The 56,665-nt window shown below is 68.6% G+C and carries 55 protein-coding genes and 2 tRNA genes (1 of these 57 cut by a window edge); 20 read left to right on the top strand and 37 right to left on the bottom strand.

Going from position 1 to position 56,665, the window contains the following annotated elements; all coding sequences use genetic code 11:
* Positions 1-416 carry the start of a hypothetical protein gene (locus tag FV560_RS18580; RefSeq protein WP_159623203.1) on the bottom strand. Its footprint begins 556 nt before the window's first position, so the window shows 416 of its 972 coding nt (coding positions 1-416); its start codon is at positions 414-416; the stop codon falls past the left edge of the window.
* A gap of 126 nt (positions 417-542) precedes the next feature.
* Here FV560_RS18580 and FV560_RS18575 point away from each other — a divergent pair, with 126 nt between their 5' ends.
* Positions 543-2,690 (top strand): hypothetical protein, encoded by a 2,148-nt coding sequence (locus tag FV560_RS18575; protein WP_159623201.1) that lies wholly within the window; start codon positions 543-545, stop codon positions 2,688-2,690.
* On the opposite strand, the gene FV560_RS18570 is transcribed toward FV560_RS18575, so the two are convergent.
* Positions 2,639-3,694: a substrate-binding domain-containing protein gene (locus FV560_RS18570; RefSeq protein WP_159623199.1), complete on the bottom strand. Its 1,056-nt coding sequence runs from the start codon at positions 3,692-3,694 to the stop codon at positions 2,639-2,641. The two genes, FV560_RS18575 and FV560_RS18570, sit on opposite strands and share 52 nt — an antisense overlap.
* Positions 3,695-3,783: 89 nt before the next feature.
* Between FV560_RS18570 and FV560_RS18565 the strand changes: the two genes are divergently transcribed.
* Entirely contained in the window at positions 3,784-4,185 is a 402-nt protein-coding gene (locus FV560_RS18565) for a MarR family winged helix-turn-helix transcriptional regulator (RefSeq protein WP_159623197.1), read from the top strand.
* Here the strand turns inward: FV560_RS18565 and FV560_RS18560 are convergent.
* The 21 genes from FV560_RS18560 to FV560_RS18460 form a co-directional block, all read right to left on the bottom strand.
* Positions 4,129-5,133: a HoxN/HupN/NixA family nickel/cobalt transporter gene (locus FV560_RS18560; protein ID WP_159623195.1), complete on the bottom strand. Its 1,005-nt coding sequence runs from the start codon at positions 5,131-5,133 to the stop codon at positions 4,129-4,131. The two genes, FV560_RS18565 and FV560_RS18560, sit on opposite strands and share 57 nt — an antisense overlap.
* 40 nt (positions 5,134-5,173) lie before the next feature.
* Positions 5,174-5,992, bottom strand: a complete 819-nt coding sequence (locus FV560_RS18555) for an urease accessory protein UreD (protein WP_159623193.1) — start codon at positions 5,990-5,992, stop codon at positions 5,174-5,176.
* Entirely contained in the window at positions 5,964-6,704 is a 741-nt protein-coding gene (ureG, locus tag FV560_RS18550; RefSeq protein ID WP_159623191.1) for an urease accessory protein UreG, read from the bottom strand. The genes FV560_RS18555 and ureG overlap by 29 nt, the downstream gene beginning before the upstream one ends.
* Positions 6,697-7,392: an urease accessory protein UreF gene (locus FV560_RS18545; protein WP_159623189.1), complete on the bottom strand. Its 696-nt coding sequence runs from the start codon at positions 7,390-7,392 to the stop codon at positions 6,697-6,699. Before FV560_RS18545 ends, ureG begins: the two co-directional genes overlap by 8 nt.
* Complete coding sequence (locus tag FV560_RS18540; RefSeq protein ID WP_159623187.1) at positions 7,392-9,095, bottom strand: urease subunit alpha; 1,704 nt, start codon at positions 9,093-9,095, stop codon at positions 7,392-7,394. The genes FV560_RS18545 and FV560_RS18540 overlap by 1 nt, the downstream gene beginning before the upstream one ends.
* Complete coding sequence (gene ureB / locus FV560_RS18535) at positions 9,095-9,436, bottom strand: urease subunit beta (RefSeq protein ID WP_159623184.1); 342 nt, start codon at positions 9,434-9,436, stop codon at positions 9,095-9,097. Before ureB ends, FV560_RS18540 begins: the two co-directional genes overlap by 1 nt.
* A gap of 8 nt (positions 9,437-9,444) precedes the next feature.
* Positions 9,445-9,747: an urease subunit gamma gene (locus FV560_RS18530; RefSeq protein ID WP_159623182.1), complete on the bottom strand. Its 303-nt coding sequence runs from the start codon at positions 9,745-9,747 to the stop codon at positions 9,445-9,447.
* 28 nt (positions 9,748-9,775) lie between these two features.
* Positions 9,776-10,471, bottom strand: a complete 696-nt coding sequence (locus FV560_RS18525) for an ATP-binding cassette domain-containing protein (RefSeq protein WP_159623180.1) — start codon at positions 10,469-10,471, stop codon at positions 9,776-9,778.
* Positions 10,471-11,292 carry an urea ABC transporter ATP-binding protein UrtD gene (urtD, locus tag FV560_RS18520; RefSeq protein WP_235020220.1) on the bottom strand — a complete coding sequence of 274 codons (822 nt, stop codon included), beginning with the start codon at positions 11,290-11,292 and terminating at the stop codon, positions 10,471-10,473. The genes FV560_RS18525 and urtD overlap by 1 nt, the downstream gene beginning before the upstream one ends.
* Positions 11,289-12,374, bottom strand: a complete 1,086-nt coding sequence (urtC, locus tag FV560_RS18515; RefSeq protein WP_159623178.1) for an urea ABC transporter permease subunit UrtC — start codon at positions 12,372-12,374, stop codon at positions 11,289-11,291. Before urtC ends, urtD begins: the two co-directional genes overlap by 4 nt.
* A gap of 85 nt (positions 12,375-12,459) precedes the next feature.
* A complete protein-coding gene (gene urtB / locus FV560_RS18510) occupies positions 12,460-13,344 on the bottom strand; it encodes an urea ABC transporter permease subunit UrtB (RefSeq protein WP_159623176.1) in 885 nt (294 codons plus the stop codon).
* Between the two features lie 4 nt (positions 13,345-13,348).
* Positions 13,349-14,608, bottom strand: a complete 1,260-nt coding sequence (gene urtA, locus FV560_RS18505; protein WP_159623174.1) for an urea ABC transporter substrate-binding protein — start codon at positions 14,606-14,608, stop codon at positions 13,349-13,351.
* 145 nt (positions 14,609-14,753) lie between these two features.
* Positions 14,754-15,107, bottom strand: coding sequence for an ArsR/SmtB family transcription factor (locus FV560_RS18500; RefSeq protein ID WP_159623172.1), 354 nt, complete (start codon positions 15,105-15,107; stop codon positions 14,754-14,756).
* Positions 15,104-15,610 carry an SRPBCC domain-containing protein gene (locus FV560_RS18495; RefSeq protein ID WP_159623170.1) on the bottom strand — a complete coding sequence of 169 codons (507 nt, stop codon included), beginning with the start codon at positions 15,608-15,610 and terminating at the stop codon, positions 15,104-15,106. Before FV560_RS18495 ends, FV560_RS18500 begins: the two co-directional genes overlap by 4 nt.
* Positions 15,611-15,716: 106 nt before the next feature.
* On the bottom strand, positions 15,717-16,142 hold the full coding sequence (locus tag FV560_RS18490) for an NUDIX domain-containing protein (RefSeq protein ID WP_159623168.1): 426 nt from the start codon (positions 16,140-16,142) through the stop codon (positions 15,717-15,719).
* A complete protein-coding gene (locus FV560_RS18485) occupies positions 16,139-16,840 on the bottom strand; it encodes an ABC transporter ATP-binding protein (RefSeq protein WP_159623166.1) in 702 nt (233 codons plus the stop codon). The genes FV560_RS18490 and FV560_RS18485 overlap by 4 nt, the downstream gene beginning before the upstream one ends.
* Positions 16,837-17,748 carry an ABC transporter ATP-binding protein gene (locus FV560_RS18480; protein ID WP_159623164.1) on the bottom strand — a complete coding sequence of 304 codons (912 nt, stop codon included), beginning with the start codon at positions 17,746-17,748 and terminating at the stop codon, positions 16,837-16,839. Before FV560_RS18480 ends, FV560_RS18485 begins: the two co-directional genes overlap by 4 nt.
* A complete protein-coding gene (locus FV560_RS18475; protein WP_159623162.1) occupies positions 17,745-20,432 on the bottom strand; it encodes an ABC transporter permease in 2,688 nt (895 codons plus the stop codon). The genes FV560_RS18480 and FV560_RS18475 overlap by 4 nt, the downstream gene beginning before the upstream one ends.
* Positions 20,429-23,524, bottom strand: coding sequence for a hypothetical protein (locus tag FV560_RS18470; protein ID WP_159623160.1), 3,096 nt, complete (start codon positions 23,522-23,524; stop codon positions 20,429-20,431). The genes FV560_RS18475 and FV560_RS18470 overlap by 4 nt, the downstream gene beginning before the upstream one ends.
* A gap of 48 nt (positions 23,525-23,572) precedes the next feature.
* On the bottom strand, positions 23,573-24,445 hold the full coding sequence (locus FV560_RS18465; RefSeq protein WP_159623158.1) for a 3-methyladenine DNA glycosylase: 873 nt from the start codon (positions 24,443-24,445) through the stop codon (positions 23,573-23,575).
* Positions 24,442-25,599 carry a heparan-alpha-glucosaminide N-acetyltransferase domain-containing protein gene (locus FV560_RS18460; protein ID WP_159623156.1) on the bottom strand — a complete coding sequence of 386 codons (1,158 nt, stop codon included), beginning with the start codon at positions 25,597-25,599 and terminating at the stop codon, positions 24,442-24,444. The genes FV560_RS18465 and FV560_RS18460 overlap by 4 nt, the downstream gene beginning before the upstream one ends.
* A 108-nt stretch (positions 25,600-25,707) precedes the next feature.
* On the opposite strand from FV560_RS18460, the gene FV560_RS18455 reads away from it, so the two are divergent.
* On the top strand, positions 25,708-26,514 hold the full coding sequence (locus FV560_RS18455) for a methyltransferase domain-containing protein (RefSeq protein ID WP_159623154.1): 807 nt from the start codon (positions 25,708-25,710) through the stop codon (positions 26,512-26,514).
* Between the two features lie 92 nt (positions 26,515-26,606).
* On the opposite strand, the gene arfA is transcribed toward FV560_RS18455, so the two are convergent.
* The 3 genes from arfA to FV560_RS18440 form a co-directional block, all read right to left on the bottom strand.
* Positions 26,607-28,118: an arabinosylfuranosidase ArfA gene (gene arfA / locus FV560_RS18450; RefSeq protein ID WP_159623152.1), complete on the bottom strand. Its 1,512-nt coding sequence runs from the start codon at positions 28,116-28,118 to the stop codon at positions 26,607-26,609.
* Positions 28,119-28,164: 46 nt separating this feature from the next.
* Complete coding sequence (locus tag FV560_RS18445; RefSeq protein ID WP_235020218.1) at positions 28,165-29,487, bottom strand: glycoside hydrolase family 27 protein; 1,323 nt, start codon at positions 29,485-29,487, stop codon at positions 28,165-28,167.
* A 98-nt stretch (positions 29,488-29,585) separates the two neighbouring features.
* Complete coding sequence (locus tag FV560_RS18440) at positions 29,586-30,698, bottom strand: LacI family DNA-binding transcriptional regulator (RefSeq protein WP_420853391.1); 1,113 nt, start codon at positions 30,696-30,698, stop codon at positions 29,586-29,588.
* Positions 30,699-30,719: 21 nt separating this feature from the next.
* Between FV560_RS18440 and FV560_RS18435 the strand changes: the two genes are divergently transcribed.
* A complete protein-coding gene (locus FV560_RS18435; RefSeq protein WP_159623150.1) occupies positions 30,720-31,484 on the top strand; it encodes a fumarylacetoacetate hydrolase family protein in 765 nt (254 codons plus the stop codon).
* Positions 31,485-31,567: 83 nt separating this feature from the next.
* Here the strand turns inward: FV560_RS18435 and FV560_RS18430 are convergent, their stop codons facing one another.
* Entirely contained in the window at positions 31,568-32,572 is a 1,005-nt protein-coding gene (locus FV560_RS18430) for a LacI family DNA-binding transcriptional regulator (RefSeq protein ID WP_235020217.1), read from the bottom strand.
* A gap of 181 nt (positions 32,573-32,753) precedes the next feature.
* On the opposite strand from FV560_RS18430, the gene FV560_RS18425 reads away from it, so the two are divergent.
* The 8 genes from FV560_RS18425 to FV560_RS18390 all read left to right on the top strand — a co-directional run bounded on the left by FV560_RS18425 (position 32,754) and on the right by FV560_RS18390 (position 40,764).
* On the top strand, positions 32,754-33,974 hold the full coding sequence (locus FV560_RS18425) for a sugar ABC transporter substrate-binding protein (protein ID WP_235020216.1): 1,221 nt from the start codon (positions 32,754-32,756) through the stop codon (positions 33,972-33,974).
* Between the two features lie 10 nt (positions 33,975-33,984).
* Positions 33,985-34,932, top strand: a complete 948-nt coding sequence (locus FV560_RS18420) for a carbohydrate ABC transporter permease (protein WP_159623146.1) — start codon at positions 33,985-33,987, stop codon at positions 34,930-34,932.
* Positions 34,933-34,942: 10 nt separating this feature from the next.
* Positions 34,943-35,803 carry a carbohydrate ABC transporter permease gene (locus FV560_RS18415; RefSeq protein ID WP_159623144.1) on the top strand — a complete coding sequence of 287 codons (861 nt, stop codon included), beginning with the start codon at positions 34,943-34,945 and terminating at the stop codon, positions 35,801-35,803.
* Positions 35,804-35,829: 26 nt separating this feature from the next.
* Positions 35,830-36,609 (top strand): ThuA domain-containing protein, encoded by a 780-nt coding sequence (locus tag FV560_RS18410; RefSeq protein WP_159623142.1) that lies wholly within the window; start codon positions 35,830-35,832, stop codon positions 36,607-36,609.
* On the top strand, positions 36,606-37,625 hold the full coding sequence (locus FV560_RS18405; protein ID WP_200837799.1) for a Gfo/Idh/MocA family protein: 1,020 nt from the start codon (positions 36,606-36,608) through the stop codon (positions 37,623-37,625). The genes FV560_RS18410 and FV560_RS18405 overlap by 4 nt, the downstream gene beginning before the upstream one ends.
* A gap of 75 nt (positions 37,626-37,700) precedes the next feature.
* Complete coding sequence (locus tag FV560_RS18400) at positions 37,701-37,907, top strand: PLDc N-terminal domain-containing protein (protein ID WP_159623140.1); 207 nt, start codon at positions 37,701-37,703, stop codon at positions 37,905-37,907.
* Positions 37,908-37,920: 13 nt separating this feature from the next.
* Entirely contained in the window at positions 37,921-39,420 is a 1,500-nt protein-coding gene (gltX, locus tag FV560_RS18395; RefSeq protein WP_159623138.1) for a glutamate--tRNA ligase, read from the top strand.
* A 333-nt stretch (positions 39,421-39,753) separates the two neighbouring features.
* Positions 39,754-40,764, top strand: coding sequence for a helix-turn-helix transcriptional regulator (locus FV560_RS18390; protein WP_159623136.1), 1,011 nt, complete (start codon positions 39,754-39,756; stop codon positions 40,762-40,764).
* A gap of 3 nt (positions 40,765-40,767) precedes the next feature.
* Here the strand turns inward: FV560_RS18390 and FV560_RS18385 are convergent, their stop codons facing one another.
* On the bottom strand, positions 40,768-41,046 hold the full coding sequence (locus FV560_RS18385; RefSeq protein ID WP_159623134.1) for an acylphosphatase: 279 nt from the start codon (positions 41,044-41,046) through the stop codon (positions 40,768-40,770).
* Between the two features lie 157 nt (positions 41,047-41,203).
* Here FV560_RS18385 and FV560_RS18380 point away from each other — a divergent pair.
* Both FV560_RS18380 and FV560_RS18375 read left to right on the top strand, forming a co-directional pair.
* Positions 41,204-41,275 (top strand) — tRNA-Gln (locus FV560_RS18380).
* A 56-nt stretch (positions 41,276-41,331) separates the two neighbouring features.
* Positions 41,332-41,404, top strand: a tRNA-Glu gene (locus FV560_RS18375).
* Between the two features lie 75 nt (positions 41,405-41,479).
* On the opposite strand, the gene FV560_RS18370 is transcribed toward FV560_RS18375, so the two are convergent.
* Genes FV560_RS18370 through FV560_RS18355 form a run of 4 tightly spaced genes read right to left on the bottom strand, consistent with a single transcriptional unit; the run spans position 41,480 to position 46,300 of the window.
* Positions 41,480-42,922, bottom strand: coding sequence for a sulfatase-like hydrolase/transferase (locus tag FV560_RS18370; protein WP_159623132.1), 1,443 nt, complete (start codon positions 42,920-42,922; stop codon positions 41,480-41,482).
* Between the two features lie 54 nt (positions 42,923-42,976).
* Complete coding sequence (locus tag FV560_RS18365) at positions 42,977-43,879, bottom strand: carbohydrate ABC transporter permease (RefSeq protein WP_159623130.1); 903 nt, start codon at positions 43,877-43,879, stop codon at positions 42,977-42,979.
* Positions 43,876-44,820 (bottom strand): carbohydrate ABC transporter permease, encoded by a 945-nt coding sequence (locus FV560_RS18360; RefSeq protein WP_235020215.1) that lies wholly within the window; start codon positions 44,818-44,820, stop codon positions 43,876-43,878. The genes FV560_RS18365 and FV560_RS18360 overlap by 4 nt, the downstream gene beginning before the upstream one ends.
* A gap of 1 nt (position 44,821) precedes the next feature.
* Positions 44,822-46,300, bottom strand: coding sequence for an ABC transporter substrate-binding protein (locus FV560_RS18355; protein WP_159623128.1), 1,479 nt, complete (start codon positions 46,298-46,300; stop codon positions 44,822-44,824).
* Between the two features lie 226 nt (positions 46,301-46,526).
* Between FV560_RS18355 and FV560_RS18350 the strand changes: the two genes are divergently transcribed.
* Positions 46,527-48,425, top strand: a complete 1,899-nt coding sequence (locus FV560_RS18350; RefSeq protein ID WP_159623126.1) for a substrate-binding domain-containing protein — start codon at positions 46,527-46,529, stop codon at positions 48,423-48,425.
* A gap of 12 nt (positions 48,426-48,437) precedes the next feature.
* On the opposite strand, the gene FV560_RS18345 is transcribed toward FV560_RS18350, so the two are convergent.
* From FV560_RS18345 to FV560_RS18330, 4 genes are all read right to left on the bottom strand, one after another.
* The gene (locus FV560_RS18345) at positions 48,438-48,875 is read right to left on the bottom strand and encodes a HepT-like ribonuclease domain-containing protein (protein WP_159623124.1); all 438 of its coding nucleotides are present in this window, start codon (positions 48,873-48,875) and stop codon (positions 48,438-48,440) included.
* A complete protein-coding gene (locus tag FV560_RS18340; protein ID WP_159623122.1) occupies positions 48,872-49,339 on the bottom strand; it encodes an XRE family transcriptional regulator in 468 nt (155 codons plus the stop codon). Before FV560_RS18340 ends, FV560_RS18345 begins: the two co-directional genes overlap by 4 nt.
* A gap of 32 nt (positions 49,340-49,371) precedes the next feature.
* Positions 49,372-49,869, bottom strand: a complete 498-nt coding sequence (locus FV560_RS18335; protein WP_159623120.1) for an FBP domain-containing protein — start codon at positions 49,867-49,869, stop codon at positions 49,372-49,374.
* Between the two features lie 209 nt (positions 49,870-50,078).
* Entirely contained in the window at positions 50,079-50,624 is a 546-nt protein-coding gene (locus FV560_RS18330; protein ID WP_159623118.1) for a pyridoxamine 5'-phosphate oxidase family protein, read from the bottom strand.
* Positions 50,625-50,724: 100 nt separating this feature from the next.
* On the opposite strand from FV560_RS18330, the gene FV560_RS18325 reads away from it, so the two are divergent.
* Positions 50,725-52,230: a sulfatase family protein gene (locus tag FV560_RS18325; RefSeq protein ID WP_159623116.1), complete on the top strand. Its 1,506-nt coding sequence runs from the start codon at positions 50,725-50,727 to the stop codon at positions 52,228-52,230.
* A gap of 95 nt (positions 52,231-52,325) precedes the next feature.
* Here FV560_RS18325 and FV560_RS18320 read toward each other — a convergent pair whose 3' ends face one another.
* Positions 52,326-53,408 carry an enolase C-terminal domain-like protein gene (locus FV560_RS18320; RefSeq protein ID WP_200837797.1) on the bottom strand — a complete coding sequence of 361 codons (1,083 nt, stop codon included), beginning with the start codon at positions 53,406-53,408 and terminating at the stop codon, positions 52,326-52,328.
* Between the two features lie 203 nt (positions 53,409-53,611).
* On the opposite strand from FV560_RS18320, the gene FV560_RS18315 reads away from it, so the two are divergent.
* The 4 genes from FV560_RS18315 to FV560_RS18305 form a co-directional block, all read left to right on the top strand.
* Positions 53,612-54,397, top strand: coding sequence for an alpha/beta hydrolase (locus FV560_RS18315; RefSeq protein ID WP_159623114.1), 786 nt, complete (start codon positions 53,612-53,614; stop codon positions 54,395-54,397).
* Positions 54,398-54,414: 17 nt separating this feature from the next.
* Positions 54,415-55,755: a sulfatase-like hydrolase/transferase gene (locus FV560_RS18310; protein ID WP_275401922.1), complete on the top strand. Its 1,341-nt coding sequence runs from the start codon at positions 54,415-54,417 to the stop codon at positions 55,753-55,755.
* A 45-nt stretch (positions 55,756-55,800) separates the two neighbouring features.
* On the top strand, positions 55,801-56,007 hold the full coding sequence (locus FV560_RS20185) for a hypothetical protein (protein ID WP_200837795.1): 207 nt from the start codon (positions 55,801-55,803) through the stop codon (positions 56,005-56,007).
* A 46-nt stretch (positions 56,008-56,053) separates the two neighbouring features.
* On the top strand, positions 56,054-56,665 hold a 612-nt coding region (locus FV560_RS18305; RefSeq protein WP_200837794.1), incomplete at its 3' end, for a sulfatase-like hydrolase/transferase.

The following is a 56,665-nucleotide window of genomic DNA, read 5'->3' as shown; positions in this document are numbered from 1 at the left end:
TCACACCGGGTGGGCGTGTCTCGTGTGAAGTGGAGGAGCCACGCCTCTGCCGCCGCATCCGGGCCGCGGGTGACGTCAGCGGCGATCGTGCGCTCATCGGCACCGCCGGCCTCCCACGCCTGCATGAGCTGCGGGAGCGTGCCGAGGGCCGCATTCAGTCCCGCAGTGGTCTGCTGGAGCGCCCTGATCATCGTCTGCAGGTCCTGGCCGACCTCCTGGCTGACCGGCACTTCGGGCCGACGGTAGGTCACCGACCCGTCGGTGAGATCGAGGAAACCCCGTCGCCGGAGCGCATCCAGACCCGCCGAGACGTCCTCCAGCTTCTGCCCGGTCACCTCAGCCAGGTGCGCGGCGTCAGGGGCTCGGATCGACAACGCCGCTGCCAACAGGCGGGTCAGTTCCTCAGAGAGCGCCATCTGGCCCCCCATCGTTGAACGCTGGTCGCCGGCCCATGTGTGGCCACTGTAGGCCATCGGCCGATCGCGTCCATGAAGTGGCCGGTACCGTCGTGCGGAGTGGTCCGGACCTCGGGGGAGGCGCTGATGGAACGATGGGCGCAGGTGTGCCGTGTGGCCCTGCTCGCCATCGCCTGCCTGGTGCTGGGAACCACGTTGGCTGTCTCGTCCGCCGTCCCCGCGCAGGCCCAGACACCGGACGAGCCGTCGCTGACAGCGGATGTTCCTGACTATGCGGTCCAAGGGCCGTGGGGCGACTACTTCGTGCTGCCCTCGGACCCGGGCTCACGCCCCACGTACTCATTCACCGGTGATGCCAGCGCGGTGCAGGAGTTCTTCGTCCGCGTCTCGGGCATCGCGCTCGATGGGAGCACGGTGACGATCTGCGAGTCCTGGACGTACGAGCCGGACCAGGACCGCTGGACGTGCCGGTACGACGCCCGGGATCAGGGACCGATGCCGACGTTGTACGGGCTGATGGCCGAGATGGTCGTCCCGGGCGCGAGTGACAGCGAGGCGATGGCGTCGCTCGGCATCCTGCGCACGCTGGGCTCACCCGAGGTCGACTCCCGCAACGTCGACTCCGACGGTGAGCGGGTCGCACTCGGCGGCACACGATTCGAGGGGATGGGGGTCGAGGTCTACGACGACCAGTTGGTGTCCGCAACGGTTCCGGACGGTGCCGAGCCGGTCTGCACCGACCTCGCCTGGTCGCAGCCACAGTGGTCGTGCGACGTCGACACCAGCAGTCTCGATGCCGGTGCCCACGTCTACAGCGTCCGGCACGTCCCGATCGACGGCGACCCGGCAGGGACCGAGTACCCGATCGCCTCGGGATTCAGGTGGATCTTCGTCGAGCAACCGGAACCGGAGCCTGAGCCTGAGCCCACTCCTGATCCAGAGCCGACGGCGGACCCTTCGCCCGATCCCAGTCCCTCACCCGATCCCAGTCCCGGCCCACAGCCCTCGCCCTCCCCACAGCCCAGTGCCTCACCGGCGCCCTCGCCTCCACCATCGCCTGCGGGCCCCGTGGCGCCGCCTGTGGCCGTGCCGGAGTCACCGCCAGTGCCCGCGCCCACCCTGACGCCCACGCCCACGCCGACTGCCGACGCCGTCCCGGACCCACAGCCGTCGCAAGATCCCGGTGACGACGAGTCAGCTCCGCCGCCGCCCGATAGTGGCGGTGCGGCGGGGATGGCTGCGGGGCAGACGACCGCCACCGGACCTCCTGGTGCCGGCCCGCCTCCGCCGTCCACCTACGGTCACACGTTGACCACCGCGTCGGAGGTTGTGACTGAGCCAGTCGTCCTCGGTGGGGCGGCCCTGACCGCCGCCGGGTTCCTCCTGCTGGTGGCCCTGCCCTCGGAGCTCCTGCACGCGACTCTCCGCAGCAACTACACCCAGGCGTTCGCGTTCCTGGCGGGCCTGCGTCGCCGAGGAGCTCGGTGGCTCGACCGGGTCAGGCTCCCCGCGTGGGCCGCGGCGGGTGCCGTGCTCGCTGCGGGCGCGCTGGTGGCTGTCCTCGCGAAGGGAGACTCTGGTGGTGCGGGAGTCATGGCCCGGCTCTGGCTGGCCATGTTCCTCGCCTTTGCCACGACGAACGGCCTCGGCGTCGCGCTCGGCTGGTGGCTCGGCACGCGGTACGAGGCGCACCCGCGGCTCACTCTGATGCCCGGCTTCATTCTGCTGACTGCCGCAAGCGCACTGGTCTCACGCCTGTTCGGCCTCCAGCCGGCGATCATCTTCGGCGTACTGATCATGACGACATTCGCCGGTTCGCTGACCAGGCAGCAGCGCGGCAAGCTGTCCGCTGCCGTCTGTGGCGCCTTCATCGCCGTCGGTGTGCTGGCCTGGCTCGGGTACGGCATGATCGCCTCAGCATCCACAGGGTTCGGGACCGAGTTGCTGCGCGAGTACCTGACCACCCTGCTCACCGGGGCGGTCGGCTATTGCGTGGTGGCGCTCCTGCCCATGACCTTCCTTGACGGGCAGCGGATCGTGCGATGGTCCCGTCGGGTGTGGGTGGGCCTGTACGCGGCGGTCATCGTCGTGTTCCTCCTCGCGGTGGCGCCGCTGCCGGGCTCGTGGCAGGAGGCGACCGGTGCAGCGCTGGTGTGGGGCGCGGCATTCGGTGCCTTCGGGTTGGCCTCGGTGGCGGTTTGGGCGTGGTTCCGGTATCGAGGTCAGAGCTCGTCCACCAGGTCGAAGTCGACGCCATTGGCGCGTGCAAGGTAGAGGCGTTGGCTCGCGTGATTACCGGTGAACTGCACCGGCCCACGTGGGCCCTCGTACACCAGCCCGTCCACCGAACGGTCGGTGGCGTGTACGGACGCGCTCCCGGCTCGCTGCACGAGCGACCGGAGGGCGAAGACCCCCTCATAGCACGCCTCCGCGGCGGCACCGACGGCGGGAGCATGGGTGCCGTGATGGGCGGTGTAGCGCCCGATGAGATCGAGGGCCTCTCCGGTGGCCAGGCTGCGGAACCAGCCACCGGCTGAAAACAGGTCGGCGGTGCCGGCCAGGCCACTGCCGAGCAACATATTCTCCTCCATCAACGTGCTCAGCCGGATCGCCCGCTCGTGCAGCCCCCGCCGGGCGAAGGCGCGATTGAAGCGGACCCCGTTCTGGCCGACCATCAGCATCAGCACACCGTCGGCGCGGGTGGACTCGATCGCGTCGAGTACCCGCGTGATCTCGGCGGCGCCTGCCCCGTCGGCGGGGAGGAACCGGGCGCCGGCGAACTCCGCGTCCAGGTCGGCGATCTGCTGGGACAGCACCTGGAACGTCCCCCGGGGCCAGGCGTAGTCGTCTCCGACGACGAACCACCGGCGGGTGGAGCGCTCGGACCGGAGCTGCCGGATCGCCGGGAAGAGTTGAGCAGAGGGCACCTCGCCCGTCACGTACAGTCCCGAGCGGTTCTCGGAACCCTCGTAGGCGGCGGGATAGACGTAGGGTACCCGCCGCTGGACCACCGGAACGACGGCGTTGCGCACCGCCGAGGTGTGCCAGCCCGTGAGGGCGTCGAGCCGCCCGGCGTCGAGGGCCTGACCGAGATGCTGGCGCAGGACGGCAGGTGGCAGACCCGCGTCGAAGAGTTCGACTCGGGTCCGTCTGCCCAGGATCCCCCCGGTCGCGTTGATCTCGGCGATGGCGAGCTCGGTCACCGACTGGCAGGAGGGCCCGTAGATCCCTCCCGGTCCCTGGAAGTGCAACAGGGCACCGATCACGAAGTCCGACATCACTCCCCATCCGTGGTGGGGACCGGCTCAGCCGGCCTGCGGTGGCGACGATCGTACTTGTAGACTGTCGGCAGCGAGAGTAAGGGGTCATGATGCGGACGGCGGGCCAGTCGGCAACCACCGATGTCGAGTCGGCGATGGCTGCTGCCGTGCTGCGCGAATCGGTACTCGGCGCTCGCCGAGCCGCGCGCGGAGCGGCGGAGGCCCTGCGCGGCGAGGGATTCACCCTGGACGAGTGGCTCGTGCTGGACAGCCTCGAAGACGGCGACGGCCTGACGATGAGCGAGCTGCGGGAGATCACCGTCATCGACAAGGCCACCCTCGGTCGCCGGGTCGATGCACTGGTGACCCAGGCGCTGATCTACCGCGAGGTCGACGGGCTCGACCGGCGCGTCATCCGTGTCTACATCTCCTCCCGCGGCCGAGACCTGCTCTCACGCCTGACGGTGCTGCTGGCGCAGCACGAGCATCCCGACGCCCCAGGCGACTAGCAGCACGACTGTCAGTACGATCCCGTACGGATCGAGGTTGGCTGACGCCCCGGGAATGCCGGCGAAGGCCGGCGCGCGCTCAGCGACCACCTGGACGAGTGTGATGATGGCGATTCCGAGGGCCGTCAGCGCTGAGACCGCAGTGACGAGCACGTCATAGCGGACCTGCCACCTGTCGCCGCCGGTCGCTGCGGGCGTCCACCGGTACACCCGCCGTGCCACCGCTCCCTGAGCGGAGTCCAGCGCGGACATGCCGGCCGCGAACAGGAGTGCCAGTGGAACTGCGGCCAACCATGACTCGTGGTTCAGCGAGGCGGTCGCCGAGATCGCAAGCAGGCCGATCGAGGTCGCCGTGTCGAACCCGAGCCCGAACAGCACCCCGACGCCGTACATCCGGCCCGGCCGGTCCGTGGCCCACTCGAACCGCCGCAGCAACCACGTCACCGGTCCACCGGCGCGATGGTGGACCAGGGGAGACGCCGGGTCAGAACCGCGTAGCGCGCGCCGGAGCAACACCAGGTTGATGGCAGCGATCACCAACAGGAAGCTGCTGGCCACCAGCGGCCCCCAGACCCCGGTCACCTCGCGTAGCACCGAGGAGTCATCGTCGAGCATCGGTGCCAGTGTGCGCACCCCGAGTGCGAGCAGCAGCGCAGCGACGATGACCACGGTCGAGTGACCGAGTGAGAACCACAGCCCGACCCCGCGGGAGTCTGCACCGGTGCGCACCAATCGTCTGGTGGTGTTGTCGATCGTGGCGATGTGGTCGGGGTCGAACGCGTGCCTCAGGCCGAGACCGTAGGCGGCCAGCCCGAGGCCGGTGAGCACCGCGACGGAACCGCCGTGGAAGGCCGGCGCGAGGGCCAGCCCACCGATGCCGAGCACATGCAGTGCCACCACGATCGGGACCGCGCGCGCGGGTCGGGTGGCTCGGGTCGTGACAGACATGGTGCTCCTTCGGGTCTGGATGGGTTGGGGGAACTCGTAGTCAACGCTCAAGCGCCCGCTCCAGCGGGCTGAGGTGGGCTGCCGGGCCGAGCCACCGCAGTAGGAGGCCACCGCGCGCAGGCCGCAGTGCCGTGAGGTCAGGATGAGCACCGGCAGCGAGGTCCCAGAGCGCTGCACGTGCCGCCCGTGCCCAGTACGTACCACCGGACCCGCCTGCGCAGAGATCCCCGAGCGCCACCTCGCCGGGATCGGGGAGCTCACCGAGAACCAGGGCGGTGTCGAGGACGCGCGCCGCCCCCAGGACGCCAGGTACCTGCTCATGACCGGACGCCCGGATCTCTTCCACCACGACCGGACCGCGCGCGTCATGGACCTCGGTGCGCAGCAGCGCGTGCCCTCCCCGCTCGCCCGCCCGGCCCCACGCGATCGTCTCGCGCAGTGCCAGTTGTGCCCCAGCCTCGGCTCGTACTGTCGTCGACCGTGTCACATCGGCGCCCTCGGCGACCACGAACGGCAGCCCGAGCCAGGACAACTGGGAACCGTGTCCGAGGGTGACGATGATGTCCCAGAGGCTGGGGACGCCGTCGGCGTCGTACGCGACCGTTCCGCCGACGTCGGTGATCGTCAGGGCGCAGCCGTCCGCCACGCTCACCCGCACCACCACGTGGTCGCCCCCGAGGAGGACGGCCCCGGTGGCGACCAGCGCCACCTCGGCTACCACTCGGTCGCGCCGCACCGTGCGTACGGCGAGCAGCCCGTCGGTGGTGCGGACCTGGACCGGAGCACCGGGAGCGGTGGGCGCCTCGACCGAGACGGACGTCGTCAGCGGCTCAGTGCGCGTGGCTGTGCTCATGCTCATGGTCGTGCTCCTCGCCCTCGGCGTGGAAGTGCGGGGCCATCGGCCCCGGGTCCTGAGCGACGTGGACGCCGTCCCGGTAGTGCCCGAGCACCCCGAGCACCCAGGAGCGCAGGGCCGTCACGGATGCCTCGTCGGTGCGCGAGAGGGCGATCACGGCGCGCCCGTCCCGGGCGGCCGTGGCGTCGCGCACCATCTGTTCCACGTCGACGCCGACGTACGGGGCCAGATCGGTCTTGTTGACCACGAGCAGATCGGCACGCCCGATCCCCGGCCCACCCTTGCGGGCCACATCACCGCCGCCGGCCACGTCCAGCACGAAGATCTGCGCGTCCACGAGCGCGGGGGAGAAGGTCGCGGTGAGGTTGTCCCCGCCGGATTCGATCACCACGAGGTCCAGCGGGGCGAAGTCCTCGGCGAGATCCTCGGCAGCGAGCAGATTGGCGGTGACGTCGTCCCGGATGGCTGTGTGGGGGCAGGCGCCGGTCTCCACCGCGCGGATCCGTTCGGGTTCGAGCACACCGGCCGACCGGAGGAAACGGGCGTCCTCGTCGGTGTAGATGTCGTTGGTGATCACCCCGATCTCCAACTCCTCGGCCAGAGCTCGGCAGATCGTCGCGATGAGCGAGGACTTGCCGACGCCGACGGGGCCGGCGACGCCCAGCCGCAGCGGGCGGGTGGTCGTGGTGTCAGGATTCTGAGGGAGATCAGGCACGGAACAACCTCTGGGTCAGGAGGGCGTGGGCCTCGGCCCAGCCCTCATTTTGCGGGGCACCGGAGGCCGGGATGTCCTCCGGGGTCAGGCATGCAGCGACGCGGAGCACGTGCGGCTCCGCGGCAGCGCATGCCTCGAGAACCCACTGCGCGGGCGCGAGCGGATCCAACGGTTCGAGTTTGAGCAGGGCGGCCGCGGCAGTCTGTGCATCCTCGTAGACGGTGAGCCGGACCACGTCCTCGCTCCGCAGACCGGCCGCCGCTGCGATCGCCCCCAGCACCACGGCCCGGGGAAGAGGGCCCGTCCACGCTTCCAGCGCTTGTACCGGCGGGCGGTGCGACCACAGGGAACGGGCCACCCGCCGGTAGCCGCGTCCCAGCAGGTGTGCGGCCTCCCGCAGCGCAGCTGAGGGCGTGCGGGCCGCCCAGGCGTCCACGACGGCGGACAGGTGTGTCTGCGCACTCGTCCCCACGGGCGGGTGGCTGAGCAGGTGTGCCGTCACCACCGCCGTCCCGGCCTCGACGAGGCTGACCGTGCGGGCACGCCCCCGGAGCCAGACCGGTACGTCCGCCGGCGCCATCCCCGCCAGCAGCGCCGGCTCCAGACCTGCCGAGTGCGCATGACCGCCCCCGGGCAGGCGGGCATCGGCGAGCAGCATCGCCACCGAGAACGGGTGTGGTGCTGACATCAGAACATCGAGTACAGCTGCGACAGGGGCAGTGCGGCGGCCGGTGCCGGTTCCACCAGGTCGCCGTCGATCCGGATCTCGAAGGTATCGGGCCTGATGTCAATCCGGGGGAGGGCGTCGTTGTTGCGCATATCCGACTTGCCGACCTCGCGGGTGGCGGAGATGGGTGCGAGGCGGCGGCGCAGGCCCAGCCGATCGGCGAGCCCGTCCGCGATCGCTGCGGGGGAGACGAACGCCACCGAGGTATCGGCTGCGGTGGCATCCCCGAAGGCAGGGCGCTGCAGCACCGGCTGCGGAGTGGGGATGGAGGCGTTCGGATCGCCGAGGGCGGCCCACGCGATCGCACCGCCCTTGATCACCAGCTCGGGTCGGACACCGAAGAAGCGCGGGTCCCACAGCACCAGGTCGGCGAGCTTGCCCGGCTCGATCGACCCGATCTGCGCGTCCACGCCGTGCGCAACGGCCGGGTTGATCGTGTATTTGGCGACGTAGCGCCGCGCACGCTCGTTGTCGGCGGGCTCGGTGCTGCTTAGCGGACCGCGGCGGTGCTTCATCACATGCGCCACCTGCCAGGTGCGGGTGATGACCTCCCCGATCCGCCCCATCGCCTGCGCATCGGAGGAGGTGATGGAGATGGCGCCCATGTCGTGCAGGATGTCCTCGGCGGCGATGGTGCTCGCCCGGATGCGGGACTCCGCGAATGCCAGATCCTCGGGGACCGACGGGTTGAGGTGGTGGCAGACCATCAGCATGTCCAGATGCTCGGCCACCGTGTTCACCGTGTGCGGCAGCGTCGGGTTCGTCGACCCGGGGATCACGTGCTCGAGCGAGGCGATGGTGAGGATGTCGGGCGCATGCCCGCCCCCGGCGCCCTCCACGTGATAGGCGTGGATGCTGCGTCCACCGATGGCATCGATCGTCGACTGGACGAACCCTGCCTCGTTCAGGGAGTCCGAGTGGAGCGCCACCTGCAGCCCCCACTCCTGCGCCGCCCGGAGCGAGGCATCGATCGCGGCGGGGGTCGAGCCCCAGTCCTCGTGCACCTTCAACCCGCCCGCGCCGGCGAGCGCCTGCTCGGCGAGGGACTCGCTGCTGACGGTGTTGCCCTTACCGAGCAGCAACACGTTCAACGGCAGCGGATCGAGGGCACGCAGCATCTGCCGCAGGTGCCAGGCGCCGGGCGTGACCGTGGTGGCCTTCGACCCCTCGGACGGGCCTGTGCCGCCACCGGCCACGGTGGTCAGGCCGGTGGCAAGTGCCTCGTGCAGGGCAGAGGGGGACAGCAGGTGCACATGCGGATCGAACCCGCCTGCGGTGAGGATGCGTCCCTCGCCGGAGATGACGTCGGTGGAGGGTCCGATGACGAGGTCGGGATGGACGCCGTCGGCGATGTCAGGGTTCCCGGCCCGGCCGATCGCGACGATCCGTCCCTCCCGTAGGCCCACATCGGCGCGGATGACGCCCCACCAGTCGAGCACGACGGCGCCCGTCACCACCGTGTCGAGGGCACCCTCGGCGCGGGTCCGGGTCGACTGGGCCATCGACTCCCGGATGCTCTTCCCGCCGCCGAAGACGGCTTCGTCACCGCCGATGCAGTGGTCCTCGGTGATCTCGATCCATAGGTCTGTGTCACCCAGGCGCACCTGGTCGCCGGCGCTGGGACCGTACAGGGCGGCGTAGCGCTCGCGATCGATGCGCACCATCAGCCCACCTGCCCGTCATCGGTCTTGCCCCGTTGGACTCCCGGGACGCGCCGGTTGCCGCGCAGCGCTACCAGGGAAACTTCGCGGCTCACTCCTGGCTCGAAGCGCTGCGACGTCCCCGCCGGGACGTCCAACCGGAAACCGTGTGCAGCTGCCCGGTCGAACCGGAGGGCGGCGTTGGCGTCCGGGAGGTGGATGTGCGAGCCGACCTGCACCGGGCGGTCGCCGCTGTTGGTGACCACCAGCAGCAGTCGTTCGGCGGGGGTCCGGTCGGCATTGAGCTCGATCGTTCCGGGGGCCACGCGGACGGCGCCGGGGCCGGAGGAGCCGTGGCTGGACAAGGGGCCTCCTAGGGAATCGGATGATGCAGGGTGACGAGCTTGCGCCCGTCCGGGAAGGTGGCCTCGACCTGGACATCGGTGAGCATCTCTGCCACCCCGTCCATCACGTGCTCCCGGGTCAGCACCTGCCGGCCCTCCGACATGAGGGTGGCCACGTCTGCGCCCTCCCGAGCCCGTTCGAGCACCCAGGTCGACAGCAGCGCGACGGTCTCCGGATGATTGAGCCGGACGCCCCGACTTAGCCGGTCGCGGGCGATCATCCCGGCCACGGCGAGCAGCAGCTTCTCGGTGTCTGCCGGTGTCAGGTGCACCGTGCCGCCTTCCGGGTCGCTCGTGTGCTCACAGCGCCATCGCTCCCCGAGCGCCGTCGATCGCCTCGGCGCCGCCGGGAGCGCGGTGGGTGAGCCGGCCGGAGGCCATCACCAGATACTCCTCGGCGTGCTCGACGGCGTAGCCGATGTGTTGCTCGACGAGCAACACCGAGAGATCGGTGTCGGCCCTGAGTGCGCTGATGGCCGCGTAAATCTCGCGGACCACGTTCGGCTGGATTCCCTCCGTGGGTTCATCCAGCAGGAGCAGCTGTGGACCGGTCACCAAGGCGCGGGCAATGGCGAGTTGCTGGCGCTGACCGCCCGAGAGCAGGCCCGCCTGCCGGGACAACAGCGGACCGAGCACCGGGAAGAGATCCAGCGCCTCGTCCGTGCGACGCCGACCGGCCGCCCCGTAGGCGTCGGCCACCACCTGCAGGTTCTCGCGCGCCGTCAGCTGCCCGAAGGACTGCTGCCCCTGCGGGACGTAGGCGATGCCGCGCCGGATCCGGCGGTGTGTGGGCCAGTTGGTCACATCCGTGCCGGCGAGCTGAACTGTCCCCCGCCGCACCGGGAGCAGTCCGAGCACAGCGCGTAGCAGCGTGGTCTTGCCGGCGCCGTTGTGACCCAGCACCGAGGTGAGGCCGCCGTCGGTGACGGTGAGGCTGACGTCGTGGACGACGTCGGTGCGCCCATATCCGGTGTTCACACCGGTCAACTCCAGCATCACTGTTTCCCTTCCGCTGCCGGGTCGCCCAGGTAGACCTCGACGACGGCCGGATCCTGCTGCACCTCGGCGACCGTGCCTTCGGCGAGCACCTGGCCCTGATGCATGACCGTCACCGAGTCCGCGAACGAGCGTAGGAACTCCATATCGTGCTCGACCACCACGACCACCCGCTGTGAGCCGATGCGACGCAGCAACTCGCCCGTCTCCTCCCGCTCGGCGTGAGTCATGCCGGCGACAGGTTCGTCCAGCAGCAGTAGGTGGGCATCCTGAACCAGCAGCATCCCGATCTCGAGCCACTGCTTCTGGCCATGCGCCAGCACACCCGCCGCGGTGTGGCGGTGCGAGGCCAGACCGGTCATCTCCAGCGCCTGCTCGACGGCTTCCGGAGTGTCCCGGCGGCGACGCAGCAACGCCATCGGCCCGCGGCGCGCACCGGCGGCGATGTCCAGGTTCTGCAGCACGGTGAGCTCTTCGAACACGCTGGCGGTCTGGAAAGTGCGTCCCACGCCTTCTCGCGCAATCCGGTGTGTGCCGCGGCCCAGCAACTCGGTTCCGCCGAATCGAGCGGATCCGGTAGCGCTGACCAGGCCCGTGACGGCATCGATGAGCGTGGTCTTCCCGGCCCCGTTCGGGCCGATGAGGAAGTGCAGGTCGCCCTGGGTGACCGTCAGGTCGACATCACGGACGGCCACGAATCCTCCGAAGGCGACGCGCAGGCCACGGATCTCGAGGTAGTCGTGGCGGAACCTGTCGGTGTCGGTGCCGAGCAGTGCCTCGGCGCTCGCGAGGTCGATCTCCTCGCCGGTGGCGTCGCTCACAGGGTTCTCCCTTCCGGTCGTGGGTCCGGTTCTGGCTCAGTGACCGGTGCTGCGCGTCGCCGTCGGACGATCGAGGCCAGCCCGCCCGGGAGGAAGGCGATGACGCCGAGGAACAGCGCACCCTGGAAGTACGTCCACGCGGAGGGGAACTGCTCGGCCACCGAGGTCTCCGCCCAGCTCACCGCGATCGACCCCAGCACCGGGCCGAGCAGGGTGGCGCGGCCGCCGATCGCGACCCCGATGAGGAAGCCGATCGAGGGGACCACGCCGATGTCAGTTGGCGAGATGATGCCCACGATCGGGACGAAAAGCGCGCCACCGACGGCGGCCATCACCGCCGCCAGGACGTAGACGATGGTCTTCACCGCGGCCGGGTCGTAGCCCAGGAAGCGCACCCGGTCCTCCGCGTCCCGGACCGCGACCAGCAGTTCGCCGAACCGCGAGACCATCAGCTGGCGGGCGATCACCACCATCACCAGCAGCACACCGGCCGCGATGAAGAACAGCATCCGCTGGTTCACCGGGTCGGTCAGGTCGTAACCGAAGAAGGCCCGAAAGCCGTTCAGGCCGTTCGTGCCACCGGTGGTCTGCTGCTGGCCGATGAGCAGGATCGCGAATGCCGCTGCGAGAGCCTGGGAGAGGATGGCGAAGTAGGCCCCGCGGACCCGGCGGGTGAAGATGGCCCACCCCAGAGCAGCGGCGAGGGTGGCCGGCACGAGCACGATCAACACGAGCGTCACCACCGGCGAGCGCATCGGCTCCCACCACCAGGGCACCTCACCGGTGCCGTACAGGGTCATGAAATCCGGGACTCCACCCGGGCCGGCATCGGCGAGCTTGAGGTGCATCGCCATCACGTAGGCACCCAGGCCGAAGTACAGGCCCTGACCGAGGGTGAGCAGTCCGCCGCGCCCCCAGGCCAGGCCGATTCCGACCGCCACCATAGCCACGCACAGGAAACGTGCGAGCAGGCTGAGCCGGAAGGGTGACAGGGCGATCGGCGCGACGGCGAACAGCAGGATCGCCGCGATCGCGAGCAGGATCAGCGGGCCGGTGCGGCCGGTGGTGAGGGTGCGGATCATGCTGTACCCCTTTCGCGTGAGGGCTGCGGTGCCTCGTTGCGGTGCACCTCGTTCCTCGGCGCCCCTCCGCGGGGGCTCCTCGCGCTCACGCGAGGCTCCTCGTCCTCGTGACCAGCAGCCCCTGCGGCCGTACCTGCAAGAACGCGATGATCACCACGAACACCAGTACTTTCGCGATCGAGGCCGTCGTGGAGAACTCGAAGAACGCCTGCATCAGCCCCAGCGCCGCCGCTGCGATCACGGTGCCCTTGATGTGCCCGATCCCGCCGACCACGACCACGAGGAAGGCGTCCACGATGTAGCTCATCCCGAGGTTCGGGCCGGTCGATCCCAGCAGAGTCACGGCGACACCGGCGATCCCGGCGAGCCCGGACCCGATGAAGAAGGTGGTGCGGTCGGTGGCCCGGGAGGAGATCCCGGACGCCTCGGCCAGGTCACGGTTCTGGACGACGGCGCGGATTCGCCGTCCGAGTGAGGTCGAGCGCAGCACCACGGCCAGCGCGAGGACGCACACGATCGCGATCGCCAGGATGAACAGCCGCGTCTTCGGCAGCGCCAGCCCACCGATGCTGACGGCGCCCGTGAGCCAGGTGGGGACGCTGACGTCGACGTTGGGGGCTCCGAAGACATCGCGTGCCACCTGCTGCAGCAGCAGTGCGACCCCCCACGTGACCAACAGGGTGTCCAGCGGACGGTGGTACATCCGCCGGATGAGGGTCGCCTCGAGGATCAGCCCGAGGACCCCGCCGACCAGGAAGCCGGCCGGCAGGGCCACGAGCAGGCTGACACCGGCGTTGCCGACGAGTGCCTGGGTGACGAAGGCGGTGTAGGCACCGGCCATCATGAACTCGCCGTGGGCCATGTTGATCACGCCCATCTGCCCGAACGTCAGCGCGAGGCCGAGCGCTGCGAGCAGGAGGACCGATCCGAGGCTGAGGCCCGCGAAGAGCTGGGGGAGGAGGAGGTCCATCGGGTCAGCTCAGGTCCGCGGCCCAGTCGTATCCCTCGAGGAAGGGGTCGGGCTCGATCGGTTCGCCGGAGGTCCACTCGGTGTAGATCAGCCCGTCGGGTCCGATCCGCCCGATCAGGGAGGTCTTCCAGATGTGTTGGTTCTCGCCGCTGACGGTCACCGTGCCCTCCGGGGCGTCGAAGGTGACCCCGTCGGCGACGGCCTGGATGTCCTCGACGGCGAACGATTCCGCCTCCTCGACCATCGCACGCCACAGGTAGAGCGAGGTGTAGGCGGCCTCCATCGGGTCGGAGGTGACCCGGTCCTCGCCGTACTCGGCCTGGAAGGCCTCCACGAACGCCTCGTTCTCCGGGCTGTCCACGGTCTGGTAGTAGTTCCAGGCCGTCAGCTGGCCCTCGACGTTCTCGACGCCGATCCCGCCGATCTCCTCCTCGGCGATGGAGACCGAGAGCACCGGCATCTCCTCGGCGCTCAGACCGGAATTGGTGTACTCGCGGAAGAAGGCGACGTTGGAGTCGCCGTTGAGGGTGTTGAAGACGGCATCGGCGCCGGCCGCGCTGACCTGGTTGACGATTGTGGAGAAGTCGGTGTGGCCCAGCGGGGCGTACTCCTCGCCGAGGATCTCGATTCCGTGCTCCTCGGCGTAGGCGTTGATGATCCGGTTGGCGGTCCGGGGGAAGACGTAGTCCGAGCCGACGAGGAAGAGGGACTCCACGCCTTCCTCGACCATGTAGTCCAGCGCGGGCACAATCTGCTGGTTGGTCGTGGCACCGGTGTAGAAGATGTTGGGTGATGCCTCCAGGCCCTCGTACTGCACCGGGTAGAACAGCAGCGAGTCGTTCGACTCGAAGACCGGCAGCATCGCCTGCCGGGAGGCCGACGTCCAGCCACCGAAGACCGCGGCCACGCAGTCGCTGGTGATCAGCTTGGTGGCGCGCTCGGCGAAGACGGCAGGATCGGACTGGCCGTCCTCGGTGACGATCTCGAGCTCGTGACCGAGGACTCCGCCGTCGGCGTTGATCTCGGCAGCAGCGAGCTGGAGCGAGTCGTGGACGGTCTGCTCCGAGATGGCCATGGTCCCGGAGAGGGAGTTCAGGAAGCCGATCGCGATGGTGTCCCCGGAGGTGTCGACACAGCTGTCGCTGGTGGATGAACTCTCCGAATCGGCGTCAGCCACCTGGGCGCCGCAGGCGCTCAGGGCGATGGCCGAGACGGCGGCTGAGAGGACACCGAGTCGCTTGGTGCCGGTGGTGCGTAGACGCATGGCGTGCTCCGTTCGTGGCGTGCCCCGTGGGGTCTACTTAGGTTCATATGAACCTAAGTAGATGGACGTGTCGCCGACGTCAGAGCGATGTAACGTTCCGGTTTCGTGCCTGCCACGCTGCCCGCAGCGGGTGGGGGCGCGCTCGTCAGTCCTTCTCGCGCGCCTCTGCAACCTCCTTGATCGTCGCCAGACGACGGTCCCAGCCTCGGCCGATCGTCTCGAGTTGGGCGGCCAGGCGGGCGAGCGGGGCGCCCACGGCGTGATAGCGCACGGATCCCGACGTCGATTCGGGGACCGCGCGGGTTCTCTCGACGAGGCCGGCCGACTCCAGCACCTGCAGGTGCTTGGCGATCGCCTGCCGGCTCACCGGCAGCGCGCGGGCGAGATCACTGGCCGAGAGGTCCTCCGACCCCAGTGCGGTGAGGATCTCCCAGCGAGTCCCCTCGGCCAGTGCGGCACACAACGTCGTGATCTCCGCCGGCACGCTGTTCACTGTCATGGCTGACCCTCGTGCTGGGGTGCCCGGCCCGTGGTGACGAACTCTGCCAGCCAGTCCAGCACGGCGTTCCAGCCGCTCGTGTTCTCCTCCATCGCGGCTCGGCGGGCTGCGGCGGGCTTGTTGAGGAAACCGGACTCCAGCACGGTCAGGCGCGTTCCGCCGTCGTGGGCCTCCAACGTGAAGTGCACGGTCGTGGATGTCTCGTCGAGCTCACCGTTCAGGTCTCCCCAGGTGAGCACCAGCTCGGCCGGCGGGTTGATGACGTCCAGGCGGACCGGGTACGGCGTGCCCTGCCAGGAGAACGAGCCGACGGACCCGGCGCGCCACCCGTCCGGGAACGTCGAGGGGTGTCCCCACCAGGTCTCGATGTGCTCGGGCGTGGCCAGAGCCTCCCAGACGCGATCGCGTGGGGCGGCGATGGTGACGGTCCGGGTGATGGTGCCGGCGTCGAGGTCGGCGACAGCGGCATCGGCCGGTTCGGTCGTCCGTGACTGGTCGGGCATGAGAGCTCCTGTGAACGATGACTGCAACTATAGGGTTGCACCCACCGTAGCGGTGTGACGTCCGGCATGCAACCCACAAGTTGCAGCAGGTGTTCCGCGCGAGCGCTCAGCCCCGGATGAGAGCGGGAAGGACGTGTCGCGCCAGCAGTGGCGCCAGATCGGCGGGCGGATCAGCCAGCGACGTCCACCGCAACTCGGCGATCTCCGCGGCCGCCGCCGGCTCCCCGGGCAGTGCCGCGGTGTACACCGAGGCCGCCACCCGGGTGTCGGCCTCGTTCGCTGCGGCCTCGTCGTAGGTGCCGAGCAACGTCAGTGCCGACTCGGGCAGCGTCAGGCCCAGCTCCTCGGCCACCTCCCGGACCGCCGCCTGGGCCGCAGTCTCGCCTGGGTCGACCTTGCCGCCCGGGAGCATGAACCGGCGGGTCCCCTGCTTGCGGACGGTCAGCAGCTCGCGGCCGGCCGCGTCGGGGTGGGTGCGGACGAAGCACACGGCGGCGATGGTCAGGACGGTGATGTCGGGGCGTACAGTCACGCGCCGACGTTACCCCGCACTGGTGCCGTCGCGGTGAGTTGCCCGTCGTGCAGCTGCACGACCCTGTCCGCACGATCGATGAGCAGCGGATCGTGCGTGGAGACGACGGCGGCGATCCCGCGTTGGCCGGTCAGCTCGGCCAGCAGGTCCATGATCGTCCCGGCCGTCGCTGAGTCGAGCTGCCCGGTCGGTTCGTCGGCGATAAGCACCCGCGGATCGGTGACCAGAGCGCGGGCGATCCCGACCCGCTGCTGCTGCCCTCCGGAGAGTTCGTGCGGGCGCTGGTTGGCGTGCGGCGTCAGCCCGACCGCCTCGAGTACCGCGGCCACTCGCTCGTCGCGCTCGGCAGCGGCGATGCGCTGCACCCGCAACGGAACCTCCACGTTCTCCGCCGCAGAGAGCACCGGCACCAGCCCGAAGGACTGGAACACGAACGCCAGGGTTCGCTGGCGCCACGGCAGGGCGTCCTTCTCCGGCAGCGCGCTGAGCTCCACCTCGTCCAGGAACACTGCCCCCGACGACGGCCGGTCCAGTCCGCCGAGCAGGTTCAGCAGGGTGGTCTTGCCTGAGCCGGACGGTCCGGTCACCACGAGGAGCTCGCCCTCGTGTACCGCCAGATCGGCTTCGACCAGGGCATGCACGTCTCCGGCTGCGGTGCTGTAGGTGCGGGTTAGTGCCCGCGCCGCCAGGGTCGTCATCGCTCCTCCGTCTCCTCGTGCGGGATGGGTCGCGCTCCGTCGCGCCAGACCCCGACGTGATCGGTCTCCAGGGCGAGCCGCACCCGGTCCTTCAGGTCCAGCGCGGCCACGAAGTCCTGTGGCAGCTGCATCCGGCCGACCCGGTCGAGCACGGCGAACTCCTCCGCCACATGCCGCTCGGTGCCGGTGTCGTCTGTCTCGCGGCGGCGTAGCACTTCGGTCGAGGTCCGGCCGTCGCGGATCTGCACGGTGCGGCGCACGTGCTCGGAAACGGTCGGATCGTGGGTGACGATCAGCACCGTCACCCCGAGCTCGGCGTTGACGTGGCGGAAGGCCTCGAGCACCTCGGCACTGGTGTGCTCGTCCAGCTCCCCGGTCGGCTCGTCCGCGAGCAGCACGGCCGGGGAGTTCGCCGACGCAACCGCGATCGCGACCCGTTGCTGCTCGCCACCGGACATCTGCTCGGGCCGCTTCCCGGCGCAGTGGGCGACCCCCAGCAGCTCCAGTAGCCGGCCGGCACGGGCCTCGTCCACGGCACCGGCCAGCGCCATCGGCAGGCACACGTTCTCGAGTCCGGTCAGATAAGGCAGCAAGTTGCGGGAGGTCTGCTGCCAGACGAAGCCCACGGTGTGCCGTTGGTAGCGGACCCGCTCGGCCCGGCCCATGGTCAGCAGGTCGGTCCCACCGACCCGGGCGCGTCCCGCCGTCGGGGTGTCCAGGCCGGAGAGGATGGTCAGGAGCGTGGACTTGCCCGATCCCGAGGCGCCCACGAGCGCGACCAGGTCGCCGGCGGCGACGTGCAGTGTCAGACCCTGCAAGGCTTGCACCTCGATGCCCTCGGCGGAGTAGATCCGCACGAGGTCCTCGCACTCGATGGTGGCGCCGTCAGCGCGTGGGGCAGTCATCATTCTCCGATCCGTAGCACGGATACCGACAACCGGCGCGCCATCGCACCGGCAAGAAGCACGCAGAGAGTCAGCACAATCGTCAGGATGGCGATGACACCGAGCACCAGGAGAGGGTCGACGCGCAGCACCGGCTGGTTCGCTGACCCGGTGAACGGGCGCAAGTCCACAGTGGCGGCCACCAGGTGCGGGAGCACCAGCCCGAGTCCTGCTCCTGCCAGCACGGCGGCGCCGACCAGTGGCACGCTCTCCCATGCCACCAGGCGGCCCTCCGTGCGACGGCTGACTCCGAGGGTGCGCAGAACGCCGAGCAGGTGGCGGCGCTCCGGCGCTGCGAGCAGAAGCCCCAGCACGATGGCCAGGCACGCCAGCACCAGGCTGACCACCAGCGCGATGAGGAACCCGCCCTGCAAGGACCGCGCGCTGGGTGAGGCGAGGAACTCCGCAGTCGCCTCGGTGGGTGAGGCGATTGTGCCGCGGCCGCCCAGCCATTGCTCCACTCCGTCGGCCGCGCCCGGTCCCGAGCCCGGTGCCAGCTGGATCAGCACATCCCGTGGCACCAGGTTCTCGCCCGTGGCCTCCCGCAGCAGGTGCAGGTCGACGATCACCCACGGGTGCGCGTTCGCGATCCCGGGCGCCGCGGCCGGTTCACCGCGCACGTCCAGCACCACCGAGGAGCTCATCGCCAGCCGCACCTCGCCGCCGGTGTCCACGTCGTGACCGGACCACACGAGCGCCGGCACCCCCGCGGCGGTTGCCTGGTCGAAGCCCTCCGGGAGCTCGACGGCGCCGGGCACCTGGGCCTGGACCTGTGCCAGCGTGGCAGAGTCGACCGCGTAGACAGTGACCCGCCGGCTGGAGTCGTCCTCGACCAGGGGAACGCTGGAGATCGTCGTCACGGCGCTGAGGGTCTCGACCCCTGTCAGGTCCGCGACCGCGGCGAGATCGGCATCGGTGAACGGCGGGCCCGTCAGGCGCAGATCGGCACCCGCGGCTGCGCGGGCACCGTCGTCCACGCCGCCGCGCAGTGTGGTGAGCATGGTTGTCGCCAGCACCGCGATGGCCACCCCGATTGCCAGCGCGACCAGCGGCACCAGGCCGGCCCCTCCCGAGCGCACCAGGCGTGCCGACCCGAGGAACGCCGTCAGGCCACGCCCCTGCCGGGCGGTGCGGTGTACGGCCCTGGCCGCCAGCGGGAAGAGCCGCAGGGTCACCATGCTCACAGTGACCGCCAGGAGCAGTGGCGCCGTCACGGCCAACGGGTCGGTCCCGCTGCCACGGTCCGTGCTCGCGGTGCCGCGGTCCTGGACCAGCCACAGCGCCGCTGCGGTCAGGGCGACCACCACCGCCTCGGCCACCCACCGCCACCGTCGTCCACGGCGCGGGTCGGCCCGGCCCGGACGCAGCCGGGGCAGTGGCAGGATCGCCAGCAGCACCGGTGGGGCCAGCGCGACGGCGGCCGGCAGCAGCAGGTCGCTCGCCAGCTCCACCGTCGTGAGCGGTGGCGCCGGTACGGCGGCGATGGCTGCACCCGCCCCGATCGCCGCCGCCGGCAGACTGAACGCGAACCCCTCGGCAGCCATCACGGCCCGCAGCTGGTGCGGCGCTCCACCGCGGGCGGCAGCCAGGGCGAGAGTGGCTGAGCGGCGGGCGACCAGGAGCCGTACGCCCAGCGCCAGGACCGCGAACGCCACGCCCACCGGCCCCGCCGCGACCATCGCCAGCACCGTCGACGTGCTCTGCCACCGCCCGGTCGCGTTCTCGAGCACCTCGTCGAGCTCGGTGGTGAACTGGATCCGCGGCTGGTCATAGGGTCCGCGCACCTCGAGCGGCCGGTCGATGGCGGTGAACGCGCGCAGATCGGACAGGAGCCCCGCCGCGCGCTCGGCCACCGGATGGACCGGCACCCACAGCTCCGCGTCCGCGAACATCGGGATGTGTCCCGTGAAGTCCGGGTTCAGGTACACGATGGCCGTCGCGGCCTCGCCCTGGTTGGGGTCGGCGTCGATGCGTGGGCTGAGCGTGCTCAGCTGGTGTTGCCACTGCTCCGTATCGGGATCGACAGCGTCGAAGAGACCCGTGATCACGAACTCGGTCCGCGCCTCGGGGGAGGTGGCCTGCCCGTCCGAGCCCACGGGAGCGGTGAAGGTGTCGCCGACGGCGAGTTCCATCCGCTCCGCCGTCCCGACGGCGACCATCACCTCCACCGGCGACTCTGGTGTGCCCGTGCGCGCCCAGGCCGACGGTGCCGGTGAGGTCCCCTCCACCAGGGTGATGAACGGCTCGATGCCGTGGTCGACGCGCAACCGCACCGACATCGCGTAGAAGGCGTCCGTGCCGCCGCCGGGGATCGTCATCGGCACCGGGCCGGTGGTGAGGGAGGCACGGGGATCACCGGCGGCCGCCCGCAGTTCGGGTCCGGCCTCGGTCAGCGTGCGTGCCACGGCTGGTTGCAGCTCGGCCAGGCCGGCCTGCGCCGTCAACGGGTAGTTCGGAACCTGTGCGGTCAGCGCCCGTACCGTCGGCGGGGTCTGGGTGATGGAGTGGTTCACCTCGGCGGTGAACGTCTGCCGTTCCAGGCGTGGCCAGGCGGTCAGCAGTGCGGTCACGAGGCTGACGAGCAGGGCCAGCGCCAGGGTCGCGCCCAGTGAGCTGCGGATCGTCCGCGCGAGGAGACGGGGCTTCATCGCACCTCCTCGCGCCACGTGGTGTCGAGCACCTGAGCGCGCACCCGGCGTCCGTACCAGAATGAGACGGCGACCACCACGGACGTGATGGCGACCAGCAGTATCGAGCCGCCGGCCACGTCCAGCCGTACCGGCAACGGAACGGCCGCGGTGGCCTGCGGGGTGGTCGCGCGCACCAAGTCGGGCATCATCAGGGCCGCCGTTCCCAGCCCGGCTACCGCACCGGCGGCGACAGCGCTCAGCTGCACCGCCAGCAGTTCCCTGCGGCGGGAGGCCGCCTGCTGCGCCGAACCCACCCCGACGGCGCGCAGCACCACGACCTCCCCGCGACGGGCGGTGGTCTGCGCGGTGGCGACGGCCGCCACCGCGGGAACCATCAGCAGCAAGGCTCCTGCAGCGGCCAGCCAGAACACGATGCGTGCGGGTGCCGCGACAGGGTCCATCTCCCGTGCCGCGTCCGCCCTTGTCACCTCGGCGTGGGGTCCGGCCAGTGCAGCCACCGGAGCCTCGACCTCCGCCGGGGCGCCTGCCGCCAGCCAGACCTCGCTCACCGGCTGCGCCGACCCGCCACCGCGCAGCAGCGCCTCCTGCACCCCGGCCAGATCCGCCAGGACCCCGCGTGGGTGGCTGGCGGAGCCAGGGATCACGGCGACTTCGCCGGTTGCTCGCAACCGCAGCTGCGTGCCCGCGACCGTCACGTCCGCGCCGGAGGGGAGGATGACCTGCGACCAGCCTGGAGTCACCAGCACGGGCAGGCCGTCGCCGGTGCCCGGGGGCGGTGGCGGCATCGAACGCACAGTCACCGTGCCGCGGCGGACGAAGTCGCCGCTGTAGAGCAGACCGACCTCGGCGGTGAGCGTCAACGGCTGCGCATCCGCGGCGAGCATCGATCCCTCCCCGGCCAGTGGGAGCGTCGCCGGATCCCACGAGGACAGCGCCGCGCTGAGATCGACCTCACCGGAGCGCAGGTCGGCCACCTCGACTTCGTACCGTGTCTGCGCGAACTCCGCCGCCAGCTGGACGTCGAGCGCCACCGCCTGCCACGCGCCATCCGGTACGTCGATACTGACCGCACCCGTGGACGTGGCACCGTCGTCAGGGGCATCACTGACACGTTCGGAACGCACTGTCACCGTCTCTGTGCCGTTCCACAGGACGAGCTCGAGCCAGACCTGGCGGGCCGATGGGTGGGCGAACATCGACATGTCCGGCCCGGTCGTGGTGGTCGACACCGTCAGGTTGCCCTCGACGATGCCTGCTATCTCCGGCCCGGTGAGAGTATCCGGATGGGGTGCGAGCGACTCAGCGATTTCCGCCGGGTTCACGAGCGCGTCGGGGGCCGCCATGACGCTGCTCTCGGCGACTGGCAGGGCAGTGAGCGTGCCCGGAGAATCCTCGTGACGCACCGCGGTGGTGAGAACCCCGCTGGCCTGGGTGACGCCGTCGAGGTCGGCGTACTGGCTCACCCCGACGGTCTCGTCACCGGAACCGGAGGGGAGGCGGACCCGGACGTCCGCACCGCTGGCTACCCCGGCCGAGAGCGTGCGCAGCGTCTCGGAGGTGCCCGAGTACGCCGCCGCCATCGTGCCGACCGCGCTCGCCAGGACCACCAGCACCACCGGCGCGGCGAGCACCGGGAGGTGGCGGGCCACCTGGCGCGCTTCACTCACCGGCGAATAGCCCGGGAGCCGGCTCGCCCAGAGCGCCCACCCCCGGGTGAGCGGGGCGGCCAGCGCGAGCACGAGCAATGCGCCTGCCAGCAGCATCAGGGCGGGGGCGCTCACCGCCAGCGGATCCACCCGGGACGTCCCGGGCACCAGCGCAGACCCGTTCCGCGCGAACCGCCACATGCTGAACGCTGCGGCACCAGTGAGCAGCACGACAGCGCTGCCCGCCAGCACCGGGCGGCGCCGCCCACTCGCCACAGCCGCATCGTCATGGATCGTCAGCGCGCTCAACTGCACCGTGGCGAGAACCGCGGTCACCACGAGGCAGACCCCCGCTGCCACCAGCAGCACCACTGAGGTTGCGTCATCGCCACGATCCCCTGCGAGCGCGAGCGTCACCCCGGTCCCGATGGCCGCGCCGAGACCGGCGACCCCGGCGGACTCGACGAGGGCGGCGGTCCGCAGCTGGCGCCGGGAGGCGCCGCGGGTCAGTAGCAGGCGACTTTCCGGCGCTCGCAGCAGCCCCAGCAGCCCGGCGAGCTGCCAGAGCGCCACCAGTGAGACGGCCGCTACGATGACCAACGGGACGGTGGCGGCCGTGCGTACCGCGATCAGGCCGTTCGCGGTGTCGGCCACAGTCTGGGCCAGCGAGCCCTCGATGATGAGCCCGCGGACGGGCACCTCGGTGGCGTCGACGACCTCGCGCAGCTCGGCGAGACCGGACTCCCACCCATCGAGATCGGCCGGCTCAAGGTCCGGCGCCGGCGTGATCACCCAGCGCACCAGGGGAGTGACATCGACGGGATCCAGGCTTGGGAGGAACACCGGCCCGACGGTCTGCGGGCGGACCGGGTCGAGACCCTCGGTCGTGAGGAGGTCACCTGCCCAGCGTGCCGCCGCGGGATCGTCCGGCAGCCACAGTCCCGTGATGCGAATCGGGAGCGCCTGCGCACCGACGGCGAACGTATCGCCCACCTCCAACCCGGCGGCTCGCGCTGACTCAGCGTGAAGCGCCCCCTCACCGGCTGTAGCCGGCCACGCGCCGGCCGTCAGCTCACCGCCATCACGGGCGTGCTGATCGGCGGCCAGAACCACTGCGGTTCCCCGTCCGGCGTCCTGCGCGTCCAACTCCGGCGTCGACACCGAGCGGTACACCATGGCCTCCGGCAGCAGTCCGGATACGGTCTCGAGCAGTAGATCGTCCTGTCCCGTGGCGTCGTCGGCGAGGCGGGTTTGCAGCGTCACACCGGCGGCCTCGGGTGATGCCTGGCTCATCACCTCCCTGACGGCGGCGGTCGACGCGATGGCCAGGTAGGTCAGCGTCCCCGCCACGGTGAGGGTGACGAGCATGGCCATCGCGGCCAGGAGCGCGATCAACGGCAGCTGGGCGCGCGTACGAGGCCACCGCCACGATCCGCTCCGCACCGCCCCGGTTCCCCTTCCCCTCGGGCCCCTCACTGGGGTGTCGTCACTTTACCCAGGAGTGGTCGCCGCTACGCGCAGGAGCGAGGACGTGACCTCCAATACCCTGTCCCGCAGCCCGTTCGCCCGCTCCGCGAACTCCCGCTGCGCCGCGACGTAGGTCGCCTTCCCGTCCGCCGTCTCGATCGGGACGGGTTCATAGCCCCAGTCCCGCAGATCATAGGGCGAGGCACGCATGTCCAGGGCGCGGATGTCGCGCGCCAGTTCGAAGGCGTCCAACAGCAGCTCACCTGGAACCGCGGGCCCGAGCTTCATCGCCCACTTGTAGACGTCCATCCCGGCATGTAGGCAGCCCGGCTGCTCCAACGCGGGCTGGTCGGCGCGGGTGAGCTCACGTTCGTTGCGTGGGATCGCCGGGTCGGTGAAGAACCGGAAGGCGTCGAAATGGGTGCACCGCAACGGGTGCGATCGCACCACCTCATCGGTGCCCGCAGCGCCCAGCCGCAGCGGCACCTGCGCATGCCGCACATCCTCGGTGCGGTACACCATCGCCCACTCGTGCAGACCGAAACAGCTCAGCCGCGCCGGCCGGGCGCGGGTGCGGCTGACCAGGTCGTGCACGAACCGGACGGCGTCACCTCGCTCGGCCAGGAACCCTGGCTCGTCCAGGCTCACCACACCCTCCTGCGAGGAGTACCAGCGCCGTCGGGCATGCTCGGGAGCCTCGACCAGGGCGCGGCCGGTGCCCGGGTGCCAGACCCGTAGCTGGGCCGGTTTGGTGGGGTAGTAGGTGAACAGGAAGTCCTCGACCGGATGGCGTTGCCGGGCCTGGCGGCGCTCGCGGTACTCGCGGGTGAGGGCGTCGGCCCGCTCGGCGTGCGCTTGGGCGCGGGGCTGCCACTGTGCGGGGGTGAGGACGGTCATGGGCGGGGCGGTGGGGGCGGTGGGTATTGCGGTACGGGAGGTGACGGGTGCTGGGGGTACTGGGGGTACTGCGGGTGCTGCCGGTACGGGCTGGGTGGGGGTGGTGGTGTCGGTGGGCGCCTCGTGCGGATCATCGCACTCATCGCCCGCTCGAACGGCCCCTTGCCGAGGGTGAGCTGCCAGGCTGTGGTGAACACGAATGTCCCGATGATCAACCAGATCAACGGCCAGTTCGACTCCGGGTACCAGACGGCGTCGTTGCCCAGGATGCGGATGTAGACGATGTGCAGGCTGTAGACGGTCAGCGACATCGCTCCGGTGGCGCTGACGGGGGTGAGCAGGACGCGCAGCGCCGCCGGGCGTGTGATCAGCAGCATCAGACCCACCACGGCCACCGCTACCCCGACGTTCCCGAGCATCTCCACGCCGGAGTCGGCGTGAGGTTCGATGCTCACCAGCATCGCCGGCAGCGAGTCCGGATCGGTGGTGAGGGAAGTGAGGAAGGCGCCGGCACCGTACCCGACCAGCGCGGCGGCCGTGCCGAGCAGCACGAAGCTGGTCTGCACCGTGACCGAGCGCAGGTTCGCCCGGCCCACGGCGATCCCGATCAGGAGGTAGGCGAGCCAGGTGATCGCCGGGTAGTAGCCGGTGAGCAGCTCCCCGACCAGCGGCATCGCCCGTAGCTCGGAGCCCTCACCGATGGCCAGCCGGACGGCGAGCACCGGCACCGGAGCGATCGCGAGCACCCCAGCTGCCCATCCGAGCAGCGCGGGGGTGCGCAGACGCAGGAACGGCAGGGCGAGTACGAACATCACCGCATAGGAGGACAGGATCACCGCCACCGGGGTGAGGAGGAAGGTCAGTGCCCACCCGAGGGCGTAGAGGATGCCGGAACGTTTCAGGATGCGGGTGCGCTGCCGTTGCCAATCCGCCGGGTCACCGGAGGCGGCGGCGCGGCGGGTCATGAATGCCAACCCGACGCCGGCGAGCATCGCGAACAGGGCCGAGGGGCGCCCGTCGGCCACGAAGAACCAGCCGGTCGGGGTGATCAGCCCGACCTCCCGCTCCAGACCGAGGTGGGCGACGAACATACCGAGCACGGCCAGCCCCCGGGCGGTGTCGACCCCGACGATGCGGGTGCGTTGATCGCTCACCGGCCCAGGCTACCGAGTGCTGCTGACGGTTCTGCCCGGGCCGGGAGGGGGAGTTCTCCCCGCCCTCCTCGCCAGGTGAGCGGGAAGGTCCCGGTCTACACTTTCGACATGGGCAGCGTCGACACCTACACGCACGGGCATCACGAGAGTGTGCTCGCCTCGCACGGCTGGAGGACGGCCGAGAACTCGGCTGCCTATCTGCTGCCGCTGCTTGAGCGCGGGCAGGACGTGCTCGACGTCGGTTGCGGTCCCGGCACCATCACCGTCGGGCTTGCCGAGCGGGTCAACCCGGGCCGGGTGCTCGGGCTCGACCGGTCGCAGGATGTGCTGCTCAAGGCCTCCGAGCTCGCCGAGGTGCGCGGGGTGGAGAACATCGAGTTCGAGCAGGGTGACGTGTACGAGCTGCCCCACAGCAAGGGCACCTTCGACGTGGTGCATGCCCACCAGGTGCTGCAGCACCTCTCGGACCCGGTGGCGGCGCTGAAGGAGATGGCGCGGGTCGCCCGGCATGGGGGCGTCATCGCCGTGCGGGACGCCGACTATTCCGCCATGTGCTGGTACCCGGAGTTCCCGGGACTGGACCGCTGGCGGGAGGTCTATCACAAGGTCACCCGGGCGCACGGAGCCGAGGCGGATGCCGGACGGCGGCTCCTTGCCTGGGCGCACCAGGCGGGCTTCGACGATGTCACCCCGAGCGCCGGGATCTGGTGCTACGCGGGCGAGGATGACCGGCTGTGGTGGTCCCACTCGTGGGCCGAGCGCGTCAGACGCTCCGCCTTCGCCACCCACGCCCTCGAGGAGGGTTTCGCGACCACCGACGAGTTGGATGAGATGGCCGAGGCGTGGCGGGCCTGGGGTGAGCACGAGGACGGCTGGTTCTCCGTCACGCACGGTGAGCTGCTCATCCGGGTGTAGCGCCGTCCCGCCTCAGTATCGAGTCGACGTCCCTGACCGCCTCCGTGCCGTAGGTGGCACGGAGGCGGTGTGGACCGTCACTTGTGTGCGGGTCAGGCCGACGCGAGGCGCAGCATCGACCAGGAGACCGGTGCCAGGGCGGCGGTGAGCTGACCACCGGTGACTGTGGCGGACTCGTTCGGCCGCGGCGCCACGGAGGTGTCGTCGTCGGCGGTGGCCTGCCAGGTGTGGTCCGGGTTGGACAATGTGACCGCCTCGACCACGCGCAGGTCACCGAAGGCGGAGGTGTCCACGGCAAGCGTGAGCTCGTCGGTGGTGGAGCGGTTCACGGCGAATACCACGACTTCGCCGGTCTCGGCGTCGTGGGTGGCGACCGCGTCCAGCGCCGCGACCTCACCGAACTTCGCGGTCTCGTGCATCGGGGAGTCGATCGCCAGCTGAAGCACCTGGCCGGCGGCGTGCTGGGAGGTCAGCGCGAAGGGGTGGAAGATCGTCTGCTTCCACGCCCGGCCACCCGGCTCGGTCATCATCGGGGCGATCACGTTCACCAGCTGCGCCTGCGAGGCCGCGTGCACCCGGTCGGTGTGGCGCAGCAGTGAGATGAGCAGATTGCCCACCACCACCGCGTCGGCGACGTTGTAGTGGTCCTCCAGCAGCACGGGGGCCACCGGCCAGTCGTCCCCGGTCGGCGGGCGGGACTCGGCACGCTTCTGGTACCAGACGTTCCACTCGTCGAAGGAGATGTGGATCTTCTTCGTGAGCTTGCGGGCGGCGCGGACGGCGTCCGCGGTGGCGGCCACCGAGTCGATGAAGTGGTCCATATCGACGGCGGAGGCCAAGAAGGAGGCGAGGTCGCCGTCCTCCTCGTAGTAGTAGGCGTGAGCCGAGATGTAGTCGACGTCCTCGTACGCCTCAGTGAGCACGATCCGCTCCCACTCACCGAAGGTCGGCATCCCGGAGCCCGAGGAGCCGCAGGCCACCAGCTCGATGTCCGGGTCGATCATCCGCATCGCACGGGCGGTCTCTGTGGCCAGGCGTGCGTACTCCTCGGCGGTCTTGTGTCCGATCTGCCACGGTCCGTCCATCTCGTTGCCCAGGCACCACATTCTGATGCGGTACGGCTCCTCGGCGCCGTTCTTGCGGCGTAGGTCCGAGTAGTGGGTGCCGCCGGGCACGTTGCAGTACTCGAGGATGTCGAGTGCCTCCTGCACGCCGCGGGTACCGAGGTTGACGGCCATCATCGGCTCGGTACCCGAGGCCTTCGACCACTTCAGGAACTCGTCCACGCCGACGTGGTTCGGGTCGGAGGAGTGCCACGCAAGGTCGAGGCGGGTGGGGCGCTGGTCCACCGGGCCGATGCCGTCCTCCCAGCGGTAGCCGGAGACAAAGTTGCCGCCCGGGTAGCGCACGGTGGAGACGCCGAGCTCGCGGGTGAGGTCGATGACGTCCTGCCGGAAGCCGTTCTCGTCGGCGGTCGGGTGGTCCGGCTCGTGGATACCGGTGTAGACGGCACGGCCGAGGTGCTCCACGAAGGAACCGAAGGTGCGTCGGCGGACCGGCCCGACGGCGAAGGCCGGGTCGAGAGTGATGCGTGCGTTGGTCATGACTTCTTTCTCCAGGGGGGCAGGGGTCGGGGTCTGGCTGGTCAGGTCAGGTCGCGCGCAGCAGGGCCACGCCGTGGGCGTCCACCTGCAGGTCGAGCACGGCATAGGGATCGGCCGGGTCGATCTCGATGCGGCGGCCGGTCCACAGCTCGGTGATGGTGGTCGGGGTGGGAAGGTCCGGTGAGGTGAGCCCGGTGGAGGTGAGCGGGATGTGGATGGTGCGTGCGCCGTCGGCACTGTTGAACACCCCGGCCCACCGGGTTCCGGCGGCGGGGCCGGTGCCTCGCGCGCCCCACACGATCAGGTCGCGTTCACGGAGCAGTTCCCCATTGTCGGCCGAGTGCCTGCCGATGGTGAGCGCGTCGGCGTGAGTCAGGTCAGCGAGGGTGGCCGCGTCGGTGGTGGGCAGGTCGCCGCCCATGAACAGGGGCGAACGGCCGAGGTTCCACAGTGAGAGCATGGTGCGGCGCTCGGCGGTGCTGAGCAGGCTGTCACGCGGCTCGCCCCGTTCGGCGCGGATACCGATACGGCCCAGCGGCAGCATGTCGGCGTCGGCCCAGCCGTGGGCACGCTGGTGCGGGGCCCAGCGTGCCAGGCGGGTGAACTGGTCGGCGACGTCCTCCCATCGGTCCCACAGGTCGTCGGAGATGCGCCACATATCGGCGTTCTCGCGCAGGTGGGTGACGTGGGCGACGGAGAGGTCGGTGCCGGGGGAGAGGGAGAGGGTGACGTCGCGGCCGTGGTGTTCCTCGGCGCGGGAGACGGCCGTGTGCAGGGCCTCGATCGCGTCGTGGTGGTAGGGGAAGAGCATGTCGTCGACTTTGAGGAAGTCGACGCCCCAGCCGACGACCCGGTCGATCTGGGTGTCCAGCCAGATCTGGGCCGCATGGTGGGAGAAGTCGAGCCCGAGGTTGTCCCCGTTCCAAGGGCAGCGGGCGGCTGGGTGGTCGGCGGGAAGGGCGATGTCGGCCGTGGTGGCGTCGGTGCCGGGCACGGGGCGGGGGTCGGCGACCGCGCGGCGCGGGATCCCGCGCATCAGGTGCACGCCGAAGCGCAGGCCCAGTTCGTGGATCTGTGCTGCCAGGGGGCCGAATCCTCGGCCCCCGGCGGAGGAGGGGAAGCGGGCCTCGACGGGCATCTGCACGCCGTCGGAGTCGAGTAGCAACGGGGCGTCGTCGTTGTAGCCACCGGCGCGGGCGGTGGGCTCGTACCACTGGATGTCGACGACCACGGTGTCCCACCCGGCGGGCAGCATCCGTTCGGCCATCACCTGGGCGTTCGCGAGCACCTCATTCTCGGTAACGGTGGTGCCGAAGCTGTCCCAAGAGTTCCACCCCATCGGCGGGGTGAGGGAGGCGGTGCGGTGCACGCAGGGCCTTTCGTGAGTGCTTTACATCGATGTAGAGGCAGTCTGCACGGAGATCGGGCTGGGGTCAACCGGACGTGGAGAGGTTCGTGCCCGCTGGGTCAGACCGGAGCGTCGGCCGGTACCTGCGAACCCGGCTGCACCGAGATGACCTGCTCGCCGGCTGCCCCGGTGGACTGGCGAGCCACCACCCGGGCCTCGCTGATCACGCGGACGTACGGGCCGCCGTCGCCGGCCAGACGTGAGCGAAGCAGAGCCACGGCCGTGTGGGCGATCTCATCCCGGCCGGGTGCTACGGAGCTGAGCGTGGGGGTCGCGTACCGGACGTCGTCGACGTCGTCGAAGCCGACCAGTGCCACATCGGCGGGCACATCCACGCCGCGTGCGTGCAGCGCGTAGAGCGCGCCGAGGGCGAGGGCGTCGTTCATCGCGAACACGGCGTCTACCGGCGTGCCGCCGTCCAGGAGGGCGCCGAGGGAGTCCGAGCCCGCCGACCGGTGCCACGGCGTGGCGGGCACCACCAGGCCCGGATCGAACGGGACGTCGGCGGTGGCGAGCGCCTCGCGGTAGCCGTCGAGCCGCAGCCCGGCCGAGCCGGTGGCCGTATCCGCCGGGCCCGGCCCGAGCACGGCGATGCGGCGACGACCCAGCTCCAGCAGGTAGGAGGTGGCGGCGCGGGCGGCGGCGACGTTGTTCATCGTGACGTGATCGGCGGGGGCTCCGAAGACCCGCTCGCCCAGCAGGACCAGCGGGAAGTCGACCTCGAACGCTGCCCGGTCAGCCTGGTCGAGGCCGAGCGGGGAGAGAATCACCCCATCGGTGAGCTGGCGCCTGGAACCGGACAGGACGGCCAGCTCGCGGTCGCGCCGGCCGCCGGTCTGCTCGATCAGCACGGTCAGGCCATGGCTATCGGCCTCCTGGATGACGGCGTCGGCCAGCTCAGCGAAATACGGCAACGAGAGTTCGGGAACAGCCAGGGTGATCAAGCCCGTCCGGCGGATGCGTAGATGCCGCGCCGAGACGTTCATCCGGTAGCCCAGCTCGGTGAGTGCAGCCTCGACCTTCTCCTTGGTCGCCGGGCGGATGTGGGGGTAGCCGTTGACGACGTTCGAGACGGTCTTCACCGAGACGCCGGCCCGGCGGGCCACATCGGCCATCGTCGCCGGACGCTCGTTGTTCGTGGCCACCCGCACCTCCTTCAGTCTCCGCACCATACTGGCCGTAGGCTCTGAGGTATGAAGATCGCGCGATTCACCACAGGTGAGGACCCCCGGTACGGCGTGCTCGACGGTGAGGACCTGGTGGTGCTCACCGGAGACCCGCTCTACACCCCGCCCACACCGACGGGGCAGCGGGTGCCGGTGGACTCGGTCAGATTGCTGGCACCGGTGATCCCGCGCTCGAAGGTGGTCTGCGTGGGGCGCAACTACGCCGAGCACGCCGCCGAGCTGGGCAACGAGGTGCCCGAGCTGCCGCTGCTGTTCATCAAGCCCAACACCACGGTGGTCGGTCCCGACGACCCGATCGTGCTGCCCTCGTGGTCGCAGGAGGTGCACCACGAGGCCGAGCTCGCCGTGGTGATCTCGCGTATCTGCAAGGACATCTCGGCCGAGCAGGCCGGGCAGGTCATCCTCGGCTACACCGCCGCCAACGACGTCACTGCCCGGGATGTGCAGAAAGAGGACAAGACGTGGACGCGCGGGAAGATGTTCGACACTTCCTGCCCGCTGGGCCCCTCCCTGGTGACCGACCTCGACCCGGCCGACCTGCGGATCAGCGCCAGCGTCGACGGTGAGATGCGTCAGGACGGGCGCACCTCCCAGATGATCCGCTCGGTGGCGGACCTGGTCGCATACGCCTCGAGCATCTTCACGCTGCTGCCCGGCGACGTCCTGCTGACCGGGACTCCGGCCGGAGTCGGGCCGATCGAGGCTGGCCAGCGGGTGGAGGTGGAGATCGAAGGGATCGGGACACTCGGGAATCCGGTACTGCGGCGCTGAGGCCGTAGGGGCGGCTGTGGTGTTCTGACGACGTACTGCACGCGTCGCGACGACACCACAAGTGGCGTCTGAGCTGCAGGGGTCTACGGGCGCGGTCCGGTGGACTGGCCCGGCTCGAACGTGCACGGCACCAGCCGGGGTGGCAGGGGGTCCTCAGCCTCCAGCATGCGGATGAGTGCCTCGGCGCCCAGATGGCCGAGTTCGGGGCCGGGAGTTCGCATCAAGGTGAGTGGGGGGTCGCTCAGCGTTCCCGTCTCGGGCGCAGCGGACAAGCCGAGGATCGAGACGTCGCCGGGGACTCGTCGACCGGTCCGGCGGGCGCCGGTGACCAAGCGCAGGGCGGTGTGGTCGTTCAGTACCAGCGCCGCGGTGGGGCCGCCGGCGTCCTCTTCGCCGAACACCTGGCGAGCCAGTGACTCGGGATCGTCGGACCAGGTGACCTCGACCGTGCGGCCGTCGATGTCGCGTTCGATCCGGGCTTGCTCGAATGCCGCCGCCGTGCGTACGAAGGGTCCGTAGGTCCGGTAGCCGCGTTCACCCTTGCCGCCGAGTACGAGCGCAAGACGACGGTGGCCGAGGCCGGTCAGGTGGTCGATCGCTTGGTGGAGTGTCGCCTCGAAATCGATGTCGACGTGGCAGATGCCGGTGATGTCTCGGGTGCGCCCGATCAGTGCGAACGGAGTGCCGGAGCTTTCCAGCACTGCCACGCGTGGATCGTCGAGCTGAACCTCCATCAGGAGCACCCCGTCCACGAGCCGTTGTCCGACCAACTCGGCGAGTTCGCGTCCGTCGTTGCTGACCGGCCAGATCACCAGGTGGTAGCCCCGCACGCTGGCCGCGGCCGCGGCACTGGTGAAGAACTCGACCGATGCCGTGCTCAGTGGCCGTTCGAGTACCGGGTAGGCGAGGGCCAGGATCCGGGTGCGACGGCTCGCCAGCGCCCGAGCGACCGCATTGCGGCGGTATCCCAGCTCGGCCATCGAGCTCTCGATGCGTTCCCGGGTGGCCGGTGTGACGGGCTTGGTGCCGTTGACCACGAAGGAGACCGTGGCGATCGAGACGCCGGCGTGGTCGGCGACATCCTTCATCGTGACCACGGTGGCCTCGCTTCCGTTCGACGGTTCGCGGGAACTGCTTGACAGCGCCCGAGCGTACGCTCCACAATCGTCATCACGTCATTTAAGCGCTTAACCGACGATTCGTCGACACGGACGTTCGTCGGCCCAGCGCCAATCGAGATGACCAACGACAACAGCAAGGGAGCTGATCGTGAAGCGATACATGGTGATGGCGGCCGGGGGAATGAGTGCCGCACTGGTTCTGGCCGCCTGCTCGGGTGGCGGTGACGGCGCTGATGCGGACACGGGCGAGGTGAGCAGCCTCTCCGTGCTGGACTACTACAACAACGACCCGGACAACTCGCTCATCCAGGCGGGCCTCGACAGTTGTGCGGAGGAACTCGGGATCACCCTCGAGCGGGAAACCGTGCCCGGTGGTGATCTCATCCAGACGGTCCTGCAGCAGGCGTCCTCACAGACGCTGCCCGATGTGCTCATGCTCGACAACCCAGAAGTGCAGCTGATCGCGGAGACGGGGGCACTCCTCCCGCTCGACGAGCACGGGGTCTCCACCGAAGGATTCGCACAGGGCGTGATCGACGCCTCGACCTATGACGGGCATGTCTACGGGCTGCAGCCGGTGGCCAACACCCTGGCCCTGTTCTACAACACCGACATCCTGGCCGAAGCAGGTGTCGAACCGCCGACCACCTGGGACGAGCTGCGCGAAGCCGCTGCCACCCTCACCGAAGGCGACCAGTACGGAATCTCCTTCAGTGCGATCAACACCTATGAGGGCACCTGGCAGTTCCTCCCACCGATGTGGACCAACGGTGGCGACGAGACCGATCTGACCAGCCCCGAGGTGGCCGAGGCGCTGCAGCTGTGGGTCGATCTGGTGGAGTCCGGCTCAGCGTCGGAGAGCGTGATCAACTGGTCCCAGGGGGATGCGAAGGACCAGTTCATGGCCGGTCGCGCCGCGATGATGGTGAACGGCCCGTGGAACATCCCGGCGATGAATGAGATCCCGGATGTGAACTGGGACGTCGTGCAGTTCCCGGTCAACGACGCGAGCCAGACGCCGGTCGCACCATTCGGAGGGGAGGCCTGGACCGTCCCGGTCACTGGGGACGAGGCCAGCCAGGCGGTAGCCGTGGACTTCGTCGAGTGCCTGAACACGCCGGAACAGCAGCTCGACTGGGCTGTCTCGCGTTACACGATCCCCACCCGGACCGACCTCACCGAGGACTTCCTCGCCGAGCGCCCGGAGATGGCGGCGTTCGCCGAGCAGGTAGCCAACGCCCGCTCTCGCACCGCGCAGCTGGGGCCGGAGTGGCCGGACGCCGCGACCGTCATCTACGAGGCGATCCAGCTGGCGTTGACCGGACAGACGAGCGCCGACGAGGCCTTCGCGCAGGCCTCCGCACGTTGAAGTTGACGCCATGAGCTCCCTCACGCACGCTCCGGCGCGGGCGGGGCAGGCATCGCCTGCCCCGCCCCGCAGGCGCCGCAAACTCCGCGGGGACGACATCGCGAAGATCCTCTTCGTGCTTCCCGCGGGTATCGCCATGGCGCTGCTGTTCGGCTACCCGGTGGTGAAGAACCTGACCATGAGCCTGCAGGACTACAGCCTGCAGACCTTCTTCACCGGGGAAGCGCCCTGGGTGGGACTGGCCAACTACGTGGATGTGGTCACCGACCCAATCTTCGGGCAGGCCATGCTCAACACCGGCCTGTTCACCGCCGGCTCGATCCTGTTCCAGTTCGTCATCGGCCTGGCGCTGGCGCTGTTCTTCAAGCAGCACTTCCCGCTCTCGGCGACGTTGCGCGGGTTGTTGCTCCTGCCGTGGTTGTTGCCGCTGATCGTCTCTTCAGCAACGTGGCGTGCGATCCTCGAACAGGACTCCGGGATCCTCAACCGGTTCCTCGGGGTGTTCGGCGTGGAACCGATCGGCTGGCTCGTCTCGCCCTCGATCGCGCTGATCGCCGTGATCGGTGTGAACATCTGGATCGGGATCCCGTTCAACACCACCCTTCTCTACAGCGGCCTTCAGGCGATCCCCGATGAGCTCTACGAGGCCGGGTCCCTCGATGGGGCCACGCACTGGAAGGCCTTCCGGTACATCACGTGGCCCAGCCTGCGACCGGTGGTCTCGGTGGTGCTGATCCTCGGTGTGGTCTACACGCTGAAGGTCCTCGACATCATCCTCGGCCTGACCGGCGGGGGACCGGCGAACGCCACCCAGACGCTGGCCACCCAGTCCTACCAACGGTCCTTCGTGGACTTCGAGTTCGGCCATGGGGCCGCGCTCAGCAACATCCTGATCGTGATCTCGATGGCGTTCGCCGTGGTGTACCTGCGCCGCGGGCGCCACGCGGCGGACGAGTGAGGAGGCAGGCATGACAACCACGACCTCCGCTCCGGCGGAACTGAACCGCCGCACCGGTGACGACATCGACCTGCGCAAGGTGCTGCTGACCGCGGCCGGGGTGCTCATCCTGGCGGTGATGCTGTTCCCGGTGTACTGGATGGTCAACGCTTCGCTGCAGCCCTCGGGCAACACTCTCAACGCGGATCTGATCCCGCTGCAGCCCAGCTTCGACAACTACGTCCGCGCCATCAGCGAGCAGGGCGCCAACTTGGTGACGAGCCTCATCATCGCGCTCGGCACCGTGGTCTTCAGTCTGGCGCTGGCCGCGCCGGCATCCTTCGCCCTGGCGCAGTTCCGCTTCCGGTGGGTGGGCGTGGCGTTGCTGGCGATCCTGGTCTCGCAGATGATCCCGGGCATCGTGATCGCCAACGCGCTCTACAGCGCGTATGAAGGTATGGGCCTGCTGAACTCGATCCCCGGGCTGATCCTCGCCAACTCCACCAGTGCGATCCCGTTCGCGATTCTGATCATGCGTTCGTTCATGCTGGGAGTACCGTCGGCGATCATCGAGGCTGCCCGGGTGGACGGTGCAGGGCTGGTGCGATCGTTCCTGTGGATCGTGGTTCCCGTGAGCCGTAACGCGATCATCACCGCCGGGCTGTTCACGTTCCTGTTCGCCTGGAGTGACTTCCTGTTCGCGCTCACCCTCACCACCACCGACGAGATCCGGCCCGTGACGCTCGGCATCTATCAGTACCTGGGCACGCAGGTGCAGAACTGGGGTGCCGTGATGGCCACGGCGGTGCTCTCGGCCACTCCGGCCATCGTGCTGCTCGTGGCTGCCCAGAAGTACATCGCCGCCGGAGCCACCGGCGGTGCGGTCAAATGAGAACTACTACCGAAGGAAACACAACCATGACCGACGCGCAGTCCCTCAACGTCCTCGTCTGGGGCGAGAACCGGCATGAGCAGATCGAGCCGCACGTGGCGGAGATCTACCCGGACGGTATGCACGGGGCCATCGCTGCAGGGATCCGGGAGAACCTGCCTGCGGCGCAGGTCTCCACGGTGACTCTCGACGACCCCGAGCACGGTCTCACCGAGGAGGTCCTGGCCGCCACCGACGTCCTGGTCTGGTGGGGGCACGCCGCCCACGGGGAGGTGCGTGACGACGTCGTGGAGCGGGTGCACCGGCATGTGCTCGACGGGATGGGGCTGCTGGTGCTCCACTCGGGCCACTGGTCGAAGATCTTCGGCAAGCTGATGGGCACCAGCTGCACGCTGCGCTGGCGCAGCGAGGAGGACCGCGAGCTCGTCTGGACCGTCGACCCCACCCACCCGATCGCCCAGGGCGTGCCCAACCCGATCATCATCGATCAGCAGGAGATGTACGGGGAGTTCTTCGACATCCCGGCGCCGGACGAGCTGATCTTCATCTCCTCCTTCACCGGGGGAGAGGTGTTCCGTTCCGGCTGCACCTTCAAGCGCGGCCACGGCAAGATCTTCTTCTTCTCCCCGGGTGATCAGGACTTCCCCGTCTACCACCACGAGCACGTCCGCAAGGTGATCGCGAACGGCGTCGCCTGGGCCCGCACGGTGCGGCCGGAGCGCACCACGCCTACCTTGCTGCGCTACGAGTCCGGCGAGTTCTTCACCGGCCACGGGTACACGGGTGCCATCAAGGAGGCCGAGTGAAGGCCCTGCGCCTCATTCAGGTCGGCGCGGGCAGCATGGGCCGCGCGTGGCTGCACACGATCGCCGCGAACCCAGATGTCCAGCTGGTCGGACTCGTGGACCTGGACACCGAAGCCGCTGCCGCCGCGCTACGTGCCACGGACCTTGACGCCCCGGTGAGCACCTCCCTGACGGAACTGGCTGCTGCCCAGGCGCCGGACGCCGTCGTGAATGTGACGGTGCCTGCCGCGCACCTGCCGGTGAACCTCGAGGCCCTCGGGCTCGGGTTGCCGGTGCTGTGCGAGAAGCCGATGGCGGAGTCGGTGGCCGGGTGCCTGCCGATGATCGACGCGGCCGAGCGTGCCGGGCAGCTGCTGATGATCTCTCAGTCGCGGCGCTACTACCGCCACCTGGCCTCGTTGCGGGAGGTGCTGGGAACCCTCGGGCAGGTGGAGACGGTGCGGTGTGAGTTCGCCCGGGCGCCTCGGTTCGGCGGGTTCCGTGAGGAGATGGCCGAGCCGCTGATCGTGGATATGGCGATCCACCAGTTCGATCTCGCGCGTGACCTGATGAGCGCCGACCCTGTGAGCGTCTACTGCGAATCGTCCAACCCGAGCTGGTCCTGGTTTGCCGGCAACGCCGTGGCCACGGCCATGTTCACCTTCGACGGCGGAGCCTCCTTCTCCTACACCGGCACCTGGTGCGGGCCTCACCCGGAGACGTCCTGGAACGGGGTGTGGAACCTCGGGGCAGCCGGCGGGGGAGTGCACTGGGATGGTGACCACGCCCCGACGGCGTACGCCCCGGATGGTGCGTCGCTGCCTGTTCCCGAGCGGGAGGTGCCCGAGGAGATCGCCGGGTCGCTGGCCGAGTTCGTCACCTGTGTGCGCACGGGGACCGAGCCGGCGACGGCGGGGCACCGCAATGTCCTCAGCATCGCCATGGTCGAGGCGGCGGTGAGGTCGTCCGCGGAGCGTCGGGTCGTGACGATCGCGGAGGTGATGGAGCGGGCGCGGGGCGCTGTGGGAGCGCACTGATTCGACGGACCTGAGCGTTGCCGGGCTTGGCGGGGTCTGGTTACGGTGGGTGAGACGGACGAGGATGGGGGACGTATGGCTGTCAGTTACGACGTGACCTTCACACTGGTGATAGTTCTGCCGCTGGTACTGATGGTGGTGGCTCTGGTGAGTGCCGTCCGCCACCCGGGGCTGCGGGACCTGGTGCAGGTGGCGTGGTTCGCCTTGATCGTGCTGGCTCCGGTCGTGGGGCCGATCCTGTGGTTCGTGGCCGGACGGAAGACTGTGGCCGCGCACCAGTAGGCTGGGAGCCATCATGACGACTCCCGTTTCCGGCGCCGATGTGCGCGTCCGCTTCTGTCCCTCGCCCACCGGAACCCCGCACGTCGGGCTGATCCGGACCGCCCTGTTCAACTGGGCACAGGCTCGCCACCACGGCGGCACGTTCGTGTTCCGGATCGAGGACACCGACGCCGCGCGGGACAGCCAGGAGAGCTATGACCAGCTCCTGGACGCGCTGCACTGGCTCGGTCTGGACTGGGACGAGGGCGTCGAGGTCGGTGGGCCGGACGGACCGTACCGGCAGTCCGAGCGCGCGGCGATCTACGCCGATGTCGCCGACAAGTTGCTCGCCTCCGGGCATGCGTACGAGTCGTTCTCCACCCCGGAAGAGATCGAGGCCCGCCACCGGGCCGCCGGGCGCGACCCCAAGCTCGGGTACGACGGCTATGACCGCGACCTGACCAAGGAGCAGAAGGCGGCATTCCTTGCTGAGGGCCGCACGCCGGTGTTGCGTCTGCGGATGCCGGCCGAGGACATCACCTTCACCGATCTGGTGCGGGGCGAGGTCACCTTCGCCGCCGGCTCGGTGCCCGACTTCGTGATCGTGCGTGGCAACGGGCAGCCGCTGTACACCCTCACCAACCCCCTCGACGACGCGCTGATGCGGATCACGCACGTGCTGCGCGGGGAGGACCTGCTCTCCTCCACCCCGCGGCAGATCGCCCTGCACCGGGCGCTGACCGAGCTCGGGATCGCCGAGCGAGTGCCCAGCTACGGGCACCTGCCGATGGTCACCGGGGAGGGGAACAAGAAGCTCTCCAAGCGCGCCCCCGAGTCGAACCTCTTCCTGCACCGCGAGCGCGGCTTCATCCCCGAGGGTCTGCTCAACTACCTGGCGCTGCTGGGCTGGAGCATCTCCCCGGACAACGACATCTTCACCCAGGCCGAGATGCTGGCCGCCTTCGATGTCTCCGACGTGAACCCGAACCCGGCGCGCTTCGACCAGAAGAAGGCCGAGGCGATCAACGCCGCCCACCTGCGGCTGCTCCCCGCCGAGGATTTCCGCGCCCGGCTGGTGCCGTACCTGCACGAGGCCGGCGTGGTTCCCGCGGCCACGTTCGAGGAGTTGACGGCGGAGCACCAGCAGCTGCTGACCGTTGCCGCACCGCTGGTGCAGGAGCGCATGACCCTGCTCGGTGAGGCACCCGGGATGCTGGGCTTCCTGTTCGCGGCCGACGATGCGCTGGTGGTTGAGGAGGATGCCCGGGCGGCGTTGCGCCCCGAGGCGGCCGAGGTGCTCGACCGGTCGATCCGGGTACTGGAAGGGCTGGAGGACCTGACGCCCGAGCCGCAGCAGGCGGCCCTCAAGGCCGTGCTGGTGGAGGAGATGGGTATCAAGCCGCGCTTCGCCTTCGCGCCGCTGCGGGTGGCGATCACCGGACGGCGGGTCTCACCTCCGCTGTTCGAGTCGATCGAGATCCTCGGCAAGGAGTCCGCGCTCGCCCGGTTGCGGGCGCTGCGCAGCACGTTGTGATGCACAGCTCACCCGGGCGGTAGGCCGTCCCGGATTCTCGCGGCCAGGTCTCGCGTCCTGTCCTCGAGAGCGTCGAGGCGTTGACGGGCAGCGGTACGGCAGGTGCGGCGCCGGCCGATCCGCAGCAGCACGGTCCAGATCGAGGTGAGGTGAGGTCGCCGACTGCGACGCATGCTCCGGGTGCGCGACGCTGCCGCAGTTGTTCGGATGCCGGTCGGGCGCATCATCTCGGTCATCGTCTTCCTGCCCATCGCCGGTGGATCTTCCTGATGTGACCAGTGTTCCGGGCTTCTAGGACAGATTCGGTCCTAGACATGGATTTACGATGGCGGTGTGATCTCGTCCAGCGCACGACTACTGCAACTGCTGGGGCTGCTGCAGATCCGCCGTGAGTGGACCGGTGCGGCGCTTGCCGCGCGTCTCGGCGTCACCGACCGTACGGTGCGCCGCGACATCGACAAGCTTCGCGAGTTGGGCTATCCGATCCGGGCAGCGGCCGGGGTGGCAGGCGGGTACCAGCTGGGTGCGGGTGGCCGTCTGCCCCCGCTGCTGCTCGAGGATGATGAGGCGCTCGCGGTCGCGTTGGGCTTGTCCGCTGTGGCGGCGAGCCCGGTTTCGGGAGTGTCGGAGAGCTCGGTGCGAGCGTTGGCGAAGTTGGAGCAGGTGCTGCCCGCGCGCCTACGCACCCGTTTCGCATCGCTGAAGTCCTCCGTCACCCGACTCGGTGCGGCGGCTGACGCGGTCGATCCGTCCTTCCTGACCGAGATCTCGGCGGCCATCGGTGCGCGCCGGCAGTTGTCCTTCGAGTACGAGCGCGCCGACGGTGCACGGACCCGGCGCGTGGTGGAGCCCTACCATCTGGTGGATGCCGGGCAGCGCTGGTATCTGGTGGCCTGGGACTGTACCCGCGAGGACTGGCGAACCTTCCGCATCGACCGGGTCCGCTCCTTACCGTCCGAGCGTGGGAAGTTCGTGCCACGAACGCTCCCGGCAGCCGATGCCGCAGCGTACGTGCAGGAAGCGATCACCCGGTCGCCCTATCGGTTCGACATCACCGTGCGGCTGCGCGGCACGCCGGCCGAGCTCGCCGGCCGGGTGGCACCGACCGCCGGTCAACTCGAGGACGATCCGGCACCGCCGAACGGTGAACAGGGGAGGTGGAGCATCCTGCGAGCGGGGTGGGACGATGCGGACGCGTTTCTCGGCTATCTGCTCGAGTTGGACACCGAGTTCCACATCCTCGGCCCACCTGAGTTCGTCGCCTCCTGCCGGGTGATCGCCGGCCGGCTGGCGACGGCAGTGGGCGCGGACACTGGCGGGGCGGCGTCGGAGGTGGTGCGGTAGTGCTCAGCGCCGGATCTCGAAGGAGGTGTGGCCGGCCGGCTGCTCGTCCTGGACCGACCGTTCCGTGACCACTGCGCCCCCGGGCCCGGTTTCGAGCCAGTCCAGCATTCCCCCGACGGCGTCCGGTGGGCCTTCCACCCAGGCTTCGACCCGGCCGTCGCCCAGGTTTCGCACCCAGCCTGCTACCCCGAGCCTCTCGGCGCGTCGGCGGGAGTGGGCCCGGAAGGCCACGCCCTGCACGCGGCCGGAGACCAGAACATGTCGTGCGATGCGCTCAGCCATGGTTCCATGATGGACTAGGGCCGTGTGACCTCGCCCACGTGCGCGAGTTTGGGTGCGAGCACCGAGTTCCGGTACAGTTTCACGTCGGTACGGCGTTCGCGCTACGGGTCCTCAGAGTATGTGTGAGAACACTCGGAATGTGAAGGCCTTGACACCATGGGGTATGGTGTAATCGGCAGCACGACTGTTTCTGGTACAGTTAGTCTAGGTTCGAGTCCTGGTACCCCAGCGGAGAATCGTCCCGGGTCACTCCCCGGAGTCCGGTACGATTCTCTTTGTTTGCTCGGCCCCGTCGTCTAGTGGCCTAGGACGCCGCCCTCTCAAGGCGGTAGCGCCGGTTCGAATCCGGTCGGGGCTACAACATGAAGGCCCCCGCTCATCGAGCGGGGGCCTTCTGCGTGCGCTCGGCAGGGGGTGTGGCTGAGGCCAGCCCTCAGAAGGCGGCGTGCCGGACCCGGGAGCGTTCTTCGGTGGCCACCAGCACATCCAGCACCGTGCGCTCCATCTCGAGCCGACGCCCGGCCGCCTCCGGGTCGTGCCAGAGGTTGATCTGCTCATGTGGATCGGCCGCCAGGTCGTATAGTTCGCCGTCGCGCGAGCGGGTAGTCGCCGGTGGCCCGTGATGGACGACAATCTTCCAGCTGCCCTGGCGCACCATGGTCGTGTGCACGGGCGGGTCGTAGGGCCAGCAGCTGTTCCGGTACTCCGAGAGCACCCAGTCCCGGTCCTCCCATGTCGAGCCGCCTTGCCCGTCATTCCACAGCGGGGCCAGGTCGCGTCCCTGCTGTCGCGGCAGTGGATCCACGCCGGCGCTGGCGAGCACTGTGGGCGCCAGGTCGATCCACTCCACCAGCTCCTCGCGCACGGTCCCTTCCGGGATCTGCCCCGGCCAGCGCACCAGCAGCGGCACCTTGACGGAGCAGTCGAACATCATCGGGCCCTTGAGTAGCATCTGATGATCGCCGAGCATCTCCCCGTGGTCGCTGGTGAACATGACGATCGTGTCCTCCGCCAGGCCCTCGGCGTCGAGAGCGTCGAGGATCCGGCCGACCTCGTCGTCGATCAGGGTGACCATCGCGTAGTAGTGGGCGATGATGTCCTGGATCTCCTCCTCGGTACATTCGGCGAAGCCGGTGTCGTGCCCGGCATAGGACCGCTGCGAGGCTTCGGTGTAGATGTCCGGTTTGGTGCTCAGGTCCGAGGTCACCGGCGCCGGCAGAGACTGCGCGTCATAGCTGGCCCGGTAGTCCGAGGGCGAGCCGAACCCGTGGTGCGGGTCGAAGAAGTTCACCACGAAGCAGAACGGCTTGTCCTTCTCCCGCCCGGTGGTGAGGTACTCGATCGTCTCCTCGCCGATCCACCGGCTGTAGTGCTGCTCGGTGGGCAGATTGTCGATGGCGGCCGCCCCGCCTCGGGCCATCGCCTCATCGAGCACCCCGGGGAAGTGCTCCTCCAGCCACAGGTGATAGTGGTTCGCCTCGCTGCGCACGTACGGATCGTGCGACCACCGGAACACCCGGAACCCGTCATCGATACGTGGCTCCACGCGCCCCCCGAACGCCGCACCGAGATGGAACTTGCCGACCAGTCCGCAGTCATAGCCGGCGTCGGTGAGGGCGCGGGTGAAGAGCTGCTCACCCGGATCGATATCCACGCCATTCGCCCACAACCCGTGGTTGTGCACGTACCTACTGGTCATCAGGCTGGCCCGGGACGGGGCACACACCGAGGACTGGGTGTAGCAGTTGGTGAAGCGTGCTCCCTGGGCGGCGAGCCGGTCCAGGTTCGGGGTGCGGATGTGGGTGTTCCCGGCGGCGCCGAGGGCGTCCCAGCGCTGCTGGTCGGTGCTGATGAACAGGATGTTCGGGCGGGTCATGGTTCTCCGGTCGGTGTGACGTAGACGGTCGGACTCAGCAAGGACGGGGGAGGATCAGCTCTTCACGGCACCGGCGATCCCTTCCACGAAGTGCCGCTGCAGGAGCACGAACAGCGCGAGGATCGGCAGCAGCGACAGCGAGGCGGCGGCCGCCAAGCCGGACCAGTCGGTGGAGTTGGTGCCCTCGAACGCGAGCATCCCGACGGCGAGCGTGCGGTTGTCCGGCACGCTGAAGGTGAACACCAACGGGAGGAAGAAGTTGTTCCAGGTGGCCAGGAACGTCAGTACCACCACGGTGGCTGTGATCGGACCGGAGAGCGGCAGCATGATGCGGAAGAAGGTCCGTGCGAAGCCGGCGCCGTCCACGACGGCCGCCTCCTCCAGCTCCTTCGGGATCTGGGCGAAGAAGCCCGCGTAGAGCAGCACCGCCGCGACGTGACCCCCACCGGCGAGGGCGAGGATCAGCCCGAGGTGGGTGTTCAGCAGCCCGAGCACGTCGCTGAGTTCGACCACCGGCACGATGAACAGGCCGGTCGGGATGAACATCGTGGCGGCGAGCACGCCGATCAGCAGCCGCCGGCCGCGGAACCGGTACCGGGCGATCACGTACCCGGCTGCCGCGCAGCGCACCACCACGATGGCGACGGTCGCCACGGTGACGATCACCGTGTTGATCATGTAGCGCGAGAACCCGGCCTCGGACCATGCGCGCGAGTAGTTGTCCCAGTGCCACTGCTCCGGCAGGAGCGAGAGGCCGCCGGCGAAGATGCCGGTGGCGTCCTTGACCGACGCCGCGAAGATCCACAGCAGCGGGTAGATCCAGATGAGCGCCACGACGACGAGGATTGCCGTCTGCACCCAGCGCATGGTCTTGCGGGACACAGGCAGGCGACGGCGGTCCGTACCTTTCGCAGGTGAGGCTCGCTCCGCCGTCGGGCGGGAGAGTGTGGAAGTCATGCCGTGACCTCCTTCCGCCCGCGCACGAGGCGGGTGATCAGCAGCAGGGAGCCGACGACGATCACGGTGAGGACTCCGAAGAGCACACCGAGCGTGGCCGCGTACCCGAGGTTCGGGTTGGCCGAGGTGAAGGCCTGCTCGTAGATGTAGACCTCGGTGACGAGGGTGGAGAAGAACGGGCCGCCGCCGGTCATGGTGAGGACGAGGTCGAAGACCTGCATGGTCTCCACCACGGTGAGCAGGGTGATGATCACGGCGAAGGGGGTCAGCATCGGCAGGGTGATGTGCCGGAACTTGTGCCAGGTGCCGGCACCGTCGATCTCCGCCGCTTCGTACAGATCCATCGGGACGGTCTGCAGGGCGGCCAGCCAGTAGATCATCGTGATGCCCATCCACTTCCAGATGTGGACGGCCATCACGCTGCCGAGGGCGGTGTCGGAGCTGCCGAGAAAGTCGACGGGTGGGAGGCCGAGCAGTTCTAGCAGTGTGTTGACCGGCCCGGCGGAGGGGTCGAGCACGAACCCCATCACGATCCCGACGATGGCGGTCGTGGCGACGACTGGCAGGAAGAAGGCCGTGCGCAGCAGGCGGGCGAGTGGCAGACGCGGGTTGTTCAGCATGATGGCCAGCACGAGTGCGATGGCCACCCGGATCGGGACGGTGACCGCGATGATCGCCATCGTGACGCCCACCGAGCGCCAGAAGAGCGGGTCGGCCAGGGCGCGTTCATAGTGGCTCAGGCCGATGAATGACCTGTCGGTGCCCAGACCCCGCCACTCGAGCATCGAGTAGAAGACGCTCGACAGGCTCGGCCAGAGCGTGTACAGCCCGAACAGGACGACCGTGGGGGCGACGAACAGGGCGATCCAGCCGCCGTGCCGGGCACGAGCCGACCGTGGCGGGGTGGGTGGTGGTGCAGATCTGGTGAGCGTGGTCGCCACGTCAGTACCGATCCGGCCCGTAGTCGGTGCCCAGTTCGTAGCCGCTGAACTCCCAGTCCGCGAGCGAGACCTCGAGGCCGTCACTGGTGACGGCGTCGATCGCCCGGTCGCGCTCGGCGCTGATCGCGTCGTTGAAGGTGGTCAGGGCCGCGGATGCGTCGTCGATGTTCCCGCCGAGGTAGCCCTGCACGATCTCGCCGAGGCTCGGCCGGATCTCCTCCATCTGTGCGATGACCTCCCCGACGGCGGGGTTGCGCACCAACGGGCTGGGGGCGAGCCGGCACCAGTCGGTGAAGATGTCGATGGCGCGGGTGTAGGTGGGATCGACGTCCGCGTCCGCAACGGCGGCGAGATCGACCGGCGGCTGGTCCATATTCGAGGCCAGCGCGGTGGAGAACTCCGGGCGGGTCAGGAGCGAGAACAGTGTGCCGACGCCGTCGACGTGGCCGGAGGTAGCGGACATCCAGAACTGGCCCGAGCTCGGTCCGCGGGCGGTGTAGCCGTTGCCGTCCGGGGAGGGCAGGTTGGTCACCGACACCTGGGGGAGGAAGTCGGGGAACTGACCGGAGAGCACACCGGGGTTCCAGGGCCCGTCGAAGAAGATCGCCGCGTCTCCTGCCGCCCAGCGGGCGCGGGCGTCCCGGGCGTCCAGCGAGGTGGAGGCGCCCAGCATGACGCCGTCCGCGATGAGGGAGGCGAGGAACTCCAGTGCTTCGATGAACTCCTCGGAGTTGAAGACGTAGTCCCCGGTGGCCGGGTCGGTGACATCGGGCGCGGAGACACCGGCGGTGTTGAACGCGAGCGGCCGCCCGGCCGCCTGAGCGAGATCGACGATCTGCTCCTCGAGACGGCCGGTGAACGCGAGATTGCCGACCCACGCCGGCATGTCCCCGTTCGCTGTGATGGCGCGAGCCAGCCGGCGGAACTCCTCCCAGGTGATGGTCATCGCCTCGGGGTCGCCACCGGCGCGCTCGACCTGGTCGAGGTCGAACCAGGTGAGGCTGGAGTGTTGCTGGTGAGAGAACAGCGGGATCGAGTAGACCGCGCCGTCAAAGGTGTGCATGCCCTCGAAGAGCAGGTCGGCGGCGGCGGATTGGGCCTGCGAGTCCAGGGTGACCGCGCCGACCAACTCGCGGGAGACGAGGGCGGGTGCGGGGATGTCGGTGAGGTTGCTGAACACGTCGGGCATCTGGTCGCTGCCGAGGGCCAGCTGCAGGGCCTGTCCCATCTCGTTCGGGTTGTAGACCGTGCGTTCCACCTCGCCACCACCGGCGGTGGCGAAGTCCTCGAACAGTCCGGTGAGGGCGGACTCGAGGGGTTCGAAGTGATCCCACCATTGCAAGGTGCCGGTGGGGGCGGCATCTGTGCCGGAGCCCGTGCCGGACGTGTCCGGGGAGTCAGAGGAGCGGCTGCACGCCGCCAGAGTCGCGGTGAGTGCCGCAGCTGAAGCGCCGAGCATCGTGCGTCGTGTGGGGTTCATGGAAGCTCCTTTGCGGTCCATCGTTGTACTTCCGGGACGATACACAGCCGCCTCAGGTGGGTCAATGGGATGCTGAGGGGCTACTTTGGCTCAGTACTCACGGATCTGCGCCCGTACCGGAGTGGCTCACCGAGGATGTTCCGCGCAAGTTGCGATGTCAGTGGCGTGACTCACTGGTAATGTGTCGCGGTGTTGGTTCAGTAATTGTTAGACGTTAGGAGTTCCGGTGTCGCGTCGACCTGCGCCGCCCCTGGTGTTGCGCCCGGGGGACCGGACACGGCTCGAGGAGCTGAGTACGGGCGATGACGTTCTGGCGCAGCGAGCCCGGATCGTGCTCCTGGCGGCACAGGGACGTGCGAACACGGCGATCGCGGCCCGCGCCGGGGTAAGCCGGCAGAGTGTGCTGACCTGGCGGGGGCGCTACGAGGCCGAGGGCGTGGACGGGCTGGTCGACCAGGCGCGGACCGGTCGTCCCGCGCGCACCGAACCGTGGGACATCGTCGCGGCCACCTGGGAAGAGGTGGTGGGTGAAGGGGTGCAGGGACGCTGGACCTCGCGCGCACTGGCCGATCGGCTCAGTGTGAGCGCAGCGACCGTCTCGCGCGCGTGGCGCACCCATCGAGTCCGGCCGCTACCGCGTGGGCGCTTCGAGCTGCGCACCAGCCCTGCCATGGAGGTGGGGCCGGTCGAGGTGGTGGGTATCGCCGTCGGAGGCGGTGAAGGCGTCATGGCGCTGCGTCCCCGTGATGTCGAGGAGCTTGCCGCTGGCGATGGGGTCGTCGACGATCAGTCCGACAGCGTTCGAGAGACGGTGCTCGATCTGCGCGACCGGCTCGGTGCCGCGATGGAGGTTCACGTGGGGCCGGGTGTCCTCGATCGGTTTGCCACCGCGCACGGTGATCTCCTGCTCGTGGCCACTCCGGGGGTTCTCGCGCCCCAGGCGCACCGGGCGGCTGACGGCGAGGAATGGATGGCCGTCGCCACGGTCCTGCTTGGCCGCCACGCCCACGACGGCGGAGATCTGCCAGCCGTCGACGGGCTTGGTTCCTTCGTCTGGACGGTGCGGGAGAATAGTCAGGGAACTTATGACTCGCTGCATGAGTCCGGGCCGGCATCTGGGCCGAGTTCCGGTGCGAATCAGGTGACGATGCGTGAGGTCGCTGCCCACGCCGGCGTGTCGATTAAGACCGTCTCGAACGTGCTCACCGGTGCTAAGCGGGTGGGGGAGCAGACGCGCTCGCGGGTGGAGCAGGCGATCGCGGCTCTCGGCTACCAGGTGAACACGGCCGCCCGGCACCTGCGCACCGGGCGCCGCGGGTCCGTCGTGCTTGCGGTGCCGGAACTGCGGGTGAGCTACTACGTGGAGCTTGCGGAGGAGCTCATCGATGCTGCGGCTGAGCGGGGCGTCAGCATCCTGGTCCAGACCACCCGGGGGCGCCGGGACCGGGAGGTGGAGATCGCGGCCGCCGCGCGCGGGCTGGCCGACGGGGTGATCATCGCCGCCCAGGGCATGACCCGTGCCGACCTGCAGGACGTGCGCGCCGGCGGCCCGCTGGTGTTGATCGGGGAGTACGTGGACGGTGCGACGGTCGACCACATCACCATCTCCAACGAGGAGGCCTCGCGCACCGCGATGGAGCACCTGCTGGCCTCCGGGCGGCGCCGGGTGGCGCTGCTGGGTGTGGGCACCTCGCATGTGTCCGACGCGCGTGTGCGTGGCTGCCGGGCCGCGGCCGACGCGGCCGGTGTGCCGATCGAGCCGGAACTGTTGATCCCGAGCCGCATCTGGCATCGGGACGCGGCTGAGGAGGCGGTATCGGAGCTGATCGAGCGCGGTGGCGAGTTCGACGGACTGGTGTGTTTCAACGACGATCTCGCGGTCGGGGCGGTGCGCGCCCTGCATACCCACGGGGTGCGGATCCCGGACGATGTAGCGGTGGTGGGCTTCGACAACACCAAGGAAGCGGCCTACAGCACCCCGAGCATCACCTCGATCGCGCCGGATATGGCGCACATCGCGCGGCGGGCGCTGGAGCAGATCGAGTCCCGGCAGCAGGGGCAGCTGGGCGGGCCGGTGCAGATGACTGCGCCGTACACGCTCGCGATCCGGGAGTCCGCGCCGTGATGGGCGGTGCGGCTACTGGGGTGAGTCCCGCTCCGGCTCGGCGGCCGTACGTAGGGAGCTGAGCAGGCGGGGAAGGTCGCTCGTCAAGGTTTCCCACAGCACGGTGTCGTCCATCTGTCGATAGCCCGCATGCGCGGCGATGTTGCGCATGGTGGCGATTGCGCGCCGTTGCGATGTCGGGACACTTCGATGGAACGGAACGAACGAGTCCTCTTCGAAAAGTGCCGCGGTCCGGATGATCGCCATGTTCGCGGCGTAGTACTCGTGGCTGCGCCGGGTGATCCCGCCCGCGCCGGGCGGGGTCGCCAGAGCGAGCGCATGGGTGATCTCCTCGACTGCGTCGAGGAAATTCTGCCGTGCGCTGGGTGTCGGTGCTGGATGTACGGCGTCTGGTTCGGCATCGGTGACCGGATCAACACGAGTGAACCGCTTGTTGCGCTCTGACGTCACAGCGGAACCAGTTCGGTGTCTTCGAGGAAGCCTGGGCGCGCTTCCCGGTCGACGACCACGTCGACCGGGAAACCGGTGAGGTCCTCCACCTCGTTGATGAACGTCGCAATGTCGAAGTAGCTGCGACCCTCGTCGACGTCGACCAGCAGGTCGATATCGGAGGTGAACCGGTCCTCGCCACGCACCGTCGAGCCGAACACCCGGATGTTGTGGATGCCCTCGGACGCACCGAGACGGATGATCTCCTCGGCGTGCTCCTCCAGCGGGATCGATGGCCGGTATCGAGCCGCACGCAGCACGCGGGTCAGCATCTCCGCGGAGACCGCCCGGCTCCCGCTCTCCATCGCGGCGATGTGCGACTGGCGCAGATCTGCACGCCGGGCGAGTTCAGCCTGAGAGAGGCCGGCAGCCGTCCGGGCTGCGCGAATGAGTGCCGGAGCGCGCTCGACGGGGACCTCCTTCATGCCCACATGATACCGCGCGTGGTATGGGCGGGTCAGCGCGTCCGGCACACCTCCGCCACGAACCGCGCCGACCGTTCCTGCAGGCCGGCGATCCGGCTGGCGATCAGCCGGGCACGATCCTCAGGTGAGGATGCTTCGGTACGGGTGGGACGCCGTCGGACGTTCTTCGAGCAGGTGAAGTCGGTGCAGACCAGGGTGCCGATGGTGTCGCCGCGGCGCCCGGCCGCGCCTGCACGCGGTGCCACGTAGAGGCTGACATCGTCGACGGCCACGATGTCCTCGCACCAGGCGCACATGGCCTTGCGGTGCTTGCCGCCCTTCTCCGGGGCGCGCAGCAGGATGGCGATGGGCTCGCCATCGAGCTCGAGCACGACATAGGCATTCAGGGGCGCCTTCGGGTCGCGCCAGCCGAGGTACTCGAGCCGGTCCCAGTCGATGGTCGTGAGGTCGGGGAGTACGGCTCGGTTGGCTGCGCCGCGGGTGGCGTTGACGAAGGCGCGACGGATCTGCTTATCGGTGAGGGGGTTCATGAGGGGTCTTCTCCAGTCGGTGGGCATGGCTCAGCGCCGCGCCGTCACCGCCGGATCAAATCCTCAGCGGTGGGCGCGGGGGCAGGCCAGCCTGGAGCAGGCCCTGGCGGCCACCTCGGCTTCCCCTCGCATGCGCATCCTCTCGTGGTGCCACCCATGTGGTGGCCGTGCCAGCCTAACCGCCTGTGACCAGGGCGGACCAGGTGATTTCAGGCGGGTGGTAGTCCCGTCGGGAAGCCGTCGATGCTGGCGCGGTTCTTGGTCTGCTGGTACTCGACCAGTCCGTCCTCGCCCTTCTTCGCGGCCCAGGAGTCCATCAGCGGCCGTTCACCCTCGAACTCGTAGAACGGCACCCCGAACCCGCAGGAGGTCTGCACCAGGTCGATGTCGAGCACGAAGATATTCCGGGCTCCGCGCATCGGCGGGAAGAGCCCGTGGAGCTCGTCCCATTCCTCGTCCGGTTCGTGCACGGCGCGTGCGGTGCCGTACAGCCTCAGGATCATCGGCTGGCGTTCGAAGGAGCAGAACATCACCGTCATCCGCGGGGTGTCCAGCAGGTGCGCAGCGGTCTCGTTGCCGCTGCCGGTGCCGTTCAGCCACACCACCTGGGTCGGGGAGACGATCCGCAACGAGTCCAGGCCCTTGGGGGACACGTTGACCCTGCCCTCGCGGGCGGCGGTGCCGACGAAGTAGAGGTGTTGAGCCTCGATGAAGCGCTGGAGACGGTCGGTGATCTCGGGGTACTGGGTGGCCATGAAGACATTGTGGGCCATGGAACGGGCGCATATTTGTCGGGTGACTGGGTGACACGTACACTTAATCTACGTGACGTCGTCGACATCGAGGAGTCGAACTGTGAGCCGTCCGAACGTGCTCCTGATTACCAGCGATCAGCAACACTGGGACACGATCGGGGCGTTCAACTCCGAGATCCACACACCGAATCTGGATCGATTGGTTCGTGAGGGGACGGCGTTCTCGCGGGCGTACTGCCCGAACCCGACGTGCACGCCGACGCGGGCGTCCCTCATCACGGGCAAGTACCCCAGCGAACACGGGGCGTGGACGCTGGGCACGAGCCTGCCGGAGTCGGAGCCCACGCTCGGTGCTCACCTCAGCGAGCAGGGATACCGGACGGCGTTGGTCGGCAAAGCGCACTTCCAACCGTTGCGAAGCACCGAGGAGTATCCCTCTCAGGAGGCCTACCCGCTGCTGCAGGACCTCGACTACTGGCGGAACTTTCACGGCCCGTATTACGGCTTCGACCACATCGAGCTGGCTCGCAACCACACGGCTGAGGCGCACGTGGGTCAGCACTACGGGGTCTGGCTGACCGAGAAGTGCGGGGAGGACTGGAAGCAGTACTTCCGGGCGCCGACCGGGAGCATGCCCCACGAGGTCCAGCACACGTGGCCGATCCCCGAGGAACTGCACTACAACACCTGGATCGCCGAGCGTACGAATGCACTGTTGCAGGACTATCAGCGGGCCGGTGAGCCGTTCTTCCTGTGGTCGAGCTTCTTCGACCCGCACCCGCCGTATCTGGTGCCTGAGCCCTGGGACCAGATGTATGACCCGGAGGAGATCACCATCCCAGAAGGGATGGAGGGGGAGCACGAACGCAATGCTCCGCATTTCGGACTCGTGCAGACAGAGGAGCCGGACTTTAGCGAGTGGGAGGAGACTGGCCACCGGATCCACGGGTTCGAGTCCCACCTGCGGGACGAGGGTGAGCGACGCCGTCTGGTCGCGACCTACTACGGCATGGTCACCATGCTCGATGCCTACGTGGGCAAGATCCTGGACGAACTCGACCGGCTCGGCCTGGCAGAGAACACGATCGTGGTGTTCAGTACCGACCACGGGCACCTGTTCGGCCAGCATGGGCTGCAGGCGAAGGGACCGTTCCACTACGAGGACCTACTGCGCGTGCCGTTGCTGGCGCGCGGTCCGGGCATCGCATGCGGTCAGCAGACCTCCGCGCTGCAGTCCCTGGTCGACTTCGCCCCCACGGTGCTCGACATGATCGGTGAGGACGTGCCGGCCGAGATGACCGGCGTCAGCCAGAAGGCCGTCTGGTCGGGGGAGGTGGAGTCGGCACGTGAGCACGTGTTGTGCGAGTTCCATCATGAGCCGACCACAGTCAACCTGCGAACCTACATCGAAGACCGGTACAAGATCACGGTCTACCACGGCCGCGAGTACGGCGAATTGTTCGATCTTGAGCACGACCCTGGGGAGTTCCACAACCGGTGGGACGACCCGGACTACGCGGCTATCAAGTCCGATCTGCTGCTGCGGTTCGTGTGGGCCGAGATGGGGCGGGAGCCGATGCCCATGCCGAGGATCAGCGTGGCGTAGCGCGAGAGCGCATCAATCTGCGGACTGGTCGCGAGAAAGGATGGCGGCGCTCCTTCGGGAGCGCCGCCATCGCGACTTGGTGATGCTGCGGATTGTTAGGCAATCGCCGCACTCTGGCGAGGTCGATCGTCTCCCGTGGAAGCGCTGCTCCATCCGATGCCAGGTTCGTCTGGTGCAGCGACGGTCCCGTCGGCACGGATCTCAGATCCGGTCTGGATGGGGTTCCCCCAGACAAGTGCCTCGTAGTAGGTCGTGTTCGGGATCGCCATGCACAGGTGCTGATGAGCGATGCCCATGCCATGCACCTCTGCCTTGAGCAGGAACGATTCTGCGAGATGGGCGATCCGCATGGCCCCGGTGATCCCACCCTTGAATGTCGCGCTGGTGCGTACGTAGCTCGCACAGCCAGCGTGAATGAAATCCGCCATGTTCATGTGGGCGCCATCGCTGGTCTCTCCGACTAGTAGCGGAACGTCGACGGCTTCGGACAGCCAGCGATGTGCGGTGACGTTGAACTCTCGCATGGGCTCCTCGTACCAGAGGAAGCCCGCGTTGGAGAGCTCCTTGCCCAGGTAGACCGCGTCGGAGAGGCCAAACCCTGCGGATCCGTCGTACATGAGCTCGACATCGTCGCCCACGTGCTCGCGTAGGCGTCGACAGAGGTGCGCGTCTCTGCGCGCGTCGCCCCAGGCGTGCAGCTTGATCGCCTTGAAACCGCGCTCCAGGCACTGATCCGCGACATCGAGGTACTCCTCAACGGAGCTGTAGGTGATGGTACTGGCGTACGCGGGAATGCTCTCGCGGAAGGTCCCGAGAAGTCGATGAACTGGGAGATCGGCTGCTTTGCCGGCCAGATCCCAGAGGGCCAGATCGAGGAGTCCGAAGGCGTAGATCGGGATCTCCTCAACTCGGTCGAGCTCCCACACCCGGTGCCAGAGGTATTCACGGCTGAGAGCGTTGGCCCCGATGAGTTCCTCGCGTAAGCGTCGCTCCACGATGTCCTTCACGATCACGCCGCGGCGAGTGTGCGCCTCGCCCACAACGCCGTCTGCCGTCCAGACGCGTAGCACGCCACCGACCAGCTCGGGTTCTGAACCTGGAAGACCCGTTCTCCATTGGAACGGTGGTTCGGCGGCGAGGTCGACCAGATCGACCGTGATGTTCGTGATGCGCATCATCTCTGCGCTCCTCCTGGATGGCGAGCTCGATCGGAGTCGTTCGGCTATAGCGCTGTGGCGCTCAGCCACGCTTGACCAGAACTCAACCGATAGGACATACTAGCCAGGTTATCAGACAACCGGGCGAGCGGGTGAGGTGGCAATCTGGGTCCATCGGGGGGCGGTATGGATGCCGCCGCTACGGTGGGCAGGCAGGAGGGGGCATGGAAGTGATGGGTGGTGGAGCACCGATGGTGCGCGACGTTGAGGTCGAGTGGGTCCGGTACGGCGAAGACGAAGGCCGTGATCTCAACCTGCGCGTATATGTCGCGGAGGCTCTGCAGGCTCAACCGCGCGCTGTCGCAGTCTTCTATCACGGGGGCGGATGGCACGCGGGCAGGCGTGAGCAGTTCGCTACCCACGCAGAGCATCTCGCCCGGCTAGGCATGGTCGGAATCCTCGTTGAGTACCGCCGCCGTGGTCCCGTCCTTGCGACACGTGACGCGGTCGAATCGATGCAGTTCATCCACGGCCATCTCGATCGATGGAACGGGGATTCCGAGAGAATCGTGGCTATCGGCGGCTCAGCGGGTGGTCACCTAGCACTTGAGTCGAGGATGTTTGGATCGCGGCGAGAATGGGCGGGGCCAGATACGTTCATCCTTTTCAATCCAGTCACCAACACGTCAGAAAGTTTCCCTGGTGGATTCGGTTTTCACAAGTTCGTTGACGAGAGTGAGGCGCGCTCCCATTCCCCATATCACCAACTGTCTGACGGTGCGTCACTACGCGTACTTGTTATGCATGGAACGGCAGACGAGACGGTTCACCATGGTAACTCCGTTGAGTTCTGCGAAGCGATCGAGTATCAAGGGGGTGAGGCAACCGTTGTGCTTTACCCCGGGGCCTCCCACGGATTCTTCAACGAACGCTCCACAGGCAAGCAGTACCATTTGCGCACCTTGAGTCAAATGGAACACGCCTTGCGCTCATGGAAATTCATCAGCTGAATTGAACTGGAGGTCGAGTGTTGCGCGAAAATGATCGCCCCAACATTCTATTCTTGATGACAGACGAGCATCGGTTCGATCTAGCGGGCTTTGCCCACAACCCGATTGTCCGAACTCCTCACCTGGACGCACTTGCGCGTGACGCAGTGATCTTCGACTCTGCGTACACGCCGGCACCAATCTGTATCCCCGCTCGGCAAGCCATGATGGCTGGACAGTTGCCGCGAAACTGTGGCGTGGAGAGGTACGGGGAGGATCTCGAGCCCGGGTACGAGACGTTTGCTCGACGTTTCTCACGCTTCGGCTACCGTACTGTAGCCGCCGGGAAGTTGCACCATCTCGGGGTAGACCAAGCGCAAGGCTGGACGAACCTCGTGGGTATGGACAGCAACGTCGACCCGCGTCACATCCGCGATTCGGAGCTGTCGACCCGGACTCACCGATCGAAGCCGAGCAAGTGGTCGCAAGCCCAGGAAGTTCGGAGTGCACGTCCTGGGCGTTCCTCCTATTCCTGGAGGGACGAGTACTCGGTGCAAGGCGCAATCCAGTACCTGGACGAGCACTTCCTGGATGCAAGATACGGTCGCGCCACGCCGGACGTCCCGCTACTACTCAAAGTCAGCCTCGTCCAACCGCACTACCCGTACTTTGCGGATCCAGACCTTCTCAACTACTACATTCCGCGGGTGGAGACATATGGTGAGCAGGAACTGTTTGATCACCCAGTCCTAGGCGGTGATCGCCATGTTGTGCGGGAAGGAATCGAGGCGGACCGCGGTGAGATCGTGCGTGCCGTTGCCGCCTACTATTCGATGGTCGAATCGGCGGACCGACTGTTTGGATTAGTTCTCGACAAACTCGAAGAAGCTGGTCAAGATATCGACGAGTGGACCGTAGTCTTCACGAGTGATCATGGCGAGATGCTCGGGGAGCACGGCGTGTGGGAGAAGCAGCGCTTCTTCGAAGGTAGCGTGCGCGTCCCACTGTTCATCCGTTCGCCACGCCGGTTTCGCTCGAGGAGAGTTGCAGAGAACGTTAGCCTATGTGACCTATACGCGACGCTCGGTGAGTTGTCCGAGATTCCTGTGCCGGACGGACTAGATAGTCGAAGCATGGTACCGTTGATGGCTGGGAGGTCAGAAGATTGGGACAATGAGGTCGTTTCGCAATTCCGTGACAATCGGATCATGATTAAGCGTGACCACCTTAAGTATCAGCACTATGGTCATGAAGGTCCGGAAGTGCTGTTCGATCTTGAATCTGATCCAGGTGAGACGCGAAACTATTTGCAGGATGGCGAGTATGCGGGTGCGGTAGATAGATTCCGGGTGCGTCGTGCTGAGCTAGGCTTCGATTGAGATCTGGGACTGACCGTCCCCGACGCGGAGCCGCCGCCCTGGCGCGTGCGGAACGACGTCGCTGTCGTCGGTGCCGGCAGCATCCCCGAGGCACAGGTCACCCGTCCCACTCTCAGCACGATGGGTCCGGATGACGGTGCCGACTTCTCCGATGCGGCCGAGATGCTCTTCGACCGGATCCAGCACCCGCGCCACGGTGAATGGCGGGAGATCAGCCGGTCGTGGACCTTCACCGCACGCAGTTCGACCTGACCGAGTACCGCACGCGCCGTCGACCGTCACCCGGAAGGAAGCCCCTGTGCCTACTGCACTTACCCGCCCGAACGTCATCGTCGTCTTCACCGACCAGCAGCGCTGGGACACCACCGGAGCCGGCGGCAACCCGCTCGGTCTGACCCCGGAGTTCGACGCCATCGCCAGCAGCGGGACGTACCTGGCGCAGGCGTTCACCGCGAACCCGGTCTGTGCCCCCGCCCGGGCGGCCATTCAGACGGGACAGTACGGGACGGCGTCGGGGTGCTTCCGCAACCGCACCACGCTGGGGCAGGCGCGCACGCTTGCCCACTCGTTCGCCGAGGCCGGCTACGCCACCGGCTATATCGGCAAGTGGCATCTGGCCGATACCGAGCCGGTGCCGCCGGAGCAGCGTGGGGGCTATGATTCCTGGCTCGGGGCGAACGTGCTGGAGTTCACCTCCGATGCGTACCGGACTGTGATGTTCGACGACGACGGTGAGCCGGTGATGTTGCCCGGCTACCGATCGGACGCGATCTTTGACGCTGCGATCAGGTTCGTGGCCGATCACAGCACCCCACCGGCCGGCGCAGCACCCGCCGCGCAGGAGCGGCCGTTCTTCCTGTTCTGCTCCCTGATCGAGCCGCACCACCAGAACGAGGTGGACACCTACCCG

This window comes from Ruania rhizosphaerae, from assembly GCF_009805705.1.
GTDB classification, from domain to species: domain Bacteria; phylum Actinomycetota; class Actinomycetes; order Actinomycetales; family Beutenbergiaceae; genus Ruania; species Ruania rhizosphaerae.
The sequence above is the reverse complement of the archived record's forward strand: the minus strand, read 5'-3'. Positions and strand labels throughout refer to the sequence as shown.

Excerpts from the sequence above, each read along its gene's own strand:
- FV560_RS18575 (WP_159623201.1), top strand. The coding sequence starts at position 543 with ATGGAACGATGGGCGCAGGTGTGCCGTGTGGCCCTGCTCGCCATCGCC.
- FV560_RS18570 (WP_159623199.1), bottom strand. The coding sequence starts at position 3,694 with ATGTCGGACTTCGTGATCGGTGCCCTGTTGCACTTCCAGGGACCGGGA.
- FV560_RS18565 (WP_159623197.1), top strand. The coding sequence starts at position 3,784 with ATGATGCGGACGGCGGGCCAGTCGGCAACCACCGATGTCGAGTCGGCG.
- FV560_RS18560 (WP_159623195.1), bottom strand. The coding sequence starts at position 5,133 with ATGTCTGTCACGACCCGAGCCACCCGACCCGCGCGCGCGGTCCCGATC.
- FV560_RS18555 (WP_159623193.1), bottom strand. The coding sequence starts at position 5,992 with ATGAGCATGAGCACAGCCACGCGCACTGAGCCGCTGACGACGTCCGTC.
- FV560_RS18545 (WP_159623189.1), bottom strand. The coding sequence starts at position 7,392 with ATGTCAGCACCACACCCGTTCTCGGTGGCGATGCTGCTCGCCGATGCC.
- FV560_RS18540 (WP_159623187.1), bottom strand. The coding sequence starts at position 9,095 with ATGGTGCGCATCGATCGCGAGCGCTACGCCGCCCTGTACGGTCCCAGC.
- FV560_RS18525 (WP_159623180.1), bottom strand. The coding sequence starts at position 10,471 with ATGCTGGAGTTGACCGGTGTGAACACCGGATATGGGCGCACCGACGTC.
- urtC (WP_159623178.1), bottom strand. The coding sequence starts at position 12,374 with ATGATCCGCACCCTCACCACCGGCCGCACCGGCCCGCTGATCCTGCTC.
- urtB (WP_159623176.1), bottom strand. The coding sequence starts at position 13,344 with ATGGACCTCCTCCTCCCCCAGCTCTTCGCGGGCCTCAGCCTCGGATCG.
- urtA (WP_159623174.1), bottom strand. The coding sequence starts at position 14,608 with ATGCGTCTACGCACCACCGGCACCAAGCGACTCGGTGTCCTCTCAGCC.
- FV560_RS18500 (WP_159623172.1), bottom strand. The coding sequence starts at position 15,107 with ATGACAGTGAACAGCGTGCCGGCGGAGATCACGACGTTGTGTGCCGCA.
- FV560_RS18495 (WP_159623170.1), bottom strand. The coding sequence starts at position 15,610 with ATGCCCGACCAGTCACGGACGACCGAACCGGCCGATGCCGCTGTCGCC.
- FV560_RS18485 (WP_159623166.1), bottom strand. The coding sequence starts at position 16,840 with ATGACGACCCTGGCGGCGCGGGCACTAACCCGCACCTACAGCACCGCA.
- FV560_RS18480 (WP_159623164.1), bottom strand. The coding sequence starts at position 17,748 with ATGATGACTGCCCCACGCGCTGACGGCGCCACCATCGAGTGCGAGGAC.
- FV560_RS18475 (WP_159623162.1), bottom strand. The coding sequence starts at position 20,432 with ATGAAGCCCCGTCTCCTCGCGCGGACGATCCGCAGCTCACTGGGCGCG.
- FV560_RS18465 (WP_159623158.1), bottom strand. The coding sequence starts at position 24,445 with ATGACCGTCCTCACCCCCGCACAGTGGCAGCCCCGCGCCCAAGCGCAC.
- FV560_RS18455 (WP_159623154.1), top strand. The coding sequence starts at position 25,708 with ATGGGCAGCGTCGACACCTACACGCACGGGCATCACGAGAGTGTGCTC.
- arfA (WP_159623152.1), bottom strand. The coding sequence starts at position 28,118 with ATGACCAACGCACGCATCACTCTCGACCCGGCCTTCGCCGTCGGGCCG.
- FV560_RS18440 (WP_420853391.1), bottom strand. The coding sequence starts at position 30,698 with ATGGTGCGGAGACTGAAGGAGGTGCGGGTGGCCACGAACAACGAGCGT.
- FV560_RS18435 (WP_159623150.1), top strand. The coding sequence starts at position 30,720 with ATGAAGATCGCGCGATTCACCACAGGTGAGGACCCCCGGTACGGCGTG.
- FV560_RS18430 (WP_235020217.1), bottom strand. The coding sequence starts at position 32,572 with ATGAAGGATGTCGCCGACCACGCCGGCGTCTCGATCGCCACGGTCTCC.
- FV560_RS18420 (WP_159623146.1), top strand. The coding sequence starts at position 33,985 with ATGAGCTCCCTCACGCACGCTCCGGCGCGGGCGGGGCAGGCATCGCCT.
- FV560_RS18415 (WP_159623144.1), top strand. The coding sequence starts at position 34,943 with ATGACAACCACGACCTCCGCTCCGGCGGAACTGAACCGCCGCACCGGT.
- FV560_RS18410 (WP_159623142.1), top strand. The coding sequence starts at position 35,830 with ATGACCGACGCGCAGTCCCTCAACGTCCTCGTCTGGGGCGAGAACCGG.
- FV560_RS18400 (WP_159623140.1), top strand. The coding sequence starts at position 37,701 with ATGGCTGTCAGTTACGACGTGACCTTCACACTGGTGATAGTTCTGCCG.
- gltX (WP_159623138.1), top strand. The coding sequence starts at position 37,921 with ATGACGACTCCCGTTTCCGGCGCCGATGTGCGCGTCCGCTTCTGTCCC.
- FV560_RS18385 (WP_159623134.1), bottom strand. The coding sequence starts at position 41,046 with ATGGCTGAGCGCATCGCACGACATGTTCTGGTCTCCGGCCGCGTGCAG.
- FV560_RS18370 (WP_159623132.1), bottom strand. The coding sequence starts at position 42,922 with ATGACCCGCCCGAACATCCTGTTCATCAGCACCGACCAGCAGCGCTGG.
- FV560_RS18365 (WP_159623130.1), bottom strand. The coding sequence starts at position 43,879 with ATGACTTCCACACTCTCCCGCCCGACGGCGGAGCGAGCCTCACCTGCG.
- FV560_RS18355 (WP_159623128.1), bottom strand. The coding sequence starts at position 46,300 with ATGAACCCCACACGACGCACGATGCTCGGCGCTTCAGCTGCGGCACTC.
- FV560_RS18340 (WP_159623122.1), bottom strand. The coding sequence starts at position 49,339 with ATGAAGGAGGTCCCCGTCGAGCGCGCTCCGGCACTCATTCGCGCAGCC.
- FV560_RS18335 (WP_159623120.1), bottom strand. The coding sequence starts at position 49,869 with ATGAACCCCCTCACCGATAAGCAGATCCGTCGCGCCTTCGTCAACGCC.
- FV560_RS18330 (WP_159623118.1), bottom strand. The coding sequence starts at position 50,624 with ATGGCCACCCAGTACCCCGAGATCACCGACCGTCTCCAGCGCTTCATC.
- FV560_RS18320 (WP_200837797.1), bottom strand. The coding sequence starts at position 53,408 with ATGATGCGCATCACGAACATCACGGTCGATCTGGTCGACCTCGCCGCC.
- FV560_RS18315 (WP_159623114.1), top strand. The coding sequence starts at position 53,612 with ATGGAAGTGATGGGTGGTGGAGCACCGATGGTGCGCGACGTTGAGGTC.